Annotated in this window: 34 protein-coding genes and 1 tRNA gene; 19 read left to right on the forward strand and 16 right to left on the reverse strand. The window is 59.9% G+C overall.

Annotated elements, in window-relative coordinates:
* On the forward strand, positions 1 to 978 hold a 978-nt coding region (locus tag J5M58_RS22315; RefSeq protein ID WP_207879646.1), incomplete at its 5' end, for a methyltransferase.
* A gap of 364 nt (positions 979 to 1,342) precedes the next feature.
* Here J5M58_RS22315 and J5M58_RS22320 read toward each other — a convergent pair.
* Positions 1,343 to 1,618 carry a DUF3077 domain-containing protein gene (locus J5M58_RS22320; RefSeq protein ID WP_207879648.1) on the reverse strand — a complete coding sequence of 92 codons (276 nt, stop codon included), beginning with the start codon at positions 1,616 to 1,618 and terminating at the stop codon, positions 1,343 to 1,345.
* A 573-nt stretch (positions 1,619 to 2,191) separates the two neighbouring features.
* Here J5M58_RS22320 and J5M58_RS22325 point away from each other — a divergent pair.
* From J5M58_RS22325 to J5M58_RS22340, 4 genes are all read left to right on the forward strand, one after another.
* Complete coding sequence (locus J5M58_RS22325; RefSeq protein WP_112251364.1) at positions 2,192 to 2,440, forward strand: hypothetical protein; 249 nt, start codon at positions 2,192 to 2,194, stop codon at positions 2,438 to 2,440.
* A gap of 98 nt (positions 2,441 to 2,538) precedes the next feature.
* Positions 2,539 to 2,614: transfer RNA gene (locus tag J5M58_RS22330), tRNA-Thr, on the forward strand.
* Between the two features lie 163 nt (positions 2,615 to 2,777).
* Positions 2,778 to 4,097, forward strand: a complete 1,320-nt coding sequence (locus tag J5M58_RS22335; RefSeq protein WP_207879651.1) for an integrase arm-type DNA-binding domain-containing protein — start codon at positions 2,778 to 2,780, stop codon at positions 4,095 to 4,097.
* 928 nt (positions 4,098 to 5,025) lie between these two features.
* Positions 5,026 to 6,006 (forward strand): integrase domain-containing protein, encoded by a 981-nt coding sequence (locus tag J5M58_RS22340; RefSeq protein WP_207879653.1) that lies wholly within the window; start codon positions 5,026 to 5,028, stop codon positions 6,004 to 6,006.
* Between the two features lie 314 nt (positions 6,007 to 6,320).
* Here J5M58_RS22340 and J5M58_RS22345 read toward each other — a convergent pair whose 3' ends face one another.
* The 5 genes from J5M58_RS22345 to J5M58_RS22365 all read right to left on the reverse strand — a co-directional run bounded on the left by J5M58_RS22345 (position 6,321) and on the right by J5M58_RS22365 (position 12,021).
* A complete protein-coding gene (locus tag J5M58_RS22345) occupies positions 6,321 to 8,648 on the reverse strand; it encodes an AAA family ATPase (RefSeq protein WP_207879654.1) in 2,328 nt (775 codons plus the stop codon).
* Entirely contained in the window at positions 8,626 to 9,369 is a 744-nt protein-coding gene (locus J5M58_RS22350; protein WP_207879656.1) for an ABC-three component system middle component 1, read from the reverse strand. Before J5M58_RS22350 ends, J5M58_RS22345 begins: the two co-directional genes overlap by 23 nt.
* Positions 9,362 to 10,606, reverse strand: a complete 1,245-nt coding sequence (locus tag J5M58_RS22355; RefSeq protein WP_207879658.1) for an ABC-three component system protein — start codon at positions 10,604 to 10,606, stop codon at positions 9,362 to 9,364. The genes J5M58_RS22350 and J5M58_RS22355 overlap by 8 nt, the downstream gene beginning before the upstream one ends.
* Before the next feature lie 541 nt (positions 10,607 to 11,147).
* Entirely contained in the window at positions 11,148 to 11,621 is a 474-nt protein-coding gene (locus J5M58_RS22360) for a type II toxin-antitoxin system HigA family antitoxin (protein WP_102083355.1), read from the reverse strand.
* Positions 11,622 to 11,667: 46 nt separating this feature from the next.
* Positions 11,668 to 12,021, reverse strand: coding sequence for a type II toxin-antitoxin system HigB family toxin (locus J5M58_RS22365; protein WP_082810503.1), 354 nt, complete (start codon positions 12,019 to 12,021; stop codon positions 11,668 to 11,670).
* A 177-nt stretch (positions 12,022 to 12,198) separates the two neighbouring features.
* Here J5M58_RS22365 and J5M58_RS22370 point away from each other — a divergent pair, with 177 nt between their 5' ends.
* Entirely contained in the window at positions 12,199 to 12,405 is a 207-nt protein-coding gene (locus tag J5M58_RS22370) for a DUF3079 domain-containing protein (RefSeq protein ID WP_112251351.1), read from the forward strand.
* A 447-nt stretch (positions 12,406 to 12,852) separates the two neighbouring features.
* Here the strand turns inward: J5M58_RS22370 and J5M58_RS22375 are convergent, their stop codons facing one another.
* Positions 12,853 to 15,150 (reverse strand): TonB-dependent siderophore receptor, encoded by a 2,298-nt coding sequence (locus J5M58_RS22375; RefSeq protein ID WP_207879660.1) that lies wholly within the window; start codon positions 15,148 to 15,150, stop codon positions 12,853 to 12,855.
* Between the two features lie 140 nt (positions 15,151 to 15,290).
* Between J5M58_RS22375 and J5M58_RS22380 the strand changes: the two genes are divergently transcribed.
* The 3 genes from J5M58_RS22380 to J5M58_RS22390 all read left to right on the forward strand — a co-directional run bounded on the left by J5M58_RS22380 (position 15,291) and on the right by J5M58_RS22390 (position 19,182).
* Positions 15,291 to 16,010, forward strand: coding sequence for a response regulator (locus J5M58_RS22380; protein ID WP_112251347.1), 720 nt, complete (start codon positions 15,291 to 15,293; stop codon positions 16,008 to 16,010).
* 1 nt (position 16,011) lies between these two features.
* Positions 16,012 to 17,379, forward strand: a complete 1,368-nt coding sequence (locus J5M58_RS22385; protein WP_207879662.1) for an ATP-binding protein — start codon at positions 16,012 to 16,014, stop codon at positions 17,377 to 17,379.
* Positions 17,380 to 17,514: 135 nt separating this feature from the next.
* On the forward strand, positions 17,515 to 19,182 hold the full coding sequence (locus J5M58_RS22390; protein WP_112251345.1) for an FMN-binding glutamate synthase family protein: 1,668 nt from the start codon (positions 17,515 to 17,517) through the stop codon (positions 19,180 to 19,182).
* Positions 19,183 to 19,316: 134 nt separating this feature from the next.
* Here J5M58_RS22390 and J5M58_RS22395 read toward each other — a convergent pair whose 3' ends face one another.
* Entirely contained in the window at positions 19,317 to 20,636 is a 1,320-nt protein-coding gene (locus J5M58_RS22395; protein ID WP_207879664.1) for an OprD family porin, read from the reverse strand.
* 505 nt (positions 20,637 to 21,141) lie between these two features.
* Between J5M58_RS22395 and J5M58_RS22400 the strand changes: the two genes are divergently transcribed.
* Positions 21,142 to 23,217, forward strand: coding sequence for a TonB-dependent siderophore receptor (locus tag J5M58_RS22400; RefSeq protein WP_207879666.1), 2,076 nt, complete (start codon positions 21,142 to 21,144; stop codon positions 23,215 to 23,217).
* A 133-nt stretch (positions 23,218 to 23,350) separates the two neighbouring features.
* Here the strand turns inward: J5M58_RS22400 and J5M58_RS28045 are convergent, their stop codons facing one another.
* Together J5M58_RS28045 and aguA are read right to left on the reverse strand one after the other, a co-directional pair.
* On the reverse strand, positions 23,351 to 23,548 hold the full coding sequence (locus tag J5M58_RS28045) for a hypothetical protein (protein ID WP_080563721.1): 198 nt from the start codon (positions 23,546 to 23,548) through the stop codon (positions 23,351 to 23,353).
* Positions 23,549 to 23,732: 184 nt separating this feature from the next.
* A complete protein-coding gene (aguA, locus tag J5M58_RS22405) occupies positions 23,733 to 24,839 on the reverse strand; it encodes an agmatine deiminase (RefSeq protein ID WP_207879668.1) in 1,107 nt (368 codons plus the stop codon).
* Between the two features lie 279 nt (positions 24,840 to 25,118).
* On the opposite strand from aguA, the gene rfbC reads away from it, so the two are divergent.
* The 4 genes from rfbC to J5M58_RS22425 are packed head-to-tail and all read left to right on the forward strand — an operon-like array spanning position 25,119 to position 29,379.
* On the forward strand, positions 25,119 to 25,664 hold the full coding sequence (gene rfbC / locus J5M58_RS22410; protein WP_112251601.1) for a dTDP-4-dehydrorhamnose 3,5-epimerase: 546 nt from the start codon (positions 25,119 to 25,121) through the stop codon (positions 25,662 to 25,664).
* Between the two features lie 42 nt (positions 25,665 to 25,706).
* Positions 25,707 to 27,521, forward strand: a complete 1,815-nt coding sequence (locus J5M58_RS22415) for an ATP-binding protein (protein ID WP_207879670.1) — start codon at positions 25,707 to 25,709, stop codon at positions 27,519 to 27,521.
* Positions 27,518 to 28,924: a sigma-54 dependent transcriptional regulator gene (locus J5M58_RS22420; RefSeq protein WP_112251335.1), complete on the forward strand. Its 1,407-nt coding sequence runs from the start codon at positions 27,518 to 27,520 to the stop codon at positions 28,922 to 28,924. Before J5M58_RS22415 ends, J5M58_RS22420 begins: the two co-directional genes overlap by 4 nt.
* Complete coding sequence (locus J5M58_RS22425; protein WP_112251333.1) at positions 28,924 to 29,379, forward strand: YiiD C-terminal domain-containing protein; 456 nt, start codon at positions 28,924 to 28,926, stop codon at positions 29,377 to 29,379. Before J5M58_RS22420 ends, J5M58_RS22425 begins: the two co-directional genes overlap by 1 nt.
* A 171-nt stretch (positions 29,380 to 29,550) precedes the next feature.
* Here J5M58_RS22425 and cysQ read toward each other — a convergent pair whose 3' ends face one another.
* Positions 29,551 to 30,369, reverse strand: coding sequence for a 3'(2'),5'-bisphosphate nucleotidase CysQ (gene cysQ / locus J5M58_RS22430; RefSeq protein ID WP_207879672.1), 819 nt, complete (start codon positions 30,367 to 30,369; stop codon positions 29,551 to 29,553).
* Complete coding sequence (nudE, locus tag J5M58_RS22435) at positions 30,366 to 30,932, reverse strand: ADP compounds hydrolase NudE (protein ID WP_015268611.1); 567 nt, start codon at positions 30,930 to 30,932, stop codon at positions 30,366 to 30,368. The genes cysQ and nudE overlap by 4 nt, the downstream gene beginning before the upstream one ends.
* A 64-nt stretch (positions 30,933 to 30,996) precedes the next feature.
* Here nudE and yrfG point away from each other — a divergent pair, with 64 nt between their 5' ends.
* The gene (yrfG, locus tag J5M58_RS22440) at positions 30,997 to 31,677 is read left to right on the forward strand and encodes a GMP/IMP nucleotidase (protein WP_112251329.1); all 681 of its coding nucleotides are present in this window, start codon (positions 30,997 to 30,999) and stop codon (positions 31,675 to 31,677) included.
* 93 nt (positions 31,678 to 31,770) lie between these two features.
* Here the strand turns inward: yrfG and lysM are convergent, their stop codons facing one another.
* On the reverse strand, positions 31,771 to 32,211 hold the full coding sequence (gene lysM, locus J5M58_RS22445; protein ID WP_112251327.1) for a peptidoglycan-binding protein LysM: 441 nt from the start codon (positions 32,209 to 32,211) through the stop codon (positions 31,771 to 31,773).
* Positions 32,212 to 32,391: 180 nt separating this feature from the next.
* Between lysM and fdhD the strand changes: the two genes are divergently transcribed.
* The 3 genes from fdhD (at position 32,392) to J5M58_RS22460 (ending at position 36,373) form a co-directional block, all read left to right on the forward strand.
* Entirely contained in the window at positions 32,392 to 33,222 is an 831-nt protein-coding gene (fdhD, locus tag J5M58_RS22450; RefSeq protein ID WP_133969945.1) for a formate dehydrogenase accessory sulfurtransferase FdhD, read from the forward strand.
* Positions 33,223 to 33,227: 5 nt separating this feature from the next.
* A complete protein-coding gene (locus tag J5M58_RS22455) occupies positions 33,228 to 35,573 on the forward strand; it encodes an FdhF/YdeP family oxidoreductase (protein ID WP_207879674.1) in 2,346 nt (781 codons plus the stop codon).
* A 317-nt stretch (positions 35,574 to 35,890) separates the two neighbouring features.
* Positions 35,891 to 36,373: a glycine zipper domain-containing protein gene (locus J5M58_RS22460; protein ID WP_112251322.1), complete on the forward strand. Its 483-nt coding sequence runs from the start codon at positions 35,891 to 35,893 to the stop codon at positions 36,371 to 36,373.
* A gap of 55 nt (positions 36,374 to 36,428) precedes the next feature.
* Here the strand turns inward: J5M58_RS22460 and J5M58_RS22465 are convergent, their stop codons facing one another.
* The 3 genes from J5M58_RS22465 to hslO form a co-directional block, all read right to left on the reverse strand.
* Positions 36,429 to 36,869 carry a thioesterase family protein gene (locus tag J5M58_RS22465; protein WP_112251320.1) on the reverse strand — a complete coding sequence of 147 codons (441 nt, stop codon included), beginning with the start codon at positions 36,867 to 36,869 and terminating at the stop codon, positions 36,429 to 36,431.
* A 235-nt stretch (positions 36,870 to 37,104) separates the two neighbouring features.
* Entirely contained in the window at positions 37,105 to 38,646 is a 1,542-nt protein-coding gene (locus J5M58_RS22470) for a phosphoenolpyruvate carboxykinase (RefSeq protein ID WP_133969941.1), read from the reverse strand.
* 179 nt (positions 38,647 to 38,825) lie between these two features.
* Positions 38,826 to 39,725 carry an Hsp33 family molecular chaperone HslO gene (gene hslO / locus J5M58_RS22475; protein WP_207879676.1) on the reverse strand — a complete coding sequence of 300 codons (900 nt, stop codon included), beginning with the start codon at positions 39,723 to 39,725 and terminating at the stop codon, positions 38,826 to 38,828.
* 120 nt (positions 39,726 to 39,845) lie between these two features.
* Between hslO and J5M58_RS22480 the strand changes: the two genes are divergently transcribed.
* Positions 39,846 to 40,640 carry a phosphatase PAP2 family protein gene (locus J5M58_RS22480; RefSeq protein ID WP_112251318.1) on the forward strand — a complete coding sequence of 265 codons (795 nt, stop codon included), beginning with the start codon at positions 39,846 to 39,848 and terminating at the stop codon, positions 40,638 to 40,640.
* The last annotated feature ends 188 nt before the right edge of the window (positions 40,641 to 40,828 follow it).

Genomic DNA, 40,828 nt, shown 5'->3' on the forward strand with positions numbered 1-40,828 from the left:
CAGCATGCCCGACAGCTTTCGGCCGTCGGCAGCCTTCCGGCAACCGACCTGCCCCCCGCCGCCCACCGCCTCGACGTCGCCGTCCCCGGCCGTAAATGGCAACAGATCGAAGCCTTCGCCAGCCACCTGGCCTTTCGCGAACAGCCCCATCATTGGCTGGACTGGTGCTCCGGCAAAGGCCACCTCGGCCGCCGCCTTCTGCAACCCGGTCAACACCTGACCTGCCTGGAATACGACGCCGAACTGGTCGTCGCCGGCCAGGCCCTGAGCGCGCACCACCACCTGCCGGCGCAACACGTGCACCAGGATGTGATGGCCAACGACAGCGCCCGCCACCTGGCTGGCGACAAAAGCGTGGTCGCCCTGCACGCCTGTGGCGACCTGCATGTGCGCCTGATGCAACTGGCCAGCCAGCAAGGTTGCCGGCAACTGGCCGTGGCGCCCTGCTGCTACAACCGCATCGGGGCGCAGCAATACCAGCCTTTATCCACAGCCGCCCAAGCCTCCAGCCTGCGGCTGTCACTGGACGACTTGGGCCTGCCCTTGAGCGAAACCGTTACCGCCGGCGCCCGCGTGCGGCGCCAGCGCGACACCTCGATGGCCCGGCGCCTCGGCTTCGACCTGCTACAACGCCAGCAGCGCCAAACCGACGCGTACCTGCCGACCCCGTCACTACCCGTGGCCTGGCTGGAGAAGCCCTTCGAGCAGTACTGCTGCGACCTGGCCGACCTCAAGCAATTGCAGCTGACTGGCAACCCGGACTGGGCCGCCCTGGAAGCCGCCGGTTGGCAGCGCCTGGCCGAGGTCCGCAACCTGGAGCGGGTGCGCAACCTGTTCCGCCGGCCGCTGGAGCTGTGGTTGGTACTCGATCGTGCCCTGTTCCTCGAAGAACAAGGCTACAACGTGCGCCTTGGCCTGTTCTGCGACTACCCACTCACTCCACGCAACCTGCTCATCCTCGCCGAACGCGACTGTTAGCCGCAGCACAACCTGTGGATAACTCTGTGAACAAGCTTGTGATTACCTGTTGGATCCAAGCGCTATTTCAAGCGTTCGGCTTATTCCCGCTTGCACGCCAAGGCCAGTAAAAACAGGCGTTTGCGCAAAGACCAGCGGTGTAGCGGTCCGGCATGCCTTTCGCGCAAGTCGCCGATGCCACTTGTGCATAAACATTTCTTGTGGTTGGAGTTAGAGCTGCATACACGGTCTTTTGTAGGAGCGGCCTTGCGTCGCGAAAGGGCTGCAACGCAGCCCCGGCGATTCCTGAAACTGCATCGAAAATGGGGGCCGCCTTGCGGCCCATCGCGACACAAGGCCGCTCCTACACTGACCGCGTGAGCCTTCAGTGCGTCTTGTTCTTGGCAATCTCGATATCGTTCATCAGCGCCTTGGCCATGTCGCACAGATAATCGGCAGCGCCCAGGAATTTATGGTCATCCTCCATATCCCCCTCGCGCACCAGATGCTTGATGTAGCCCATCAGGATCGAGACATGCTCATAGGCAGCATCGACGGGGACACCAGGCTCCACGCGTAGCAGATTGAGGGATGGGTTACCGGCTGCGAGGAAGGTTTCAACGCCTGCGGTGGTGATGGGTTCGATGATGGTTTTCTTCATGGCATAAATCCTTACTCGGGGAGGGGACTGCCAGAAATCTTTCTCACGGATTTGGGTGGCAGCCGTACGCGGGGTGAGAAACCGGTCGAATAAGGAAGCCCGGCCAGACCGAAGTCTGCCCGCGTACGGCCACCATAAATGGGTAGCGCTTATTCGATCAGGGTTCTCACACCCGGTCGCCAGAGCGACCCGAAAACGGTATCCGTGAGCCATTTCCCCGACAACAGCGATACTTCGGCGGCGCCCGTAGGATAGTTCCGAAGCATCCAAACGCTGAAGCCATTAGCCCCCTAGTTCAGAATCTTCGTACAGCTGATGGCCCTTTCGCGGGTAAACCCGCTCCCACAGGAATCTCACAAGGCTTGAGAACAGTGATATACCTGTGGGAGCGGGTTCACCCGCGAAGAGGCCTGAACAGACAACAATAAAGCTAAAGCTTCACCGCTGATCCCGCCCTACGGTGTATCATCCGCCCCCCAAATCATTAAAAAGTGACGTCGCGCGCTGCCCGCCAGCCCCGCGACCTTCTGGCGTTGCGCCAGAACCGACAATGGACTAACGGACCCGACCATCGTGACCCAGACCAAGCCCCTCGCCCTGCTGACCCTCGCCCTGGCCCTGACCGGCTGCGCCAGCGGCACCGCGCCCCACCCCACCAGCAGCCTGGGCTGGAACCACCCCGCCATGCAGCTGGGCGGCGACAACGGCCTGCCCCTGCGCACCGAAAGCCCCTGCCGCAAGCGTGGCTGCGACAACGACAAGCTGTTCTTCAACCCGGGCAAAACCGAGCCGAGCGTCACCACCATCCACCGTGGCTGGTAGGAAAATTCTTCTTTCAGGCCGGTGACTTAGGTCATTTGCGCACAATCGCAAGGAAGTGGTTTACAGGCGCCAACCGATCGTTATAATGACGCCCCATTGCCGGTATAGCTCAGATGGTAGAGCAACTGACTTGTAATCAGTAGGTCCCGGGTTCGATTCCTGGTGCCGGCACCATTCAAGGTTCCATAGAAAGCTTTCAAAATCTCTGGAACCCCCGAAAAACCCGCCTTCTGGCGGGTTTTTTCGTTTTGGCGTTCCGTCGGATTCCGAGGGTAGCCAGCGCTAATAAGGGTAGTTTTAAGGATAGAGGTCCGTTTCGATATCGGAGACTACCCTTATGGCCCGCACCACTGCCCCGCTTACAGACACCGCCTGTCGCACGGCAAAGCCCAGAGAGCGCGAGTACAAGCTCTTCGACGGCGACGGTCTTTACCTGCTTGTGCAACCCAACGGCCGCAAAGGCTGGCGACTCAGGTACGTGAAACCGGATGGCCGCGAAGGCCTGACCGCTCTTGGCAGCTATCCGGTGGTCGGGCTGGGCGACGCACGCCGCAAGCGCTTCGAGATCAAGCAGCAGCTCGCCAACGGCATAGATCCCATCCAGTACAAGCAACAAACCAAGACCCAGGCCGTGATCAACGGCCGCACCTTCGAAAGCGTTGCGCTCGACTGGTATGCGAGCATGGTGCCGAAGTGGGCGCCCGGCCACGCCAAGACTGTGCTCAGCCGGTTGAAGACACATGTATTCCCTTTGCTTGGTGCCAAGGCAATCGTTGAGTTGGACACCCACGACCTCATGCAGCCACTGGAAGCCGTGACGAAGCGCGGCACCATCGACGTGGCGCTCAGGATCAAGAACTACCTGCAAAGCATCATGCGCGAGGCTAAACGGCTGCGGCTGATCACGGCGAACCCGGCTCACGACCTCGATGGCTCGATCAAGACACCACGGGTAACTCACCGACCCGCACTACCCTTATCGCGGCTGCCAGAGCTACTGGCATGCATTGAGGACTACAGAGGTCGCCCGCTCACGCGCCTCACGGTGATGCTGTCGTTGCATGTATTCGTACGTTCCAGCGAACTGCGCTTCGCCCGTTGGAACGAGTTCGACCTCAAGCGTGGAATCTGGGAAATCCCCGACACCCGCCCGGCGCTGGACGGCGTACCGTTTTCCACAAGAGGTACGAAGATGGCTGGGGACATTCACGTTGTACCCTTATCGCAGCAGGCAGTGACCTTGCTTGAGCAGATCTACGCGATCACCGGCAAGTTCGACCTGGTGTTCGCGGGAGATGCCAAACCGTGGAAACCGATGTCCGAGAACACGGTGAATGCCGCACTCAGGACGATGGGCTACGACACCAAGGTGGATATCTGCGGCCACGGATTCCGAGCCATGGCGTGCAGTGCGCTGGTCGAGTCCGGGCTGTGGTCGGAGACGGCTATCGAACGGCAGATGAGCCACAAGGAACGCAACAACGTTCGAGCCGCTTATACCCACAAGGCCGAGTTCCTCGAAGAGCGTCGGATGATCATGACTTGGTGGAGCCGGTTTCTGGAGGCGAACCGCGAGGACCATGTGACGCCACATGAGTTTGCCAAGCAGACGGGCGAGAACGTCACGCGCCTTCGCAGTGCCAAGAGGACCGAGTAGTCCGCCGCACCACCACCTCAACTCGCTGTGAAGTTACCCACAGCACCGCATGAAGCTCCTCCGCGCGGGTCCTTTCAAACGGGGCTGAAAAGCCGCCCCGTTTGAAAGGACCATCCCTAAGAAAAAACTGCTGGCACAGCTTACGTCTGTGGAAAACCACTGATGTCCACCGGAGGATAGTTTTATCCACAGGCGCTAAATCCCTGATATCGCGCTGCTTGACGAATATTGTCCACAAGCGTAGACCGGGAGTCGCAAGAGCTGTCGATGACAGCACCCCAGGTGACCCGAACCTTTAAGGTCACGCCGCTCCCGCGGTGGTTCACCCGCAAGTACGATTCGCGTCCGGCAGCTCGTACGGTCACTACCCATGTGATGGATGCCAACTCAATATCGTTGCCCCTGCGGCAACCACCCTACCCATCTGCTCAGCAGCAACCTATCCGCTTGGCCATTTCACGTGCGCCAACCTGCGCCCGTCTCTTTCACTGGAAAGAGACGGGCGCTCCTGACACTGCTGCAGCCCAGATCGCACAAGGCTCAGCGGCAATTCCCATCGTGACAATCGGCGTGACAAACGCCGATGTCACCAGCAACAGCCATGCAGATGATGGTGCCGCAGACCAGGGAATGGACTGCACCTGACTGACAGTCAGGCATGCCCCGGTCATCGCACCGCTGCGTTCACCCGACTCAGGATCTCGCGGCACTGGTCTCGTCAGCCAATGCAGCCTCCACCCGCCCACCGTTAACGGTGCTCAGGAGGCCAGATCATGAGATGCCCTTGCTCCCGGACGTAAGGAGCCGCCAGTCCCGCGTTAGAGGACATCCCCACAGGTCGCAGGGGCCTTGATCCCTGATAACACTCAACATTCTTGGCGGGATGACGTGGGGCGAGGATCGGAGAACAGGCGATGAGGTGATCGACATGGCATTGGTAGGTAGGCGGGATGGCCGCAATTTCGGCTATGGCAGGCAACTGAGCTATGCAGGGCCGCAGGCGTTGAAAGACATGTTCAGCGGCGGCCATTACGGCACTGTGAAGGCACACTGTCATCGGTGGCAGGCATTCGTGAAGTGGTGCCGCTCCGAACAGGGGCCCGGTATCAATGATGCGCGGCAGATTGATCGGAAAGTGTTGGCCGACTATGCGGCGTATCTGCGTGACGTGGTTAGGCGTGGGGACCTCGCCGTCAACACCGCACAAAACCGGCTATCTAGCGTTAACAGGACCATGGCGGCGCTTCGCGGTGATCAGTACGTGAAATTGCCCAGCCCGAGCAAGGCGTTGGGTATGCAGCGCACCGGGGTTCGACAGTCGGTGCCACAGGGCCAAGACCGCGAACAGGTTAAGCAGATCGTCGAGGCGCTTTGCCGTCATCATCAGCTCCGGGCCGCTGCGATCGTTCTGTTGGCGCGAGCCACCGGTATGCGCTTGCGAGAGGCCATCTTGGCTGACCTGCCACGGCTTAGCCTAGAGGCTAACGAGCTGGGCAGGATCAACATTCAAGATGGCACCAAAGGCGGCCGCGCCGGCGCCTCCGCACCCCGCTGGGTTACGGTGGATGATCATATTCGTGGTGCGCTTGGATTTACACAGCAGGTCTCTCCTGCCGGTAGCCGCAACCTGGTTGCACCAAGCGAAAGCTACCTGAATGTTTTGCAGAAAATCGTCCGCCCTGCGCGGAACATCCTGCATACACACAGCCTCAAGGGCTTCCATGAATTACGAGCGGCCTACGCATGTGAACGCTATGAGCAAATCACCCAGCATCCCGCGCCTATCAACGGCGGCCAATGTTGCCGGGTAGATAGGCACCTTGATCGTCAGGCCCGTAGACAAATTTGCTATGAGCTGGGACACGGTCGTACAGATGTGGCTTCCGCTTACATCGGTGATCGAGCATGAGCAAGGCATTCGACATGGAGCTATTCCTTGTAGGCGTCCTGACGGGGTCACACTCCACGCGCCTGCGTCATCTCCGCCAGGCAATAGCCATTCGAGCAGCAATTGCCAAACGCTGGCAAATAGACAATCCATGGGCTTGGCAGCGAAAGCACTTTAGGTGGATTATGATTACGCATATGAAAACTCGCTCACCCTCGACCAAATATTATTACTGGCTAACCATGAACCTGATATTAGCTCGGTTAGGCAAAGCGCAACAAACAACTAAGAAATGCGCCTCAAAAACCTAATTATGAGGCGCCCCTAAAATACATTTATACTGTTATATTTTTTGGCAACATAGAGACAGAGGCTTGAGACAATCCTGCACGCTTGAATTTATACCGCATATACGTTGACACTTCCATCTCATGGTTTGACAACAAAATCTGACGATCTGAAAGCTCTACCCGTAACAAATCACTCAATGAAGCAATGTTAATCTCATCCATTGACTGTACTGGGTCATCAATCAGTATGAATGGATTAAGAGCATATACCCTATTCAATGTTAGGAAAAACGCCAAACCTAATGATGCGATTTGCCCACTACTCATAGACAGGATTGCATCATGATCAGACTTCAGCGCAGTATTGAATTTCAGTATATCTCCTTTACCGCTCACTATAAACAAACCTAACCCACGCTGATAATTCTGTATGAGTCGTCCACTATAAATATGGAACAACAGCTCTATGTCACCAATAGTCTTTTTCGCATACTGCTTCGCAGTTTCGTCCAATTGCTTTCTAAGCTTAACAATTTTTGCTTTTATTTTCTTTCCAGCTTCAATCCTAGATCTGAGCTTACCAAGCTCCGCTACTTTAGACTTATACTCTTCGCTTTTGAATTTAGAATGAGCGGCTCTGAGATAGGATTCTTTATTTTCAAAATCTGAAATGCTAAGTAAGGTTATATCTGATGCGTTCAAGAAAGCCATCTCTAAGCTAGATGACCAGCCTAAAGGAAGCACATCACTTTCTGGTTTTTTAGCTGTAGCAATAATCCCTTTTGCCTCATTAAACCGTAACAGCAGAGCTGCATCATCAGCCGTAAAACTTAGATCTTTCGATACGCCATACTGCACCAACTGCAAAACCACTTCACTTATAATTGAGAACTTAGATTCTGCTACTGTGAGAGCCTTAAAAAGAATACTATCGAAATCTTTTGCGACTAGGCCACGCTGCTGCGTGAAGTCTGCTATCTGTAAATTCAGTAAGTCCTGTATTGACTTTATTGTCTCTTCTAACTTCTGAGCAGAAGCATCTATTTCAGATCGAATTCTTTCCGCATTATTTAAAGCAGCTTCCTCTAACGCAGCGTAAGTCGCCCATGAGAACCCACAGAATGGACAACCGGAAATTTCCAAGTCTTCACATTCTTTGTGTTGTCGTAGCAACTCTGCATGAGCACTTAGTAAATTTACAAGCTTTGCGTTCTTAGCTGCACTATCAGACTTAATTAGATCCCGCGCCTCAATGAGACTATTCACACCGACCAAATCAGCAGCATTCTTAAGACTTTTTAAATCTACTTCCTTTATCTCTGAAGCTGGCTTTCTGAATATCAAAAGATCATGATCCAGCCCAACTAGCGTCGAGTTTTTTACTTTCAGACCTTCATATCCAGCTACCTCAGCACCCAACTGAAGAGCCAACTTTATATCGTCCTCTCTTTTTAAAAACTCATCAATATTACTATTGGCCTTTCTCGTCAGAACCTCATCAAAGTTCTGATGTATTTTAAATATATCCCGCAATTCACGTATCAGGGTTTCAATATCATTATCATTTACAGCCGATAGAGGCTGTTCAACATCCCAACCAGGCGACGGCAGCGCGGTACTCAACCGCTTGAAGTCAACGGCATTCTCGGAATCTTGGAACTGACCACTAAGCTGTCTAATTTTTTCATTCAACTCAGCTTGGAGGTCAGTATGCTCTTTCCCAGTGTAAGACTCCGTAATAATACTTTCTAACGCGGAGCAATATGATATCTGACTCGTTAATTTATCGGTATTAATCAGATGTTCAATACCTTTTTTTCTTTCAGTGGCGTCCGTCGAGTACAGGTACCTATTCTGCCCTTGCTCAAGATAGTTCAATAAAGAGAAATTTTTTAAGAAGTTTTCTCCTAGAATACTCTCTAGTTCTTTAGAATCAAGACTCACTCCAAACTCAGTGGAGTCGATACTGCTTATTTCGTAAAGCTTAAAAATAGAGAAATTGTCAGGTGCATTATTATCCGGGTTCGATAAGTCCGCCATGGTAGCAACACGAGCTAGGAAAATTGACTCCCCTGAATCTTGATTTATTAGCTCCGCTCTAATAGCGATGTCGCCTTCTTTATTTCTATTCCAATATATGTTTTCTTCGAATTGTTTTTTGCGCGAACGCTTTGCAACTGTTGCATCATTTGTATTGATAATTCTTTGTATAACGCCAGTAAACAAAAGCTCCAACGCATCAAATATGCTCGTTTTTCCAAATCCATTGGGGCCATCCAAAGTGATCATGGAGGCAGCTCGAAAATCAATAGATGTATTTTCAAACGGCTTGAAATTTTCAATCTTAAGGCTAGATATTTTCCATTTCTTCATGAACCAGAGTCTCGATTAGTTTGTCTGCTTCAATCCCAGATGCAGAAGCATTAAAGATTCTGAGATGAAGATCGGTCAATTTTTTCTCGGCAAGTGCTTCCTCTACATAAATATCAAGCGGCTTCAGTGAGCTTTCCTTAACTGGAACCTTTACAAATGGGAGCTTTATAAAAATTCTCGCCGCAACACTATATAACGTAGGCGATAGCGGTTGATCTCGATATTCTGCAAACATCCTATCATCGACAACCATCGCTGAAACGCTTTCGAAGCTGTGCCCTTCTAACAGCCTAAGCTCTTCTTCGCTGTAATAAAGAAAATATTTTTTGAAATAATATGGATTTTCTTCAATACCAAATACCTTGCTCTCAATTCCATCAAAGTCAGCTCGACGCCTTAATTTATGCAGAATAATCAGGTCGGTATTTTTATCGAACGCAGGATCAGATTTGAATGATTCAGGAGCATGCAGTAGCACTAATTTATTCAGCACCTGCGGTGATGGTATATTTCCACACTCAACCACAGCGAGGAATCGCTTCCTATCTCCACTATCCTGACTAAAATAAGTCAAAGACTTATAGTCAATATCCTCAAGACCTGCTAAAAATTCTTCTGCCGAAGATTCTATGGTGACGCCATCTACTTTAGAATTGTCGCCGGCATCAAACAAAGTAAACTCATGCTTCAAGGCAGCCTGTAGAACAATCTCTTTAATCATTCAACTTCACCCTCGCCTCTTCCCTTGAAATTATTGTTGCATCAAAGGCTTTAGTTATTTTGTTACGATCCTTACCCATCAATGAAAACTCATCTTCTACAGCATCCCGCGAAGCGCCGGTAGCTGCACAAAATCGCTCAGCGGGTGAAAAAATATTTGCTCTAGCTGCGATTAGCCATTGATATTCAACTAAGATATCTATTAGCTCTGGATCGCTTTTCAGCTGCTCCATGAGATCTTCAGCAAACCTATGCTCCCGTCGAGCATTGTCTGCCGAAATTGCTGTCGGCAAATAAAAATCTCCGGCGGAGCACTTATAATAAGGAGGCTTTTGCTCACTCAGTGGTGCTTTATCTATATCGTAGATAACATCCACATAATCATAAACACTGTTCTCACTCACGACCATTGAGGAAGATCCGAAACATAACGACTTCCACAGCCATGTAAATGGAGTATCACCCAGCTTTTTAATCTGATCGTAAACATTTGCGACTTTTTGAATAACAGTTCTATCTACTGTTTTTTCCATTGTATTGGTATACCCATACAATGATTTACAAACGGCCATCCTGGCTTGGAACATCTTGTATACAATATCGTCTTCATGGGTAGCGGTGAGGCTTAATAACTCTACAATTTTCTTACTTTTTAAAGTTTGAGTGAACGCGGCTTCTGCGGCGCTCATTAACCCATCCTGATTGCACGCGTGTATATATATTACTTGAGCGGCAATATGACTCTGCAAAGCTTCAAACTTCAAATTCACTAAAAAATCACTACAAGGCAACCCTTCGGAAACCAAGTACTTCTTAATTCTTGACTTCGTTTTTTCTTCAACATCCTGGAGATAGCAGTAAGGCAGCCCATCGTAAGTATAAAATTTAACGACATTCCCATTGCCGCCAACAAAATCAGAAGCATCATCAAGGCGCGTAGATGTATGAAAATATCTTTTGGTATTCTTATCACATAACTTATATGTGGATGCGGCTTTTTCGAGAGCCTCCTCATAGGCAGCTCTTTTATCATCTGCTAACGCTTTTACCTGATGCGTAGAAACTGCAATTCCATTTTCAATTATCGCAAAATCATCAATGCTGTCGATTTGCAACTCAAACGACATTTTATTGAGCACACATTCTATGGAATGATAAAGCGCTAAATGCCCTTGATAAATAAACCCACTCCATGTAGGCGCAGCTGTATGAGGATGGGACGCAGCCGATTTTGACATGCAATATGTCCTAGGCAAATTTAGAGACAGAGCCAGAATTAACCTTCTAACTTAGTAAAATATGATCTTAATTTCTGTATCCGGTGTTTAACTTTTTGTTGCGCGCGCCCAGCGGCGTCATGAAAACTTCCTTGATTGTCATTTCTCTGCATTCCCTTGAGCGATATCACTATGACATCGCCGAATCTAACATACCTGTAGGGTCAAAAAAAGGGTCTGCCAGACTTCCGAATAGGGCTGCAACACTCATTGCAAGGATAGCGATGGGGCATGCCTCACAGGACCAGTTTCAGAGTAAGTGCCAGCCGGGCAGGGAAACAAACCCTATTCATCAAGTATTAGAAGCAGGACGCCGTTCTAATTTCTAAGCGCCAAAGGGGTAGAATTAGAGATAGCGCGCTGAGTAACCACAGAAAAAAACCATACAAAACATATAGTTGGCTTTCGATTCGACTCCTGGTGCCGTATCAAAAAAAGGCTCACCGAAAGGTGAGCCTTTTTTGCCTTCTGTGCCCCGCGATCCCTGCGACCCCTACCGATTTCAAACCACCCCATGCATGAAAAATTCAACCGGTACGTTGAAAAACTCAGCAAAGCCCTTTATCTGGGCAACCGTCATCTTCCGCTTGTTGTTCAAAATCTCTGAAACCGCGCTCTGAGTTGCTATCGAGGCAAGGTCCTTCTGCTTCACGCCCCTGTCCGACAGCAGGAAGGCCAACGCTTCGGCCTGGCTCGCAAACGGCACGAGTACCGACTCACTCTCATACTCGTAGACACGATCCGCCACCATCTCCGCAAAGCGCGCTGCTGCGTGACCTTCGCTGTCGGCATGCGAGTAGAGCTCATCGATCAATGCCATCCGCGCCTGGAGCTCAGCATCGTCCTTGATGGGGTCATGGCAGGCAGCAAGAAGCTGGGCCATGGTTGCCATTTGGGCGTTCAGGCCATCCAGCATGGGTGAAATATTAGCGATGAAGGCATCTAGTCCATTGGCTTCGATTTTATCCCGCTTCATGGTTGTCACCTGTCGAATCGGTAGGTTTTGGGCAAGTGCCAGGCGGCTACCTGACATCGCTCTTGCACCACTTGTCGTACTCCGCGTGCGACAGAATGGCCTTGATATAGAGGGTGCCCGTTCGTGTGTTGAGCCATGCGATCAGACGGCATTCGTTTTTCTTGATATCGAACACATAGACATCAAGCGGCCCTTTTCGGCTGGAGGGCCTGAGTTTTGAACAAGGAATGCGGTCAACGTTCCAGCCAGAGGCGGTAGACCACGTATCCCTTAGCTGCTCAAAAGACTCGAAGCGCAGCGTCGCCCTATCAAAGGTCGTGAGCCACAGGCTCAGGGGGGCTTTCCACTGGGCGTGAGCTTCGATGGCTTTGGTAACCGCCGCTTTCGTAATCACTCGCATCGTGTTGTCTCGGCGTACCAAGGTGCCTACAAATTATTCCGGATCCAGATATCTGTCAAGCAGATATCTGGATCCGGAATATGCGCTCCGCTGAGGGTCACCTGGATATTGATGTCGATCAAGCTGAATAGCGGGCCGAGGTATAGGTTTGGGACATAGTCCTGAGGGAAGCTGACCATGGCCAAGAAGTTCCCCACAAACCCCAGCCACCCGGAGCGCATCTGCTGGGGCTGCGACCTGTATTGCCCGGCCAAGGCATTGGCCTGTGGCAATGGGGCGAGTCGCACCATGCACCCGGTGGAACTGTTTGGTGAGGACTGGGACAGTTTCGAGGATCGGCTGGAGAAGCCGGTTGATCGCGAGCAAGGGACTGGCCCTAGGTGAAATAGGGCAGCTTTACGGCCCATAGCCGGCAAGCCAGGCTCTCATAGAGCTGGACATAACTCATTGAATTAGCAGGGGCCTTGTGGGAGCGGCTTTAGCCGCGAACAGCGGCGCAGCCGGTGGCATGCACCGCGTTGGATTCTTCGCGGCTAAAGCCGCTCCCACAGGGTACGCGGATTGCTTGCAATTTCAGTTATCTACGCGACAGCGCAGCCCAAAGGGCTGGGCCATCTACCACAGGTACAGCGCATGGTTTGAGCCTGGCGCCGCCCCAGCGAATCAGGTGCTGTGGTGGATGGCACGGGCTTCGCCCGTGTTCGCGGGCGCGCCCGCTCCCACAGGGATCGCGCCACCTGTTAGAAATTGAGCAAGGCAGTTGCTCCCAAAGTAGCGGTGGGAGCCCGGCTTGCCGGCGATGGGCTGCGCAGCAGCCCCAGGTGCGTTTGATCAGAACGCGGTGCTGACCGTCAGCGACAGGTTGCGTGGGTCACCATAAATCGCCCCGGCATAGAACCCATAGCGGGTGTAGTAATGCTTGTCGAAGAGGTTGTTGGCGTTGAGGCTGACGCTGGTGTCGTCGGTCAGCTGGTATTTGGCCATGGCATTCCAGATGGCATAACCGGACCAGTTCACATCAGTGGCACCGGTGCTCACACCATTGCTCGGCTGGCCCGCCGGGCTGGAGATTGCGCGGATGTTGCTCTGCGCAGTCACCCCGGCGCCCAGGGTCAGGCGGTCGAGCGGGCCGGAAAGGCGGTAGGTGGTCGAGGCCTTGAACAGGTGCGATGGGTCGCTGCGGCCGTCGCTGTCGACGCGGCGGAAGTGCAGGTAGGTGTAGCCGGCGTACACGTTCCAGCTGGGGGTCAGGGCGCCGGCGATTTCCAGGTCGATACCGTCGGTTTCCTGGCCGGAACCGGCTTTGTAGGCGTCGCCACCGGTGGGCGTGGTCAGGTCGCCGTCGAGCACTGCCTTGTTTTCCTGCTTGGTGCGGAAGTACGCCGCCGAGGCGTTCAAGCGGCCATCGAACCACTCTCCCTTGATACCCGTCTCGTAGCTTTGCCCGCGAATCGGCTCGACCTTGCTGCCGCTGCTGGTTTCAGCGGTTTGCGGGGTGAAGATGTCGGTGTAGCTGGCGTACAGCGAGTAGTTGTCGTTGAGGTCGTACACCGCGCCCAGGTACGGGGTGACGATGCCGTTTTCTTCCTGGCTGGTACGTGCGCCAGCCACGCTGCGGGTGGTGGCCGAGTAGTTGCTGGTGCGCACGCCGAGGATGACCGACAATGGGTCGGTGATGCTCAGGCGGGTTGCCGCGTACATGCCCTGCAGGCGGGTGGTGGTCTTGCTGTGGCGGCCGGTGCGCGAGGCGATGATGTTGTAGTCGTCATCCACGCCATTGTGCCAGTCGGTCAGCGGGAAGCCGTTGTTGGCGCGGAACTGGCACCCCAGCGCAGGCGCACTGGCCATGCCGTCGCCAACCATGGTGCAGGTGTATTCCGGCGACCAGGCCACGGTGCGGCTGTCGTTGTAGCCGACCATCGCCTGGTGGCTACGGCCGAACAGCTGGAACGGGCCGGACAGGTCGATCTGCGCCGATTGCTGGGTGGTGTCGGTGGAGCTGTGCAGGCCGTTGAGCACGGCACCGCTGCCATCCTGGTCCCAGTAGCCGCCGTAACTGCCTCGGCCCGCCGAGTTGACCTTGGCCAAGCCGCGGTGGTTGAGGGTTTCGGCGGTGCTCTGGGCGGCTTTCAGGTCCAGCGTCCAATCGTTGTCGAAGCGGTGCTCCAGCGAGCCGAACGCGGTGCGGGTGGTGTACTCGCCAAAGCTCCAGCTGGGTACCACGTTGGTGCTGCGCGGCAGGTCGGTCTTGCTGCCATCGCGGTACCAGATCGGGATGTTCGCGCCCCAGCCACCGCCGACAATCTTGTTGTACTCGTACTGGTAGCCGGCACCGAGGGTGGTGGCGTCGTCCAGGTCGAACTCGAAGTTGGCCAACGCGGCGCGGGAGCGCTCGGACTGGTTGTCGCGGAATGAGTTGGCGTCCTGCTGGGTCATCACGAAGCGCGAACGCAGGCGGCCGTCTTCGGACAGCGGCAGGTTGAGGTCGGCGCCCAGGCGGCGTTTGTCCCAGCTGCCGTAGGTGGCATAGGCGCTGCCGCCGAACGTCCTGGTCGGCGCCTTGCGGATCAGGTTGACGGTGGCCGACGGGTCGCCGGTACCGCCCAGCAGGCCATTGGCGCCGCGCACGATGTCGATGCGCTCGTAAAGGTCCATGTTCAGCGCGTTGCCGCCACCACTGAAGTCGGAGCCACCCTGGAACTGCAGGCCATCGACCTTCCAGTTGCTGATCGAGTAACCACGGGCACGGTAGTCGGTACGCCCGCCCACTTCGGACTTGCTCGCGGTCACACCTGGGGTGGTTTCCAGCGCTTGCTCGATGGTGTGGATGTCGCGGTCATCCATCTGCTGGCGGGTAATGGTGGTGACCGACTGCGGCGTCTGGCGCGGCGTCAGCGCCAGGCCGGTGGAGCTGCGGGTGCTTTCGACCGTGTAACCCAGCTGGCCGGCTTCGTCGGCAGGCAGCAGGGCGCTGTCTTCGATCTGCGTGGCGTCCAGCTCCAGGGGCTTGCTGTCGGCAGCCATCGCGCCACCGCTGACGGCCACGGCAATGAACAGGGCCAGCGGTTTGAGGCGCGTGCCGCCTCGGCTGATGGAGGAGAAGGCGTTCGGGGTGCTCTCGGAGTTCATTTGGGAAGGCTTCGTATTTGCAGATGATTTTTTGTTAGGATTCTAGGGATCGGCCCCCCGGGCTCCAGACCCGGCTTGTACGGGGATGTAATCGAACGTAACGAGCGCCACCGGCCCTCACCGAACAGGTGTTTTTCTGCATGAGCACAACTTTGCTTGTTGTCGATGATGACGACGAGATCCGCGAACTTCTTTGTGATTACCTGACAGATGCCGGCTATAACGTGCTGGCAGCAGCTGACGGCGAGCAGATGCGCGAGCAACTGGCCCGGCACAAGGTGGAGCTGGTGGTGCTCGACCTGATGCTGCCGGGCGAGGACGGCCTCAGCCTGTGCCGCCAGCTGCAAGCCACGCCCGGGCTGGCGGTAATCATGCTGTCGGCCAAGGGCAGCACGCTGGACCGCATCATCGGCCTGGAAGTGGGTGCCGATGACTACCTGGCCAAGCCGTTCGAGCCACGCGAGCTGATCGCCCGGATCAAGGCCGTGCTGCGCCGTCCGCAACGCCTGGATGCACCCGCCGCAGAGCCGGTAGAAGATGCCCAGCTGTTCGCCGGCTTCCGCCTGGAACACATGAAGCGCCTGCTCACCCGCCCTGATGGCCAGACCCTGACCTTGCCCCGCTCCGACCACCGCGTACTGCGCGAACTGCTGGAAGCCAACAACCGCGTGGTGTCGCGCGACCAGTTGACGCGCAGTGCGTTCGGCCGCGACCACCTGCCCGACGACCGTTCGGTGGACATGTGCGTCAGCCGCCTGCGCCAGCACCTGCGCCACGCTCCGGCGGGTGCCGCGCAAATTCTCACCATCCGCAACGAAGGCTATTTGCTGAGCATCGCCGCCAACGGGGCCGATGCCTGACATGCGCTGGCTGCGCCGGCTATGGCCACGCACATTGTTCGGCCAGCTGCTGCTGATAATGGTCAGCGGCACCGTGCTGGTCCAGTTGATGTCCAGCAGCATCTGGTTCGATGTGCGTTTTGCCCAGGTACTCGAGGCCCCTGTCCGGCTCATCGCCGCACGCAGCGCGCCGTTGATCGCCCAGGCTGACTGCCGCGCCGGTGCACTGCAGGCGCCAGCGCATTACCAACTGCGTTGCAGCGAAACCCTACCCACGCCGGTGCAGGACGAGCGCCGCGGGCGCAGGCGCGTCGAGCTGTTGCTGCACCAGGCCCTCGAGTACGAGTTGGGGCATGCCCAGGACGTGCGCCTGATCAAGGTGCAATTGACCGATGAACAGGGCCAGGCGATCGTCTGGCGCAGCCTGTTCGGCCTGCGCACCGCCCAGGCGCATCTGCAGTTCGCGGTGCCGTTGGCCGATGGGCACTGGCTGACCATCGAGGGCCAGGAACTGCAAGGCTGGAGCGGCGAGTCGGCCTGGGTGCTGATCAGCGATTATCTGTTGCGGGTGTACGCGCTGCGCATCGTCGCGGTATTGCTGGTGTGCCTGATCGCCGTGCGCCTGTGCCTGCGCCCGTTGCGACGCCTGGCCGATGCCGCGCGCGGTCTTGGTAGCAACCTCGAGCAGCCGCCTTTGGCGCTGGATGGCCCGGAGGAAGTACGCCAGGCGGCCCAGGCCTTCAATGCCATGCAGCAGCGGCTGATCGCGATGGTCAATGACAAGGCCTACTTCCTGGCCGCCGTGTCCCACGACCTGCGCACCCCGCTGACGCGCATGCGCCTGCGCCTGGAGCGCCTGCCGGACGACGAACACCGGCAGCGCCTGCGGCAGAACATCACGCAGATGGACGACATGATCGGCCAGGTACTCGATTACCTGCGCGCGGGGGAGCAGCAGAACTTGCAGCAGGTAGACCTGAACCGGCTGGTGGTGCGCCAGTGCGCGGAGCTGGCCACTGCCGAAGAGCCGCTGCCGGTGCATGGCCGGGCGGGCAGCCTGCGGGTCGATGCCCTGCTGCTGCAGCGCTGCCTGCAGAACCTGCTGGTCAATGCGTTGCGTTATGCCAAAGAGGTTTCGGTCACGCTGGAACAGGCGACCACGGGGGTGTTCATCCATGTCGATGACCGCGGGCCGGGGATTGCGCCGAGCCTGCTGGCGACCATCATCGACCCGTTCGTGCGCGGTGAGGGGTCACGCAACCAGGCTTCCGGGGGGTATGGGCTGGGGTTGAGTATTGCTCAGCGGATTGCCACCAGCCATGGGGGCGAGTTGCTGCTGGCGAACCGCGAGGGGGGTGGGTTGCGGGTTAGCGTGTTATTGCCTCGCTAACACCTTTTTGTGGGAGCGGCCTTGAGCCATGTACAGAGCCCTACATTCAAGTAACAGTCTTTTACCGATTACCCAGGTTTTCCCCTCCCCACCTTTGCCTATCCTAGGCCCGGTCATCCTGCCTGCGATGGACCCATGAAACACTCTCTACCCAGCCGCTACGCCTGCCTCGCCCTCTGCCTGCTGTTCACCTTCGCCAGCCTGCCGCTGCTACCCCAGCATGCCTGGCTGTGGCCGTTGACGCTGATCACCGCGCTGCTCAGCCTGGTCGGCCTGAACGACCTGCGGCAAAGCCACCACGCCGTGCGCCGCAACTATCCGATCCTGGGCAACATCCGCTACCTGATCGAAACCATCCGCCCGGAAATCCGCCAGTACCTGATCGAGGGCGACGACGACAAGCTACCGTTCTCCCGTTCGCAGCGTTCGCTGGTTTATGCCCGGGCCAAGAACGAAAGCGCCGAGAAAGCCTTTGGCACCCTCAACGATGCCTACAAGCCCGGCTTCGAGTTCATCAGCCATTCCATGCTGCCAGTGGCCACGCCAGACCCGGCGTCGTTCCGCATCGCCATTGGCGGGCCGCAATGCCGCCTGCCCTATTCGGCGTCGATCTTCAACATCTCGGCCATGAGCTTCGGTGCCCTCAGTGCCAACGCTATCGCTGCCCTGAACCGCGGTGCACGCATGGGCCGCTTTGCCCATGACACCGGCGAAGGCAGCATCAGCCCGTACCACCGCGAACATGGCGGTGACCTGATCTGGGAAATCGGCAGTGGTTACTTCGGCTGCCGCACCGAGGACGGGCGCTTCGACCCGCAGCGCTTCGCCGAGCAGGCACGCTCGCCACAGGTGAAGATGATCGAGATCAAGCTCAGCCAGGGCGCCAAGCCGGGCCACGGCGGCATCCTGCCAGGGCACAAGGTCAGCCCCGAGATTGCCGCAACCCGTGGCGTGCGCGAGGGCGAGGATTGCATCTCGCCGGCGGCGCACAGTGCCTTCCGCACCCCGGTCGAGTTGCTGCAGTTCGTTGCCAGCCTGCGCGAGCTGTCGGGCGGCAAGCCGGTGGGGTTCAAATTCTGCCTGGGCCACCCTTGGGAATTCATGGGCATTGCCAAGGCTATGCTGGCCACTGGCATCACTCCGGACTTCATCGTCGTCGATGGCAAGGAAGGCGGCACTGGGGCGGCGCCACGCGAGTTCAGCGACAACATGGGCGTGCCGATGCGCGAGGGCCTGATGTTCGTGCACAACACTCTGGTCGGCCTGAACCTGCGCGCCGGCATCCGCATTGGCGCAGCGGGCAAGATCGTCAGCGCCTTCGACATCGCCAGCGTGCTGGCCATCGGGGCGGACTGGGTCAACTCCGCGCGTGGCTTCATGTTCGCCATTGGCTGCATCCAGTCGCAGAGCTGCCATACCAACAAATGCCCGACCGGCGTGGCTACGCAAGACCCGTTGCGCCAGCGCGCCCTGGTGGTGCCAGACAAGGCCGAACGGGTAGCCAGTTTCCACCGCAACACGCTGCATGCGCTGGCCGAAATGTTGGCTGCTGCGGGCCTGGAACATCCTGCGGAGCTCAAGCCCAAGCATCTGGCACGGCGTATCAGCTCCAGCGAAATCGGGCTGTTCTCGGACCTGCACACGTTCCTCAAGCCTGGCGAATTGCTCAGTGGCTCGATTGAAAGCGAGTTTTATGCGCGGATGTGGCGGATGGCGCGTAGTGACAGCTTTGCGCCGGAGACTGGGGAGGGAGAGGTGAAGGTTGCCGGGGTGCGGCGCAAGGAAGTGGTGGAGACGGCATGAAAGCCTGGGGCCGCGTTGCGGCCCTTTCGCGACACAAGGCCGCTCCCACAATGGTCCTGCGCATGCCGGTCAATGTGGGAGCGGCCTTGTGTCGCGATGGGCTGCAAAGCAGCCCCTAGGCCATCAGATCAGGATCAGAAGATGCTGATCGGGTACTCGACGAATACGCGAACTTCGTTGCCGTCGTCGTTGTAACCGTTCTGCTGCACGGCGTTGTTGGTACGCACGAACGAGCTACGCAGCTTGATCGACAGGTCCTTGGCCGGGCCGTCCTGCACCACGTAACGGATCTGGTTGAAGATCTCGCGCTCTTTACCTTCACCGAAGCCCTGCGGGTTGCTCACTTTGCGGGTGTTGATGTTGTCACCCACCACGTAGGCCAGCTTGTAGGTCAGGCCAGGGATGCCGTAGGCACCGAAGTCCAGGCCGTAGCCCAGCTGCCAGGAGCGCTCGTCTTCAGCGTTGAAGTCGGACCAGTACGAGTTGGCCAGGTAGATGGTCGAACCACCGTCACCCACGCCACCCGCGTTCTGGTACCAGCCGTAGTTGTAGCCGGTGCTGCCGGTGCTGCGCTGGTGGGCGATGGTGAACGAGTGCGCACCATACGCGTAGGTGGCTGCCAGGCTCCAGATGGTGTTGGAGTCGCCGTTGAGTTCGGCGCTCTTGACGAACTTGTTGTCGATGTCCGACTTGTAGCCGTTGAAGTCCAAGGTCAGGGACTGGTCGTTGGCGATCGGGAAGACGTAGTTCAAGCCCAGGTAGTGCTTTTTCATCACATCTTCGTTGTCGGCGGTGTACAACGAAGCGGTGAAGTTGTCGGTGAACTTGTAGCTACCGCCGAAGACGTTGATCGACTTCAGGCCGCCGCCGTCACGGCGCTCGGCGCTCTTGCGCGCTTCCTGGGTGAAGCGACCGGCGTTCAGTTCCAGGCCCTGGATCTCTTTGGAGGTGATCAGGGTACCGGTGAAGCTTTCTGGCAGCAGACGGGCGTCGTCGTACTGCAGTACTGGCAGTGCCGGCATCTGGTCACCGTACTTGAGCACGGTGTTGGAGATGCGGAACTTCACTGCAGCGCCACCACGGGCCAGGTTGTGCGGCGAGTTGGCGTTGCCGTTCTCGTCCTTGAAGTCCGAAGGCTTGAAGAAGTCGACACCGGCGCCACCGTTGTGGCCCTTGCCGCCGTCAAGACGCACGGCGTACAGGCCGAATGCATCGACGCCGACACCGACGGTGCCTTGGGTGAAGCCGGAGGAGAAGTTGGCGATGACACCCTGGCCCCATTCGATCTGGTCGTCGGTGCCGTGTTTCTTGTCGCGGTTGATGTAGGCGTTACGCAGCAGGACGTTGGCGTGGCTGTCCTCGATGAAGCCTTTGCTGTCGGCCTGATCATTGGCCTGTGCCTGGGTCGCGGCGATCATCGCCAGGGCGACCAGGCTGATCCTGGTTTTCAACATGTTGTTTTCCTTATTTCCTAATCAAAAACGCTCTGCAATATGACGCCAGGAACCAACGCCCCTTCGTAGGTTCGACGCTATGCGGATCCAGACTGGAAGGCCTGCCGATAACAACACGGCGGCCTCTGGCAGCAGCATGGCCAAAATCATGGCCAGCAGGCGTTGGCCGAATCCTAGCCGTGTGCGATTACAAATGTCAAAAACTCGTGAAATGCAGGTTGATATAACCAAAATCGCCGGCGGCTCTGGTGCATTTCCATGCAGGTTCGCGCTATCAGCGGAGAATTTATCTTGTGTAGGAAATAGCCTTTTGATCGAACGGACAATTTTCCTGTCAGGGCGCCTTCGCAGCGCAAGGCTGCTCCTACAGGGAAAGGCGACAGGGCAGGAGCTGTAACAACCTGACACAGATGTAATGACAACCCTTTACAAATACTCGGGCAATAGCAAATAGCAAGCATTACCATCCGCATCTCTTTTTCACCTGCTCGATCCGGATGTCCCCATGCTTGTACCCTGCCGTCTTTCACCCCTGGCGCTTGGCCTGTCGCTGCTGTTCAGCGCCAGCCTGGCCAGTGCCGCCACCACCACCCTGCCGGAACTGTCGGTTACCGCCGACAGCGATCGCGAAAAGGACAACCCGCGGGTCAAGGAGGTAAGCACCGCGACCCGCACCTCGACGCCGGTGCGCTACGTGCCGCAGGCCATCGACACGGTGAAGACCGTGAACGTGCTGGATTACGGCAGCAATACCCTGGGCAAGGCGCTGGAAGGCATTCCCAACGTCAGCAGCGGTGCCGACACCCGCTTCGACAGCGTGCGCATCCGCGGCTTCGAAGCCAGCAACGACTTCTACCTGGACGGCATTCGCGACGACAGCCAGTACATTCGCGACCTGCATAACATCGAGCGGGTCGAAGTGCTCAAGGGGCCGGCAGCGGTGCTGTATGGCCGTGGCAGCCAGGGCGGTATCGTCAACCGGGTGAGCAAGGCGCCGGAGCCCGGCCGCCGTTCGAGCATCGAGGCGCAGGCCGGCAGCGAAGACCTGCGCAGCCTGTATGCCGACCTCAGTGCCGACCCCAGCGACACCGTCAGCCTGCGCCTGAACATGGGCAACCAGGACAACAACAGCTTCCGCGACGGTATCGATGGCAGCCGCCAACTGTTCGCCCCTTCGATCATGTGGCAGGTCACCCCCGACCTGAACTGGCTGGTGCAATACGAATACAGCCGCTACAACCGCACCCCGGACCGTGGCATCCCCGGGGTCAACGGCCGCCCGGCCGATGTCAGCCGCAGCACCACCTATGGCGACCAGCGCGACTACATCGACGACCGCGCCCAGTCGCTGCGCTCGCGCCTGAACTACCAGCTGAACGAAACCTGGCAGCTGCGCCATACCTTAGGCCTGTTCAAGCTCGACAGCGAGTTCGACAACACCTACGTCACGGGCTACGACGCCAACACCGACACCTTGACCCGCCAGCGCTGGCAGCAGGACCTGAACACCCGCAACCTGTTCAACAACCTGGAGGCCGAGGGCGACTTCAACACCCTGGGCCTGGAGCACAAGCTGTTGCTGGGCCTGGAGTTCGGCAACCAGAAGCGTGACCCGGTGCTGTATAAAGCGGTCGACCAGAAGCTGCAGGGCCTGGGCAAGCCCGGCCGCGACCAGCAACTCAATGGCAACCTGGCGCTGTGGAGCGACAACCACACCGTGGTTGATAGCCGCGGCCTTTATCTGCAAGACCAGATCCGTCTGAACGATGAATGGCAGGTGCTTGCCGGCGTCCGCTTCGACCAGTTCGAAGTGCAGACCACCGACAAGGATGGCCGCAGCGAACAACAGGACAGCAACAGCACCAGCCCACGCCTGGGTGTGGTCTATACCCCTTGGCAGGACCATTCGTTCTACGCCTCGTGGAGCAAGACCTTCTCGCCGGTTGGCGGCGGTCTGATCGGCGTCACCCCAGGCGCAAAGGGCAACGGTAACGACGCCAAGCCGGAAGAGACCCGCCAGAAGGAAATCGGCGTGAAAAGCGACTGGCTCGACCAGCGCCTGACCACCACCCTGGCCATCTACGAGCTGGAGCTGTACAACCGCCGCACCCGCGACCCGCTGGTCCCGGAAAACATCTTGCTCAGCGGTTTGCAGCGCTCGCGCGGTATCGAGCTGACCGCCACCGGCAACATCGTCGGCAACTGGTATGTACGCGGTGGCATCGGCCTGCAGGATGCGACCATCGTCAAGGACAACAACGGCCAGGAAGGCAACCGCATCAATGACGTGGCAAAGCGTAACGGTAGCCTGTTCGTGACCTGGAAACCGGAACTGGGCTGGTACGCCGAAACCGGCCTGACGCTGGTGGGCGAGCGTTATGCGGACAACCAGAACACCACGGTACTGCCGGGGTATGGCCGCTGGGATGCATTGGCGGGGTACCGCACGCATGACTGGGATGTGCGGGCGGCACTGAGCAACATTGCCGACAAGACCTATTACAGCTCGGCGACCAGTGCGGCACAGATCCAGGTGGGAGACCCGCGTAGCCTGGTGGTGACTGGCAGCTACAGCTTCTGATCTCTAGCGCCTGTGCCGGCCTCTTCGCGGCTAAAGCCGCTCCCACAGGTACCCCACTGGGCTCGAGACATGTGGGGTACCTGTGGGAGCGGCTTTAGCCGCGAAGAGGCCGGTACAGGTAATACCGATTCGATCAGTGCCAAACCGCCATCAGCGCCTGCATTTCTGCTTCGCTGATCAGCCCTTGAGGGTATCGTCCGGCAAGCAGACGTCGTGGGTCGGTCGTCCTGACCCTGATGCTTCCATGGTGTTTCAACCACTTCGCCACAAGCCTGAGCGATTGGTGATTCACTGCCGATGGGCGCAAAGCCGACTCACTTGCTGCGTTCATTTCTACACGTACTCCCTGGCCCGTGAGCGGCTAATCTACGTAAGGATTGTTACAGATCCGAGAGCGCGGCATGGCCGAGCTATCTGACTGAAAACAATACAAAACATATGCCAGCACAGGCCTGCGGACAGCCCCGGAAACAAAAAGGCCCGTCATGTGACGGGCCCCTTCATTCACCGAGCGCTCAACGCTTGACCGGCGCCGGCTGCTGCTGGGTCAGGCAGTGGATGTTGCCACCGCCCAACAACAGCTCGCGACCAGGGATCATCACCACTTCGTGGTCCGGGAAGATCTTCGACAGGATCGCTCTGGCCTCGGCATCTGCCGGGTCGTCGAAGCTTGGCGCGATGATGCCGCCGTTGACGATCAGGAAGTTCACGTACGAGCCGGCCAGGCGCACCGATGGGTCACGCTCCTGGCTGCCGGCCACCTGGTCGACACCGGCACACTCTTCGGCGGTGGCGAACAGCGGGCCCGGGATCGGCATCTTGTGCACGATGAACTCACGCCCCTTGGCATCGCGGGTGTTCTTCAGCACCTCCATGGCAGCATGGCAGCGTGCATAGTTGGGGTCGTTGGAATCATCGGTCCAGGCCAGTAACACTTCGCCCGGGCGCACGTAACAGCAGAAGTTGTCGACGTGGCCGTCGGTCTCGTCGTTGTACAGGCCATCCGGCAGCCAGACCACGGTGTCCACCGCCAGATGATCGCGCAGCACCGCTTCGATCTGCTCGCGATTCAGGTGCGGGTTGCGGTTGCGATTGAGCAGGCACTCTTCGGTGGTGATCACGGTGCCTTCGCCGTCCACGTGGATCGAGCCGCCCTCGAGTACGAAGCCTTCAGTGTGGTAGCGCTGGCAGCGCTCCATTTCCAGGACCTTGGCCGCCAGCTCCTCGTCACGGTTCCACGGTGCGTACAGGCCACCGTCAAAGCCGCCCCAGGCATTGAAGCCCCAGTCCACGCCACGCACTTCACCCTGGTCGTTGATGACGAAGGTCGGGCCGGTGTCACGCACCCAGGCGTCGTCATTGCTGATCTCGACCACGCGGATATTCGGCTGGTCGAGCTGGCGGCGGGCGTTTTCGTACTGGCCAGCGGAGACCGCGACGGTTACCGGCTCGAAGCGGGCAATGGCCTTGGCCAGGGTCACATGGGCAGCCTGCGCTGGCTTGCCACCCAGGCGCCAGTTGTCCGGGCGCTCCGGCCAGACCATCCACACCTGGGTTTGCGGGGCCCACTCGGCGGGCATGTGGAAACCATCGGCACGGGGAGTGGAGTTGAGGGTTTTCATGGTTGACCTCTGTGATGGCCCTGAGCCGGACTGTGCTGGGGCGTTTGTCAATTTATAACCGATATATATCGATATTAGAAGCCCGCAAATCGGGAAAACAGTAAAGCCTGAGGCAAATAAATCGATAACAATCGATACAGACGCATCGCTGGCCGCGAACCACTGCGGCACGACATCAACCATAGCCAGCCCTGGTGCATGCCGTTGAAGCCCTAGGCGGAAAAAACGGGCCAGACCGGCTAGGGTCAATACATGAGCAAAACGGGCAAGCGCACCACCATGAACATCATCCCCACCGCAATTCCTGATGTACTGATCATCGAGCCGAAGGTGTTCTGTGACAGCCGTGGTTTTTTCTTCGAGGCGTTCAACGCCCGTGAGTTCGCCCGGCAAACCGGCGTGAATGTCGAGTTCGTCCAGGACAACCACTCGCGCTCGATCAAGGGTGTGCTGCGTGGTCTGCACTATCAGGTGGCAAACACCCAAGGCAAGCTGGTGCGCGTGGTGCACGGGGAAATCCGTGATATTGCCGTGGATGTGCGCAAGAGCTCGCCAACCTTCGGCCAATGGGTCGCGGTACAGCTGTCGGCCGACAACCATCGCCAGTTGTGGATCCCACCCGGCTTCGCCCATGGCTTTGCGGTGATGAGCGAGTCGGCCGAGTTCCTCTACAAGACTACCGACTACTACAACCCGAGCGCCGACCGCTGCATCCGCTGGGATGACCCGACACTGACCATCGACTGGGGGCTGCAGCAGCCACCGGTGCTGTCGGACAAGGACAAGCTCGGCCTGCCGCTGGCAGAGGCGGAACTGCTGCCTTAACTAGCGCATAATTGCGGCAGACTTTTCTGGCGCCTTTACGTGATGATTGCAAAACCCACGCCCCCACGCCGTCCCCGCTGGCGCAGCCTGGCCCTGTTGGCCCTGTGCCTGGCCCCGTTACTGTGGCCCCTGCATCACCTGGCCGAACGCTACTACCAGGAAGAACTGGCCTCGCAGAACCGCCAGACTCTCGACCTGTACGTCGCCAACCTGCTCGGTACCCTGCACCGCTACGAAACCTTGCCGCAGATACTTGGTGACCTGCCGGCGCTGCGCGGGGTACTGGCCGACCCGTTGCGCCTGGAAGCAGTGACCAACGCCAACCGCCTGCTCAAGGACATCGTCCAGCAGACTGGCGCCGAGGTGATGTACCTGATGGACGTCAGCGGCAACACCCTGGCGGCCTCCAACTGGGACAAGCGCGACAGCTTCGTCGGCCGCAACTTCGCGTTCCGCCCCTACTTCAACGAAGCCATGGCCGGCCGCCTGGGGCGCTTCTTCGGCCAGGGCACCACATCGGCCAAGCGCGGCTACTTCTTTGCCGCCGCCGTGCATGACCGCGAGCGCATCGTTGGCGTACTGGTGGTCAAGGTCGATCTCGACCACACCGAAACCCTGTGGGGCCGCACCCCCGAGCAGCTGTTGCTGACCGACCACAATGGCGTGGTCATCCTGACCTCGCAGCCGGACTGGCGCTTCCGCGCGACCCGCGCGCTGACCGAGGCCGAGCGCCAAGCCATCATCGCCATCCAGCCCTACCCGACCCAAGCCCCGCAGCCGCTGGTGCTCAACCAGGACGCCTGGATCACCCAAACCCGCGACATCAAGGAAACCGGCTGGCAGGTCAGCATCCTCGCACCCCGCACGCTGGTCGACCGTTCGGTGCAAACCGTGATGGCCATCGGCGCTGGCACCCTGCTGGTGCTGATGCTGCTGGCCGGCCTGGTGATGCAGCGGCGCCGCCACTACATCGACCGCATCGACTTCGAGGCGCGCGGCCGCCAGGAACTGGAAAAGCGCGTGGCCGAGCGCACCGCCGACCTCGAAGGCCTGAACACCCGGCTCAAGAGCGCCGTGCTGGAGCGCGAGAACGCCCAACAGGAGGCCGTGCGCGCCCAGGACGAACTGGTGCAGGCCGGCAAGCTGTCAGTGCTTGGCACCATGTCGGCCAGCATCAGCCACGAGCTCAATCAGCCGCTGGCCGCCATCCGCAGCTACGCGGAAAACGCCGAGATCCTGCTCGACCACCAGCGTATCGAAGACGCCCGCGGCAACCTCAAGCTGATCGGCGAGCTGACCGGACGCATGGCCTCGATCATCGCTCACCTGCGCGCCTTCGCCCGCCGTGACCGCCATGCCCCGGAGAGCGTGGCCCTGCAGCCGGCCCTGGACGATGCCCTGGCGCTGCTGGCCAAGCGCCGTCGGGCAATGGCCGTCGAGCTGATCCGCGATCTGCCGGAAGCCACCTTGTGGGTACAGGCCGGCGAAACCCGCCTGCGCCAGGTGCTCGGCAACCTGCTGGCCAATGCCCTCGACGCCCTGACCGAAAAGGCCAACCCGCGCCGCCTGTGGCTAAGTGCCGAGCAGCGCGATGACTGCGTCTACCTGTACATTCGCGACAACGGCCCCGGCTTCAGCCGCCAGGCCCTGGAGCACGCCAAGGAGCCGTTCTTCACCACCAAGACCCGCACCCAGGGCCTGGGCCTGGGCCTGGCCATCTGCGAGAGCCTGATGCGCGCCCTGGGTGGTGAACTGCTGCTGGCCAACCACCCGGAAGGTGGCGCACTGCTGACCCTGCAGCTGCGTGTGGCCGCACCTGGCGCTACTTTGCCCAATTCGGAGGACCCCTCGGCATGACCACCGAGACACTGATCGACAGCCGAGCCCAGGTCATCCTGGTCGATGATGACCCGCACCTGCGCCAGGCCCTGAGCCAGACCCTGGACCTGGCCGGGCTCAAGGTGGTCGCCCTGGCCGATGCCCAGGGCCTGGCCGAACGCATCGAGGCTGACTGGCCGGGGGTGGTGGTCAGCGACATCCGCATGCCAGGCATCGATGGCCTGCAACTGCTGGAACAACTGCACGGCCGTGACAACGAGCTGCCGGTACTGCTGATTACCGGCCACGGCGATGTGCCGCTGGCGGTGCAGGCAATGCGCGCCGGCGCCTATGACTTCCTGGAAAAACCCTTTGCCAGCGACGCCCTGCTGGACAGCGTGCGCCGCGCCCTGGCCCTGCGCCGCCTGGTGCTGGACAACCGCAGCTTGCGCCTGGCCCTGAGCGACCGCCAGCAACTGGCCACCCGCCTGGTGGGCCAGTCGCCGTCCATGCAGCGCCTGCGCGAGCAGATCGGCGCCCTGGCCGGCACCCGCGCCGACGTGCTGATCCTGGGTGAGACCGGTGCCGGCAAAGAGGTGGTGGCTCGTGCCCTGCACGACCTGTCCAGCCGCCGCGACGGGCCGTTCGTGGCGATCAACGCCGGCGCACTGGCCGAGTCGGTGGTCGAAAGCGAGCTGTTCGGCCACGAGCCCGGGGCGTTCACCGGCGCGCAAAAACGCCGCATCGGCAAGTTCGAGTTCGCCAACGGCGGCACGCTGTTCCTCGACGAAATCGAAAGCATGAGCCTGGACGTGCAGGTGAAACTGCTGCGCATGCTGCAGGAACGGGTAGTCGAGCGCCTGGGCGGCAACCAGCTGATCCCGCTGGACATCCGCATCATCGCCGCGACCAAGGAGGACCTGCGCCAGTCGGCCGACCAGGGGCGTTTCCGCGCCGACCTGTATTACCGCCTGAACGTGGCACCGCTGCGTATTCCGCCGTTGCGCGAACGCGGCGATGACATCCTGGTGCTTTTCCAGCACTTCGCCGACGCCGCCAGCCAGCGCCATGGCCTGCCGCCGCACGCCCTGCAGCCGGTCCAGCGCGCCATGCTGCTGCGCCATGACTGGCCCGGTAACGTACGCGAGTTGCAGAACGCCGCCGAGCGTTTCGCCCTTGGCCTGGAGCTGGCACTGGACGGCCAGGCGCCACCTGCGGCAATGCCTGCGGTACCGATGCCGAGCGGCAACCTCAGCGAACAGGTCGAGCAGTTCGAACGCTCGCTGATCGCTGCCGAACTGGCCCAGCCACACAGCTCCATGCGCAGCCTTGCCGAGGCGCTGGGCATCCCCCGCAAGACCCTGCACGACAAGCTGCGCAAGCATGGCTTGAGCTTCGACGGCGGTAGCGGCGGGCATGATGATCAAGAGGACAATCGTTAATGAACACCGATAGCCAGTACCTGCAGTCCGTACTGCACGGCGACATCCCCCTGACCCGCGAGATGGGCCTGGAAGTGCTCGATTGGCAGCAGCACACCCTGCGCCTGCAATTGCCGCTGGCGGCCAACGTCAACCACAAGAGCACCATGTTCGGCGGCAGCCTGTACTGCGCCGCGGTGCTGGTGGGTTGGGGCTGGCTGCACCTGCGCCTGCGCGAGTCGGGTATCGATGACGGGCATATTGTCATCCAGGAAGGGCAGATCAGTTATCCGTTGCCAGTTACCGGGGCAGCGGTGGCGCGCTGTGCGGCGCCGGATGAGAAGACCTGGGAGCGGTTCTTGGCCCTGTACCAGCGCCGTGGGCGGGCGCGGCTGACGCTGGAGACCACGGTGAGCAATGCCGGTAGTGACGAGCCTGCGGTGAAATTCAGCGGCCAGTACGTGCTGCACCGCTGACACGGACCACTTGGTAACAGGCTGGCACGATCCCTGTGGGAGCGGCCTTGTGTCGCGAAAGGGCCGCAAAGCGGCCCCAGAAAAATAGGCGGCGAACTATGAACACTGGGGCCGCGCTGCGGCCCTTTCGCGACACAAGGCCGCTCCCACAAGATCGTGCCGAAGCGGCGATCAGATCAGGTTCAGGAAAGCTTGGCGCCACGCAGCTTTTGCCGGCAACGCCAGGAAATGCGGATTGAGCAACGAATCCCGCGCCGGGTACCGGAACGGCAGGCCATCCAGCCCGATCACTTCACCACCAGCCCCTTCCACCACCCCCTGTGCCGCCGCAGTATCCCACTGCGAAGTCGGCGCCAGACGCGGATAGCAATCGGCGCTACCTTCGGCCAACAGGCAGAACTTCAACGAACTGCCGATATTGGCCAGCTCAAGGTCACCCACCGCAGCCCCCAACCCGGCCAACAGCGCTTCCTGTTCCGGGCTGGAATGGCGACGGCTGGCAACCACGGTGAAACGCCCACCCGCCGGCGGCGCATTGCGTACCTGGATCGGCTGGGCACTCTCACCCGCTTCCGCACGCCAGGCACCCAACCCGCGACCGCCGAAGTAGCAGCGCCCCTTGGTCGGCATGGACACCACGCCAAACACCACCTCACCGTTTTCGACCAGGGCGATGTTGACCGTGAACTCCTCGCTGCCGGCAATGAATTCCTTGGTGCCATCCAGCGGATCGACCAGCCACCAGCGGCTCCAGCCCTGGCGCTCGGCCAGCGGAATGTTGCTGTCCTCTTCGGACAGCACCGGGATCTGCGGCGCCAGCGCCAGCAGGCCATCGGCTATCACCCGGTGCGCCGCCAGGTCAGCGGCGGTAACCGGCGAATCGTCGGCCTTGTTGGTCACGGCCACATCGGCGCGCCAGAACGGCAGGATCGCCTCGCCAGCCGCAAGGGCCAGCCTGACCACTTCGTGCATCAGTTGCAGGTCGTTCATGCTTCCAGCAGCCCCCGCTGAATCAGCAGGTCACGGGCCAGGTACAGCGCTGCCAGCGCCCGACCTTCGGTGAACTGCGGGTGCATGGCCAAGGCCGAGAGTTCGCGCAGGTTGACCTTGTCGACCCGCATCGGCTCCGGCTCGTCGCCCTCCAGGCGCTCCTCGTAAAGATCGCTGGCCAGCACCACCTGAATCTTCTGGCTCATGTAGCCCGGCGACAGCGACAGCTCGGTCAGGTGCTCCAACTGGCGCGCGCCAAAACCGGCTTCTTCCTTGAGCTCCCGGTCGGCTGCCGCCAGCACATCCTCGCCCGGCTCGATCAGGCCCTTGGGCAACGACAGCTCGTATTCGTCGGTGCCGCCGCAGTATTCCTCCACCAGCACCGCGTGCTCGGCATCGAGCATGGCCACGATCATGACCGCGCCGTAGCCATTACCCCGGCCCACCAGGCGCTCGTAGGTACGCTCGTTGCCATTGCTGAAGCGCAATTGCACGGCTTCGACGCGAAACAGGCGGCTGCTGGCGACGATTTCGCGGCTGAGGACGGTGGGTTTCTGGCGCATGGGGCGGCTCCTTGGCGTGAACGGGTTACTATACCGTGGCTTGCCGACTGATCGAGAGTTTCCCATGCCTGTTCTTCCCTGGTCTGCCATCGATACCGTCCTGCTGGACATGGATGGCACCTTGCTTGACCTGCATTACGACAACCGCTTCTGGCTGGACCACCTGCCCCAGCGCTATGCCGAGCTGCACGGGGTAAGCCGGGCCATGGCGGAAATGGAGCTGCAGCCGCTGTTCGAACGCAATGCCGGCACGCTGAACTGGTATTGCCTGGACTTCTGGAGCCGCGAACTGCGGCTGCCCATCCGCGAGCTGAAACAGGAAATCGCCGACCTGATCGCCCTGCGACCGGATGCCGATACCTTCCTGGCAGCTATCCGCAACGCGGGCAAGCGCGTGGTGATGATCACCAATGCGCATCGGGATTCGCTGTCGCTGAAGCTGGAGCGGGTGGAGTTGGCGCCGTATTTCGAACGGCTGATCAGCTCGCATGACTATGGCTACCCGAAGGAAAGCCCGCAATTCTGGGACGCATTGCAGGCGGACATCGGCTTTGAACCGGAGCGCAGCCTGTTCATCGATGACACCCTGGCGATTCTGCGCAGTGCGCGGCGGTTTGGCGTGGGGCACCTGCTGGCGGTGCGCCAGCCGGATAGCCAGGCCGGGCCGCGGGATACCGAAGAGTTTGAGGCGGTCGAGGATTACCGGGAATTGTTGGTAGGCCTGCACGGGCCTCTTCGCGGGTAAACCCGCTCCCACAGGCTCACCACAGGTTTGAACTGTGTGTGATCCCTGTGGGAGCGGGCGAGCCCGCGAAGAGGCCGGTACAGGCTGCAGAGATCAGTCAGGAATACGCAACACCTGTCCCGGATAGATCTTGTCCGGGTGCTTGAGCATCGGTTTGTTGGCCTCGAAGATCTTCTGGTACTTGTTGGGGTCGCCATACACCTTCTTCGAAATGGCGCTCAACGTATCACCCTTCTCCACCGTCACGAACCGCGCGGCCTGGGCAACTGGCCCGGTCACGGTGATCTGGTCGTCGACACTGGCAACGCCTGCGACGTTACCCGCCGCCAGGATGATCTTCTCCTTCTCCTCCTGGCTGGTCACCTCACCCTTGAGGATGATCGTGTCACCCTCTACAGTGGCCGTGATGTTCGGGTTGCCCAGGCCGACACTTTCCACGTGTTTCTTCAGCTGCTCTTCGGCATTGGCATTGCCGGGGGTCAGCAGGTCGATCAACTTCTCGCCCGCTTCCTTGACGAAACTGAACAAGCTCATAGCGCTCTCCTTGTTGACGAAACCTTGGACACAGCAGTCTAGGCCAGCTTTTCCCCTTGCGCCCCCGTGCGACCAATCGACGCGGTCTATCAAGGCATAGACCCTAGCGATTAGACGCCGCCGGCCCACACGCCTAGGCTTGTGCTATCAAAGAGCTGCCGATAGCCCGATATCGCCCCGATGAAAAGCAAGCCTCCGGTCTGCGCGGCCTCATCGCCCTTGTCCATGCCCGCCGCCAGCAACACCTACGATTACGTCCAGCTCAGCGACGCCAGGCGCGACAGCACGCCCTTGGCCGAAGAAGTGGCCCTGGCCATTGTCTACAACGGCCTGAACCAGGCGGTGATGCTGGTCAGCCCCACCGACCTGGAAGACTTCGCCGTTGGTTTCAGTGTCGGCAGCGGCATAGTGGAAGGCACCACGGAAATCTACGACCTGAAACTCTCCGGCAGCGGCTCGGCAATGTATGCCGACCTGGAGATTTCCAGCCGTGCGTTCTGGAACCTGAAAAACCAGCGCCGTCAACTGGCCGGCACCAGTGGTTGCGGCCTGTGCGGGGTCGAAGCGCTGGAGCAGGCACTGCCAGAGCTGGCCAAACTGCCTGGCGCACCCTTGCCACCGGCGCAGTGGCTGGTCGGCCTGCGTGAGCGCATCGATGCCTTCCAGCCCCTCGGCCAGCACTGCGGCGCGGTGCATGCGGCGCTGTTCATGGACCGCCATGGCGAACTGCTGCTCGGCCGCGAAGACATCGGCCGGCACAACGCCCTCGACAAGCTGATCGGCGCCTTGCTGCGCCAGGGCATCGACAGCCAGGGCGGCCTGGCCATCGTCACCAGCCGCTGCAGCCTGGAGCTGATCCAGAAGGTGCTGCGGGCCGGTATCCAGACCCTTGTCAGCCTTTCGGCGCCCACCGGCCTTGCCCTGCAATGGGCGCGCAAGCACAACCTCAACCTTATCCATCTGCCCAAGCACAGCGCACCGCGGGTATACAGCCCAGCGGCGGAGTCGTAACTGTCGTGACCTCGTACCAACACCTCCCGGAAAACGCCCCAGCCTCCTCCCCTCGCTACAAGCCCTACCACGGCCCCGCCGGTGGCTGGGGTGCGTTGCGCAGCGTGGCCAAGGCCTGGGTCGGTAGCGATAACGCGCTGAAGAACATTCGCGCGCTGCTCAAGACCAACCAGAACGGCGGTTTCGATTGCCCCGGCTGTGCCTGGGGCGACTCGCCGGAAAGCGGCATGGTCAAGTTCTGCGAGAACGGTGCAAAGGCAGTGAACTGGGAGGCGACCAAGCGCCGCGTCGATGCCGCCTTTTTCGCCCGCTACAGCGTCACTTCGCTACTGCAGCAGAGCGACTACTGGCTGGAGTACCAGGGGCGCCTGACCGAGCCGATGGTCTATGACGCACCTAGCGACCGGTACCAGCCGATCAGTTGGGACGCCGCCTTCACCCTGATCGCTCGCGAGCTGAACAAGCTGGCCAGCCCTGACCAGGCCGAGTTCTACACTTCCGGGCGCGCCAGCAACGAAGCGGCATACCTGTACCAGTTGTTCGTGCGTGCCTACGGCACCAACAATTTCCCCGACTGCTCGAACATGTGCCACGAGGCGAGTGGCGTGGCCCTGGGGCAAAGCGTCGGGGTTGGCAAAGGCACCGTCACCTTCGACGACTTCGAGCACGCCGACGCGATTTTCGTCTGGGGCCAGAACCCCGGTACCAACCACCCGCGCATGCTCGACCCGCTGCGCGATGCGGTAAAACGCGGTGCCCAGGTGGTGTGCATCAACCCGCTCAAGGAGCGTGGCCTGGAGCGCTTCCAGCACCCGCAAAACCCGCTGGAAATGCTGACCAACAGCGACCGGCCGACCAACACCGCATTCTTCCGCCCGGCCTTGGGCGGCGACATGGCGATGCTGCGCGGCATGGCCAAGTTCGTCCTGCAATGGGAACGCGAAGCCCAGGCCAACGGCGAACCGGCAGTCTTCGACCACGCCTTCATCGCTGAACATGGCCACGGCATCGACGACTACCTGGCGGTAGTGGACGCCACGCCATGGGAGCACATCCAGGCCCAGTCCGGCCTGGCGCTGGCAGACATCGAACTGGCCGCGCGCATGTACTGCCGTGGCAAGCGGGTGATCATGTGCTGGGCGATGGGCATTACCCAGCACCGCCACTCGGTGCCGACCATTCAGGAAATCGTCAACCTGCAGATGCTGCGCGGCAATATTGGCGCACCAGGTGCCGGCCTGTGCCCGGTGCGTGGCCACAGCAACGTGCAGGGTGACCGCACCATGGGCATCAACGAGCGCCCGCCGGTGGCCCTGCTGGATGCCATCGAGCAGCGCTTCGGCTTCCCCGTGCCTCGGCATAACGGCCACAACACCGTCGAGGCGATCCACGCCATGCTCGATGGCCGGGCCAAGGTATTCATCGGCCTGGGCGGCAACTTCGCCCAGGCTACGCCAGACACCGAGCGCACCGCCCAGGCACTGCGCAACTGCGAGCTGACCGTGCACATCAGCACCAAGCTCAACCGCAGCCACCTGGTGCATGGCAAGCAGGCACTGATCCTGCCGTGCCTGGGGCGCACCGACATCGACCTGCAGGCCGAAGGGCCACAGGCGGTAACGGTAGAAGACTCGTTCAGCATGGTTCACGCCTCCAATGGCCAGCTGAAGCCGCTGTCGACGCAGATGCGCTCGGAGCCGGCGGTCATCGCCGGTATCGCCGCCGCCACCCTGGGCAAGAAGCCTGTGGACTGGCACTGGCTGGTGGCTGACTACGACCGTATTCGCGAGCTGATCGGCGACACCATCGCCGGCTTCAGCGGCTTCAACCAGCGCCTGCGCGAGCCGGGCGGTTTCTACCTGGGCAACAGCGCCGCCAGCCGCGAATGGAAGACCAGCACCGGCCGCGCCAACTTCAAGGCCAACCTGCTGCCCGACACGCTGCTCGACGAACGTGTACGCGCCAGCGGCCAGGTGCCGGACCTGATCATGCAGTCGATGCGCTCGCACGATCAGTACAACACCACCATCTACGGCCTGGACGACCGCTACCGTGGCGTGCGTGGCCAGCGCGAGGTGCTGTTCGTCAACGAAGCCGACATCATCCGCCTGGGTTTCCAACCGGGGCAGCAGGTCGACATCGTGTCGTTGTGGGGGGATGGGCATGTACGCCGTGTGCACGGTTTCACCCTGCTGGCGTTCGACATCCCGGCCGGGCAGGCGGCGGCGTACTACCCGGAAGTGAACCCGCTGGTGCCGCTGGAAAGCATTGGCGATGGCAGCCATACGCCGACGTCGAAGTTCATTGCCATCAAGCTGGAGCGGGCGCGGGACGACGGGCGTATCCTCTAGAAATGCGCCGGCCTCTTCGCGGCTAAAGCCGCTCCCACAGGGAAATCACAAGGCCTGAGAGCAGTGGTATCCCTGTGGGAGCGGCTTTAGCCGCGAAGAGGCCAGAAGCCGTGCCGCCAAAAACGAAAAAAGCCCTGTTCCAATGTGGTTCAGGGCTTCGTCATAAAGGTTTAAGACAGCGAAAAAACGATAAAGTTTCACAGTAAATACAGTAAGTTAGAGAATTGTGTACAACTCGTGTTACTCGTCGGATTTCCGTTGCCAGGCGCGCCCGTAAGGCTCAAAAATCGCCTCGTCATCCTTATGAGGCTTTCTTGATGAAGAAGTACTCCTCGATACTGTTGTTGTCTTTCAGCTTGCTCAGCGGCGTTGCCATGGCAGGCGGCACCACCGAGGCCGGCATTGGCGGCGCATTGGGTGGGGTACTGGGCTCTGTCGTGGGCCAGTCCATTGGTGGTAGCACAGGCGGCGCGATCGGTGCTGGCCTGGGCGGCGCAGCTGGCAGTGCGGTCGGTGCCGACAAGCACCAGCGTGGTGAGGCAGCCATCGGTGGCGCATTGGGCGCCGCAGGCGGCAACGTGGTCGGCCGCTCCGTGGGCGGTACTACCGGTAGCTACATTGGCGCGGCAGCCGGCGGTGGCGCCGGTGGCGCACTGGGTAACTACATGGGTAAAGAGGCCGACAGAGACGATTACCACGAAGGCCGCCGCTACCGTCGTGGTTATGACGACGACCGTCGCCACTGGGACCGTGGCCACCACTACGGCCATCGCAAGCACAAGCGCCACTGGCGCGACTAACGCCTGAGGGCCTTGCCCCGGCAACAAAAGCCCCGCCCCTGCCAGCGGGGCTTTTTCATGCCTGCTGTTCCTGCAGTACACCAGACAGGATCACCTGCAGCGTCTGTGGCAAGGCCACTGGCCGGCCGCTGGCCCGTTCGATGAACACCTGCACCACCGTGCCTGCTGCACACGCCTCCGGCTCCCCTGGGCGGAACAGGGCCAGGCGGTACTCCACCGTGCTGCCCGCCAGGCGCGCCACCCCCAGCCCCACTTCCAGCACATCCGGGAAGCCTGGCAGCGCGTAGAAATCCGCCGCCGAACTGACCACGAAGGCCGCGAGCTCGCCGTCACGCAGGTCCAGGTCGGCCTGTTCGACAAGAAACGCCTGGATGGCGGTTTCGAAGAAGCCGTGCACGGTGGCACCGGCAATATGGCCGTTCAGGTCGTTGTCCTGGGGACGGGTGAGGATGGGGTGGAAGTGGGAGAAGGCAGTGCGCTGAGGGGATTCGGTCATCTGGCTGGCTCTTGTCTTCGCAATGGATGCTGACAGTGAAACAGAAAAACCGGATTTTCGCTGCCTGTGCGGGCCTCTTCGCGGGTAAACCCGCTCCCACAGGTGTGGCGTGAGTCTTGAGGGCGGCGGAGAACCTGTGGGAGCGGGTTTACCCGCGAAGAGGCCCGCACAGGCTTGTAGAAAAAACAAAAAAGCCGCCCGAAGGGGGCGGCTTTCTCGTTGCGGGCGGGTCAGCTTACAGCTGCGGGCCAGCGGCCTTGATGGCGTCGGAAACTTCGAACTTCTTGAAGTTTTCGATGAACAGCTTGGCCAGGCCTTTGGCGGCCTCGTCGTAGGCAGCCTTGTCAGCCCAGTTGGTGCGCGGGTTGAGCAGCTCGGTATCAACGCCCGGAACGGCCTTGGGCACATCCAGGTTGATGATGTCCAGGTGTTCGGTTTCAGCGCCGATCAGCGCGCCGCTCTGGATCGCAGCGATCACGGCACGGGTGGTCGGGATGCTGAAGCGCTTGCCAACGCCGTAGCCACCGCCGGTCCAACCGGTGTTGACCAGGTAGACCTTGGAGTCGAAGCCCTTGATACGCTTGATCAGCAGTTCGGCGTACTCGCCAGCCGGGCGCGGGAAGAACGGGGCGCCGAAGCAGGTGGAGAAGGTCGACTTGATGCCGCTGCCCGAACCCATTTCGGTGGAACCGACCAGCGCGGTGTAGCCGGACAGGAAGTGATAGGCCGCCTGTTCGTTGTTCAGGATCGAAACCGGAGGCAGAACGCCAGTCAGGTCGCAGGTCAGGAAGATGACTGCGTTAGGCTCGCCGCCCAGGTTCGCTTCGGAACGCTTGGCAACGTGCTCCAGCGGGTAGGCCGCACGGCTGTTCTGGGTCAGGCTGACGTCGCTGTAGTCGGCGTGCTTGTTGGCGTCGAGAACGACGTTTTCCAGCACGGCGCCATGCTTGATGGCTTTCCAGATGACCGGCTCGTTCTTTTCGGACAAGTCGATGCACTTGGCGTAGCAGCCGCCTTCGATGTTGAAGACCACGCCCTCGCCCCAGCCGTGCTCGTCGTCACCGATCAGGTAACGGCTTTCGTCGGCCGACAGGGTGGTCTTGCCGGTACCGGAAAGGCCGAAGAACAGGGTCACATCGCCTGCTTCGCCGATGTTGGCGGCGCAGTGCATCGGCAGTACGTCGGCAGCCGGCAGCAGGAAGTTCTGCACCGAGAACATGGCTTTCTTCATTTCGCCGGCGTAGCGCATGCCAGCGATCAGCACCTTCTTCTGGGCGAAGTTGATGATCACGCAACCATCGGAGTTGGTGCCGTCACGCTCAGGCTCGCACACGAAGTTGGCGACGTTGAGGACCTGCCACTCGCCACGGCCAGCCGGGTTGTACTGCTCCGGATTGATGAACAGGCAACGACCGAACAGGTTCTGCCAGGCAGTCTGGGTGGTCATCTTCACCGGCAGGTAGTGCTCGGCGGCCGCCCCTACGTGAACGTAGGAAACGAAGTGATCCTGGGCGTTGTTGAACGCCTCGACGCGAGCCCACAGGGCATCGAACTTGTCGGCCGGGAACTTGCGGTTGATCGGGCCCCAGGCGATGGCGTCCTGGGTGGAAGGCTCTTCGACGATGAAACGGTCAGCCGGCGAACGGCCAGTACGGTGACCAGTCTCCACGACCAGTGCGCCAGTATCGGCTAGTACGCCTTCACCGCGTTGCAGCGCTTCTTTTACCAGCTCATCGACGCTCAGGTCGGTGTACACGGTGTTGTTGGCTTGCGTCATGAGATACCCCATCCGGCCCGAGGCCGAGTGCTCCAAACGTTTTGTAGTTGTCTCAAAAAAACTACTACAGCGAAAAAAGTGGCCGGATTATGCCAGAAACGCCCAAAAAAAGTAGGCCCCTCCTGTCAGAACTGCGCTTTTGCGCAATTCGACAGGAGATTGTCCTGTAGTTAAACGTTTCAGTGACGAGTTTCTGAGGCTACGTCCGTACCGCCACCGGCAAACAATTGCGCCACATCACTGGCGTCGAAGAAATAGCGCTCGTTGCAGAACTGGCAATCGATCTCCACCTGCCCGCCGCACTCTTCCACCAGCGCCTTGGCATCGTGCTCGCCCAAACTGACCAGCGCATTGCCGGAACGTTCGCGCGAGCAGCTGCAATTGAAGCGCAGCGGCTGGATATCGAACAGGCGCACGGCGTCTTCGTGGTACAGGCGGTGCAGCAGTGTTTCGTTGTCCAGCGCCCACTCATCCGCCTTGAGCGTGGTGGCCAATGCCACAACGTGCTGCCAGCTTTCTTCACGCTCTTCATCGTCCGGCTGGCGATCGCGCGGCAACTGCTGCAGCAGCAGGCCACGTGCCTTGCCGCCTTCGGCGTTGAGCCAGAAGCGCGTGTTGAGCTGTTGCGACTGGACGAAGTAGTTGGTGAAGCACTCCGACAGGGTGGCGCCATCGAGGTCGACGGTGCCCTGGTAGCGCTGGCCCTTGAGCGGATCGATGGTCAGGGTCAGGTGGCCGTCGGGCATCAGCTGCGACAGGGTCGCATCCGCCGGAATCTGGTCCGCTTCGTAACGGGCCATGCCGCGGATATCGCGGTCGCCGGAGCATTCGACCATCAGCAGCGGGATCGGCCCGGCAGAGCGCGCCTGCAGAATCAGCAGGCCGTCGAACTTCAGCGCCCCGACCAGCAAGGCGGTGGCGGCCATCAGCTCGCCCAGCAGTGCCTGCACCGGCTGCGGGTACTCATGACGCGCCAGCACCGCGGCGTAGCTGTCATCGAGAGACACCCACTCGCCGCGCACATCGCGCTCGTCGAAGATGAAACGTTGGGTGAAATCGGTATCAGGCAAATCGCTCATAGGTTTTGGCTATCTGAAAATGATGACAAAATGGTTACAAGGGTTGTCGAAAACAAGCGAGAACCCCATGACAGAGCGCTCACAAGGCGCTCCGATTCCTGTTTGCAATAGAGGTATTTTATGGACAATCGACCACTGTTCCAAGCAAGGTGGTCCTGGGGGCCATTGGCAGCCTGTACGCTGCTTCCCATCGCTCTACTGTGTTTCTGGTTATGGCCCATTGGCCAGATCTTGTGCCTGACTTTCGACGAGTGGCTGTTCCACAGCCTGAATGCGCCGCTGGCCGACAACACTACCTGGCGCTACATCTGGACTGTCGGCAGCCTGCGCCCGTTCGACATCGTCGTCGGCCTGATCCTTCTGGCAGTGCTTATCCGAGGCGACTGGGTGTTCAAGGCAACCCAGGTGCGCCAGGCCTTTTTCGGCTTCCTGGTCACGCTAATCCTCTTAGTGGTGATTCGCGCGCTGTTTTCCAAGTGGGTGGATGCAGCCGGCTGGCAGCACAAGAGCCCGTCGATGATGTTCGACGAGGTGGTGCACCTCAGCGACTACTATCCGGACCTGGAGGCGGCCTGGGAGCTCAAGGACCGTTCCAGCAAGAGTTTCCCGGGGGATCATGCCTCGGTGCTGCTGGTCTGGGCGCTGTTCATGAGCGTGTTCAGCCGCCGCCTGGTGCAGTACCTGGTGGTCTGGGGGTTGGCGGTATTGTTCATGTTGCCGCGCCTGGTGGCCGGTGCCCACTGGGGGCAAGATGACTACATCGGCGGGCTGCTGATGGCGGTGCTGGCGCTGGGCTGGAGCTGCTACACGCCGCTGGCGGCCAAGGGAAGTGCGGTGCTGCTGCGCTGGACGGCGCCGTTGTTCAACCTGCTGGCCCGGTTACCGCTGGTCGGACGGATGGCTGTCACCCGTTAGGGCCATGGGGCTACTGCGTAGCCCATCGCGACACAAGGCCGCTCCTACAGGGGGCCGCGATTTCCTGTAGATACCGTCTTGACCCTCACCCCGCAAGAGCGATTTGAGGGTCAAACGGTTTGCCGGATTTCACTACGCCATACACCAGGTGCAAAAGCTTACGCATAGCAGCGCAGACTATCTGCTTG

This window comes from Pseudomonas sp. 32_A (assembly GCF_017490905.1).
GTDB lineage: Bacteria > Pseudomonadota > Gammaproteobacteria > Pseudomonadales > Pseudomonadaceae > Aquipseudomonas > Aquipseudomonas inefficax.

Excerpts from the sequence above, each read along its gene's own strand:
- J5M58_RS22320 (WP_207879648.1), bottom strand. The coding sequence starts at position 1,618 with ATGAAGAAAACCATCATCGAACCCATCACCACCGCAGGCGTTGAAACC.
- J5M58_RS22335 (WP_207879651.1), top strand. The coding sequence starts at position 2,778 with ATGGCCCGCACCACTGCCCCGCTTACAGACACCGCCTGTCGCACGGCA.
- J5M58_RS22340 (WP_207879653.1), top strand. The coding sequence starts at position 5,026 with ATGGCATTGGTAGGTAGGCGGGATGGCCGCAATTTCGGCTATGGCAGG.
- J5M58_RS22345 (WP_207879654.1), bottom strand. The coding sequence starts at position 8,648 with ATGAAGAAATGGAAAATATCTAGCCTTAAGATTGAAAATTTCAAGCCG.
- J5M58_RS22350 (WP_207879656.1), bottom strand. The coding sequence starts at position 9,369 with ATGATTAAAGAGATTGTTCTACAGGCTGCCTTGAAGCATGAGTTTACT.
- J5M58_RS22355 (WP_207879658.1), bottom strand. The coding sequence starts at position 10,606 with ATGTCAAAATCGGCTGCGTCCCATCCTCATACAGCTGCGCCTACATGG.
- J5M58_RS22360 (WP_102083355.1), bottom strand. The coding sequence starts at position 11,621 with ATGAAGCGGGATAAAATCGAAGCCAATGGACTAGATGCCTTCATCGCT.
- J5M58_RS22365 (WP_082810503.1), bottom strand. The coding sequence starts at position 12,021 with ATGCGAGTGATTACGAAAGCGGCGGTTACCAAAGCCATCGAAGCTCAC.
- J5M58_RS22370 (WP_112251351.1), top strand. The coding sequence starts at position 12,199 with ATGGCCAAGAAGTTCCCCACAAACCCCAGCCACCCGGAGCGCATCTGC.
- J5M58_RS22375 (WP_207879660.1), bottom strand. The coding sequence starts at position 15,150 with ATGAACTCCGAGAGCACCCCGAACGCCTTCTCCTCCATCAGCCGAGGC.
- J5M58_RS22380 (WP_112251347.1), top strand. The coding sequence starts at position 15,291 with ATGAGCACAACTTTGCTTGTTGTCGATGATGACGACGAGATCCGCGAA.
- J5M58_RS22385 (WP_207879662.1), top strand. The coding sequence starts at position 16,012 with ATGCGCTGGCTGCGCCGGCTATGGCCACGCACATTGTTCGGCCAGCTG.
- J5M58_RS22390 (WP_112251345.1), top strand. The coding sequence starts at position 17,515 with ATGAAACACTCTCTACCCAGCCGCTACGCCTGCCTCGCCCTCTGCCTG.
- J5M58_RS22395 (WP_207879664.1), bottom strand. The coding sequence starts at position 20,636 with ATGTTGAAAACCAGGATCAGCCTGGTCGCCCTGGCGATGATCGCCGCG.
- J5M58_RS22400 (WP_207879666.1), top strand. The coding sequence starts at position 21,142 with ATGCTTGTACCCTGCCGTCTTTCACCCCTGGCGCTTGGCCTGTCGCTG.
- J5M58_RS28045 (WP_080563721.1), bottom strand. The coding sequence starts at position 23,548 with ATGAACGCAGCAAGTGAGTCGGCTTTGCGCCCATCGGCAGTGAATCAC.
- aguA (WP_207879668.1), bottom strand. The coding sequence starts at position 24,839 with ATGAAAACCCTCAACTCCACTCCCCGTGCCGATGGTTTCCACATGCCC.
- rfbC (WP_112251601.1), top strand. The coding sequence starts at position 25,119 with ATGAACATCATCCCCACCGCAATTCCTGATGTACTGATCATCGAGCCG.
- J5M58_RS22415 (WP_207879670.1), top strand. The coding sequence starts at position 25,707 with ATGATTGCAAAACCCACGCCCCCACGCCGTCCCCGCTGGCGCAGCCTG.
- J5M58_RS22420 (WP_112251335.1), top strand. The coding sequence starts at position 27,518 with ATGACCACCGAGACACTGATCGACAGCCGAGCCCAGGTCATCCTGGTC.
- J5M58_RS22425 (WP_112251333.1), top strand. The coding sequence starts at position 28,924 with ATGAACACCGATAGCCAGTACCTGCAGTCCGTACTGCACGGCGACATC.
- cysQ (WP_207879672.1), bottom strand. The coding sequence starts at position 30,369 with ATGAACGACCTGCAACTGATGCACGAAGTGGTCAGGCTGGCCCTTGCG.
- nudE (WP_015268611.1), bottom strand. The coding sequence starts at position 30,932 with ATGCGCCAGAAACCCACCGTCCTCAGCCGCGAAATCGTCGCCAGCAGC.
- yrfG (WP_112251329.1), top strand. The coding sequence starts at position 30,997 with ATGCCTGTTCTTCCCTGGTCTGCCATCGATACCGTCCTGCTGGACATG.
- lysM (WP_112251327.1), bottom strand. The coding sequence starts at position 32,211 with ATGAGCTTGTTCAGTTTCGTCAAGGAAGCGGGCGAGAAGTTGATCGAC.
- fdhD (WP_133969945.1), top strand. The coding sequence starts at position 32,392 with ATGAAAAGCAAGCCTCCGGTCTGCGCGGCCTCATCGCCCTTGTCCATG.
- J5M58_RS22460 (WP_112251322.1), top strand. The coding sequence starts at position 35,891 with ATGAAGAAGTACTCCTCGATACTGTTGTTGTCTTTCAGCTTGCTCAGC.
- J5M58_RS22465 (WP_112251320.1), bottom strand. The coding sequence starts at position 36,869 with ATGACCGAATCCCCTCAGCGCACTGCCTTCTCCCACTTCCACCCCATC.
- J5M58_RS22470 (WP_133969941.1), bottom strand. The coding sequence starts at position 38,646 with ATGACGCAAGCCAACAACACCGTGTACACCGACCTGAGCGTCGATGAG.
- hslO (WP_207879676.1), bottom strand. The coding sequence starts at position 39,725 with ATGAGCGATTTGCCTGATACCGATTTCACCCAACGTTTCATCTTCGAC.
- J5M58_RS22480 (WP_112251318.1), top strand. The coding sequence starts at position 39,846 with ATGGACAATCGACCACTGTTCCAAGCAAGGTGGTCCTGGGGGCCATTG.